Annotated in this window: 44 protein-coding genes, 1 tRNA gene and 1 pseudogene; 18 read left to right on the forward strand and 28 right to left on the reverse strand. The window is 62.2% G+C overall.

Annotation, left to right across the window (positions count from 1 at the left end; genetic code table 11):
- Positions 1 to 529: 529 nt before the first annotated feature.
- The gene (locus ASD02_RS25270; RefSeq protein WP_025428210.1) at positions 530 to 2485 is read left to right on the forward strand and encodes a M23 family metallopeptidase; all 1956 of its coding nucleotides are present in this window, start codon (positions 530 to 532) and stop codon (positions 2483 to 2485) included.
- A 131-nt stretch (positions 2486 to 2616) separates the two neighbouring features.
- Here ASD02_RS25270 and clpB read toward each other — a convergent pair whose 3' ends face one another.
- Both clpB and ASD02_RS25280 read right to left on the reverse strand, forming a co-directional pair.
- Entirely contained in the window at positions 2617 to 5223 is a 2607-nt protein-coding gene (gene clpB / locus ASD02_RS25275) for an ATP-dependent chaperone ClpB (RefSeq protein ID WP_057210218.1), read from the reverse strand.
- A 302-nt stretch (positions 5224 to 5525) separates the two neighbouring features.
- A complete protein-coding gene (locus ASD02_RS25280) occupies positions 5526 to 6533 on the reverse strand; it encodes a hypothetical protein (RefSeq protein ID WP_057221351.1) in 1008 nt (335 codons plus the stop codon).
- A gap of 248 nt (positions 6534 to 6781) precedes the next feature.
- On the opposite strand from ASD02_RS25280, the gene ASD02_RS25285 reads away from it, so the two are divergent.
- A complete protein-coding gene (locus tag ASD02_RS25285) occupies positions 6782 to 7363 on the forward strand; it encodes a TetR/AcrR family transcriptional regulator (protein ID WP_057210220.1) in 582 nt (193 codons plus the stop codon).
- A gap of 293 nt (positions 7364 to 7656) precedes the next feature.
- Here the strand turns inward: ASD02_RS25285 and ASD02_RS25290 are convergent, their stop codons facing one another.
- The 5 genes from ASD02_RS25290 to ASD02_RS25310 all read right to left on the reverse strand — a co-directional run bounded on the left by ASD02_RS25290 (position 7657) and on the right by ASD02_RS25310 (position 14319).
- Positions 7657 to 8325: a DUF4167 domain-containing protein gene (locus tag ASD02_RS25290; RefSeq protein ID WP_025424536.1), complete on the reverse strand. Its 669-nt coding sequence runs from the start codon at positions 8323 to 8325 to the stop codon at positions 7657 to 7659.
- A gap of 332 nt (positions 8326 to 8657) precedes the next feature.
- Entirely contained in the window at positions 8658 to 9527 is an 870-nt protein-coding gene (gene prmC, locus ASD02_RS25295) for a peptide chain release factor N(5)-glutamine methyltransferase (protein ID WP_057221356.1), read from the reverse strand.
- Between the two features lie 5 nt (positions 9528 to 9532).
- Complete coding sequence (gene prfA / locus ASD02_RS25300) at positions 9533 to 10615, reverse strand: peptide chain release factor 1 (RefSeq protein WP_025424538.1); 1083 nt, start codon at positions 10613 to 10615, stop codon at positions 9533 to 9535.
- 71 nt (positions 10616 to 10686) lie between these two features.
- Positions 10687 to 12954, reverse strand: coding sequence for a phosphoenolpyruvate--protein phosphotransferase (gene ptsP, locus ASD02_RS25305; RefSeq protein WP_025424539.1), 2268 nt, complete (start codon positions 12952 to 12954; stop codon positions 10687 to 10689).
- A gap of 90 nt (positions 12955 to 13044) precedes the next feature.
- Entirely contained in the window at positions 13045 to 14319 is a 1275-nt protein-coding gene (locus tag ASD02_RS25310; protein WP_025424540.1) for an aspartate kinase, read from the reverse strand.
- 704 nt (positions 14320 to 15023) lie between these two features.
- Between ASD02_RS25310 and ASD02_RS25315 the strand changes: the two genes are divergently transcribed.
- Together ASD02_RS25315 and ASD02_RS25320 are read left to right on the forward strand one after the other, a co-directional pair.
- On the forward strand, positions 15024 to 16556 hold the full coding sequence (locus ASD02_RS25315; RefSeq protein WP_025424541.1) for an ABC-F family ATP-binding cassette domain-containing protein: 1533 nt from the start codon (positions 15024 to 15026) through the stop codon (positions 16554 to 16556).
- A 91-nt stretch (positions 16557 to 16647) separates the two neighbouring features.
- Positions 16648 to 16856: pseudogene (locus ASD02_RS25320) on the forward strand (molybdopterin-binding protein).
- Between the two features lie 4 nt (positions 16857 to 16860).
- Here ASD02_RS25320 and tsaA read toward each other — a convergent pair.
- Genes tsaA through ASD02_RS25340 form a run of 4 tightly spaced genes read right to left on the reverse strand, consistent with a single transcriptional unit; the run spans position 16861 to position 20235 of the window.
- Positions 16861 to 17385: a tRNA (N6-threonylcarbamoyladenosine(37)-N6)-methyltransferase TrmO gene (gene tsaA / locus ASD02_RS25325; protein WP_057221352.1), complete on the reverse strand. Its 525-nt coding sequence runs from the start codon at positions 17383 to 17385 to the stop codon at positions 16861 to 16863.
- A 14-nt stretch (positions 17386 to 17399) separates the two neighbouring features.
- The gene (locus ASD02_RS25330) at positions 17400 to 18176 is read right to left on the reverse strand and encodes an ABC transporter ATP-binding protein (protein ID WP_057221353.1); all 777 of its coding nucleotides are present in this window, start codon (positions 18174 to 18176) and stop codon (positions 17400 to 17402) included.
- Positions 18173 to 19201, reverse strand: coding sequence for an iron ABC transporter permease (locus tag ASD02_RS25335; RefSeq protein WP_025424544.1), 1029 nt, complete (start codon positions 19199 to 19201; stop codon positions 18173 to 18175). The genes ASD02_RS25330 and ASD02_RS25335 overlap by 4 nt, the downstream gene beginning before the upstream one ends.
- Positions 19198 to 20235 carry an iron ABC transporter substrate-binding protein gene (locus ASD02_RS25340; RefSeq protein WP_025424545.1) on the reverse strand — a complete coding sequence of 346 codons (1038 nt, stop codon included), beginning with the start codon at positions 20233 to 20235 and terminating at the stop codon, positions 19198 to 19200. Before ASD02_RS25340 ends, ASD02_RS25335 begins: the two co-directional genes overlap by 4 nt.
- A gap of 339 nt (positions 20236 to 20574) precedes the next feature.
- Here ASD02_RS25340 and ASD02_RS25345 point away from each other — a divergent pair, with 339 nt between their 5' ends.
- Positions 20575 to 21303, forward strand: coding sequence for a class I SAM-dependent methyltransferase (locus ASD02_RS25345; RefSeq protein ID WP_057221354.1), 729 nt, complete (start codon positions 20575 to 20577; stop codon positions 21301 to 21303).
- 59 nt (positions 21304 to 21362) lie between these two features.
- On the opposite strand, the gene ASD02_RS25350 is transcribed toward ASD02_RS25345, so the two are convergent.
- Positions 21363 to 21866 carry a methyltransferase gene (locus ASD02_RS25350; protein ID WP_158071745.1) on the reverse strand — a complete coding sequence of 168 codons (504 nt, stop codon included), beginning with the start codon at positions 21864 to 21866 and terminating at the stop codon, positions 21363 to 21365.
- Between the two features lie 217 nt (positions 21867 to 22083).
- Between ASD02_RS25350 and ASD02_RS25355 the strand changes: the two genes are divergently transcribed.
- Positions 22084 to 22632: a dihydrofolate reductase family protein gene (locus tag ASD02_RS25355; RefSeq protein WP_025424548.1), complete on the forward strand. Its 549-nt coding sequence runs from the start codon at positions 22084 to 22086 to the stop codon at positions 22630 to 22632.
- 112 nt (positions 22633 to 22744) lie between these two features.
- Complete coding sequence (ubiG, locus tag ASD02_RS25360) at positions 22745 to 23491, forward strand: bifunctional 2-polyprenyl-6-hydroxyphenol methylase/3-demethylubiquinol 3-O-methyltransferase UbiG (RefSeq protein ID WP_025424549.1); 747 nt, start codon at positions 22745 to 22747, stop codon at positions 23489 to 23491.
- Between the two features lie 196 nt (positions 23492 to 23687).
- On the opposite strand, the gene ASD02_RS25365 is transcribed toward ubiG, so the two are convergent.
- The 5 genes from ASD02_RS25365 to ASD02_RS25385 all read right to left on the reverse strand — a co-directional run bounded on the left by ASD02_RS25365 (position 23688) and on the right by ASD02_RS25385 (position 26862).
- Positions 23688 to 24254, reverse strand: a complete 567-nt coding sequence (locus ASD02_RS25365; protein WP_025424550.1) for a GNAT family N-acetyltransferase — start codon at positions 24252 to 24254, stop codon at positions 23688 to 23690.
- Positions 24255 to 24383: 129 nt separating this feature from the next.
- On the reverse strand, positions 24384 to 24812 hold the full coding sequence (locus ASD02_RS25370) for a DUF1178 family protein (protein WP_057210230.1): 429 nt from the start codon (positions 24810 to 24812) through the stop codon (positions 24384 to 24386).
- Positions 24809 to 25666 carry a carbon-nitrogen hydrolase family protein gene (locus tag ASD02_RS25375; RefSeq protein ID WP_025424552.1) on the reverse strand — a complete coding sequence of 286 codons (858 nt, stop codon included), beginning with the start codon at positions 25664 to 25666 and terminating at the stop codon, positions 24809 to 24811. The genes ASD02_RS25370 and ASD02_RS25375 overlap by 4 nt, the downstream gene beginning before the upstream one ends.
- A gap of 114 nt (positions 25667 to 25780) precedes the next feature.
- A complete protein-coding gene (grxC, locus tag ASD02_RS25380; protein WP_038575627.1) occupies positions 25781 to 26038 on the reverse strand; it encodes a glutaredoxin 3 in 258 nt (85 codons plus the stop codon).
- Positions 26039 to 26085: 47 nt separating this feature from the next.
- Positions 26086 to 26862, reverse strand: coding sequence for a ComF family protein (locus ASD02_RS25385; RefSeq protein ID WP_025424554.1), 777 nt, complete (start codon positions 26860 to 26862; stop codon positions 26086 to 26088).
- A 124-nt stretch (positions 26863 to 26986) separates the two neighbouring features.
- On the opposite strand from ASD02_RS25385, the gene ASD02_RS25390 reads away from it, so the two are divergent.
- A complete protein-coding gene (locus ASD02_RS25390; RefSeq protein WP_025424555.1) occupies positions 26987 to 27865 on the forward strand; it encodes an SAM-dependent methyltransferase in 879 nt (292 codons plus the stop codon).
- Positions 27866 to 27985: 120 nt separating this feature from the next.
- On the opposite strand, the gene ASD02_RS36565 is transcribed toward ASD02_RS25390, so the two are convergent.
- The 6 genes from ASD02_RS36565 to ASD02_RS25415 form a co-directional block, all read right to left on the reverse strand.
- Positions 27986 to 28159 (reverse strand): Flp family type IVb pilin, encoded by a 174-nt coding sequence (locus ASD02_RS36565; RefSeq protein WP_063963353.1) that lies wholly within the window; start codon positions 28157 to 28159, stop codon positions 27986 to 27988.
- Positions 28160 to 28233: 74 nt separating this feature from the next.
- The gene (locus ASD02_RS25395; RefSeq protein ID WP_057210232.1) at positions 28234 to 28554 is read right to left on the reverse strand and encodes a hypothetical protein; all 321 of its coding nucleotides are present in this window, start codon (positions 28552 to 28554) and stop codon (positions 28234 to 28236) included.
- Between the two features lie 180 nt (positions 28555 to 28734).
- Complete coding sequence (gene mutT / locus ASD02_RS25400) at positions 28735 to 29148, reverse strand: 8-oxo-dGTP diphosphatase MutT (RefSeq protein ID WP_025424557.1); 414 nt, start codon at positions 29146 to 29148, stop codon at positions 28735 to 28737.
- A gap of 3 nt (positions 29149 to 29151) precedes the next feature.
- Positions 29152 to 29907, reverse strand: coding sequence for a GNAT family N-acetyltransferase (locus ASD02_RS25405; RefSeq protein ID WP_107028038.1), 756 nt, complete (start codon positions 29905 to 29907; stop codon positions 29152 to 29154).
- Between the two features lie 172 nt (positions 29908 to 30079).
- Positions 30080 to 31321, reverse strand: coding sequence for a bifunctional glutamate N-acetyltransferase/amino-acid acetyltransferase ArgJ (gene argJ / locus ASD02_RS25410; protein ID WP_025424559.1), 1242 nt, complete (start codon positions 31319 to 31321; stop codon positions 30080 to 30082).
- A gap of 132 nt (positions 31322 to 31453) precedes the next feature.
- Complete coding sequence (locus tag ASD02_RS25415) at positions 31454 to 32311, reverse strand: peptidylprolyl isomerase (RefSeq protein ID WP_025424560.1); 858 nt, start codon at positions 32309 to 32311, stop codon at positions 31454 to 31456.
- Between the two features lie 244 nt (positions 32312 to 32555).
- Here ASD02_RS25415 and secA point away from each other — a divergent pair, with 244 nt between their 5' ends.
- The 3 genes from secA to ASD02_RS25430 all read left to right on the forward strand — a co-directional run bounded on the left by secA (position 32556) and on the right by ASD02_RS25430 (position 38204).
- On the forward strand, positions 32556 to 35270 hold the full coding sequence (gene secA / locus ASD02_RS25420) for a preprotein translocase subunit SecA (RefSeq protein ID WP_025424561.1): 2715 nt from the start codon (positions 32556 to 32558) through the stop codon (positions 35268 to 35270).
- A 241-nt stretch (positions 35271 to 35511) separates the two neighbouring features.
- On the forward strand, positions 35512 to 36933 hold the full coding sequence (locus ASD02_RS25425; protein WP_038575631.1) for a lipopolysaccharide biosynthesis protein: 1422 nt from the start codon (positions 35512 to 35514) through the stop codon (positions 36931 to 36933).
- Positions 36930 to 38204, forward strand: a complete 1275-nt coding sequence (locus tag ASD02_RS25430) for a GNAT family N-acetyltransferase (protein ID WP_025424563.1) — start codon at positions 36930 to 36932, stop codon at positions 38202 to 38204. Before ASD02_RS25425 ends, ASD02_RS25430 begins: the two co-directional genes overlap by 4 nt.
- 6 nt (positions 38205 to 38210) lie before the next feature.
- On the opposite strand, the gene ASD02_RS25435 is transcribed toward ASD02_RS25430, so the two are convergent.
- Positions 38211 to 39860 carry an AMP-binding protein gene (locus ASD02_RS25435; RefSeq protein WP_057221355.1) on the reverse strand — a complete coding sequence of 550 codons (1650 nt, stop codon included), beginning with the start codon at positions 39858 to 39860 and terminating at the stop codon, positions 38211 to 38213.
- A gap of 254 nt (positions 39861 to 40114) precedes the next feature.
- Positions 40115 to 40199 (reverse strand) — tRNA-Leu (locus tag ASD02_RS25440).
- 324 nt (positions 40200 to 40523) lie between these two features.
- Here ASD02_RS25440 and ASD02_RS25445 point away from each other — a divergent pair.
- On the forward strand, positions 40524 to 41033 hold the full coding sequence (locus tag ASD02_RS25445) for a disulfide bond formation protein B (RefSeq protein ID WP_025424620.1): 510 nt from the start codon (positions 40524 to 40526) through the stop codon (positions 41031 to 41033).
- 117 nt (positions 41034 to 41150) lie between these two features.
- Here the strand turns inward: ASD02_RS25445 and ASD02_RS25450 are convergent, their stop codons facing one another.
- Both ASD02_RS25450 and ASD02_RS25455 read right to left on the reverse strand, forming a co-directional pair.
- Positions 41151 to 41708, reverse strand: coding sequence for an HNH endonuclease (locus tag ASD02_RS25450; protein ID WP_025424621.1), 558 nt, complete (start codon positions 41706 to 41708; stop codon positions 41151 to 41153).
- A gap of 107 nt (positions 41709 to 41815) precedes the next feature.
- The gene (locus tag ASD02_RS25455; RefSeq protein ID WP_025424622.1) at positions 41816 to 42463 is read right to left on the reverse strand and encodes a DNA-3-methyladenine glycosylase; all 648 of its coding nucleotides are present in this window, start codon (positions 42461 to 42463) and stop codon (positions 41816 to 41818) included.
- Positions 42464 to 42517: 54 nt separating this feature from the next.
- On the opposite strand from ASD02_RS25455, the gene gluQRS reads away from it, so the two are divergent.
- Positions 42518 to 43408, forward strand: coding sequence for a tRNA glutamyl-Q(34) synthetase GluQRS (gene gluQRS / locus ASD02_RS25460; RefSeq protein WP_025424623.1), 891 nt, complete (start codon positions 42518 to 42520; stop codon positions 43406 to 43408).
- A 6-nt stretch (positions 43409 to 43414) separates the two neighbouring features.
- Here gluQRS and ASD02_RS25465 read toward each other — a convergent pair whose 3' ends face one another.
- Positions 43415 to 44296 carry a YihY/virulence factor BrkB family protein gene (locus tag ASD02_RS25465; protein ID WP_025424624.1) on the reverse strand — a complete coding sequence of 294 codons (882 nt, stop codon included), beginning with the start codon at positions 44294 to 44296 and terminating at the stop codon, positions 43415 to 43417.
- Between the two features lie 183 nt (positions 44297 to 44479).
- Between ASD02_RS25465 and ASD02_RS25470 the strand changes: the two genes are divergently transcribed.
- The 5 genes from ASD02_RS25470 (at position 44480) to ASD02_RS38525 (ending at position 47499) form a co-directional block, all read left to right on the forward strand.
- Positions 44480 to 45313, forward strand: a complete 834-nt coding sequence (locus tag ASD02_RS25470; RefSeq protein ID WP_025424625.1) for an SDR family oxidoreductase — start codon at positions 44480 to 44482, stop codon at positions 45311 to 45313.
- 23 nt (positions 45314 to 45336) lie between these two features.
- A complete protein-coding gene (locus ASD02_RS25475; protein WP_025424626.1) occupies positions 45337 to 45540 on the forward strand; it encodes a twin transmembrane helix small protein in 204 nt (67 codons plus the stop codon).
- A 16-nt stretch (positions 45541 to 45556) separates the two neighbouring features.
- Positions 45557 to 46135, forward strand: coding sequence for a cob(I)yrinic acid a,c-diamide adenosyltransferase (locus tag ASD02_RS25480; protein WP_025424627.1), 579 nt, complete (start codon positions 45557 to 45559; stop codon positions 46133 to 46135).
- Between the two features lie 137 nt (positions 46136 to 46272).
- Entirely contained in the window at positions 46273 to 47067 is a 795-nt protein-coding gene (locus tag ASD02_RS25485; protein WP_025424628.1) for a rhomboid family intramembrane serine protease, read from the forward strand.
- A 288-nt stretch (positions 47068 to 47355) separates the two neighbouring features.
- Positions 47356 to 47499, forward strand: a complete 144-nt coding sequence (locus ASD02_RS38525; RefSeq protein ID WP_162255923.1) for a hypothetical protein — start codon at positions 47356 to 47358, stop codon at positions 47497 to 47499.
- Positions 47500 to 47535: the final 36 nt, after the last annotated feature.

The following is a 47535-nucleotide window of genomic DNA, read 5'->3' on the forward strand; positions in this document are numbered from 1 at the left end:
ACTTCCCGCCGAAACTCGCGTCCCGACCAATCAGCATCCGCCAATCAAGGAAACCTTAAAACGAAGGACTTCCCGCCGAAACTCGCGTCCCGACCAATCAGCATCCGCCAATCAAGGAAACCTTAAAACGAAGGACATCGTCGCCAGCAGCGCCGCCGCCCTCGTCAGTGATCGGGCTTATAGACCCCACTCACCGAACACGTCAACAGGCAATTTCAAAATAAATGACAGTTTTCTGACAAAGCCCGGAAATGCGGGCTTTTCACTCCGAAAAAACTTTCGGACGCCTCCGAACGGCCTGTGGAGACACATTTTGGCCCTTACTTCTTCACAATCCACCGATCTAAGCGAAATTATCGGTGCGTCACGCGGGGCGCCTGGGGAACGCGGATGCACATATTATAGGGTGTGCACCCCTCACCTGTCCTCCCCTCATGGATTTGACTCCCGTGTGCGAAAGATGCACATCTTCGCGCAACGTATCGCCTGCAAGAATACGGCAAGACAAATCAGGGGCCCCCAGCTCGGAATGATCACCGACAAGAAAATGGTCCGGTCGCTCGGCGACCAACCGCCGATCCTTGCGGACGGCCGGCGCGCACCGGACAGACGCGAGATTTCGTTGCGCTGGCTTTCCGGCACCTTCCTGACCGGCATCACCTCCAGCCTTCTTATGGGCGTCGCGCTTTTTGCAGCGCTTGACGGTCGCCAGCAGCTGGCAATCCCGGCCGAAGCCTACGCAGCACTCGACGCATCGAACGGCGGCAACGCCCCAGTCAATGCCAAGCGCGGCAGCCGCATCCTTTCGCCCAACATCGTTGCCAAGCCGGCTGACAAGACCGTCATGGAAGTCTCGACGATGATCCATGACGGCGAGAAGGAAGTGGTGCGCAAACAGCCCTTCGTTCACGTCAAGATGGCGCTTGCCGCCAACCACCAGGTTTCCGACAGCTATCCGGACTTCGATCCGCTGGCGATCTTCTCCACCGACGACGCCGATGCCGAACCGCAGGTCGCGCGTACCGGCACGCTCTACGGCTCCAACGTCGATTCCGAAGTGGCGCTGAAAACGGTCGATTTTCCGATCAAAGGCTCCAGCCTGACCTTCGACAACTCGATGTCTCTCGACGAGGTCGAGGAGAATGTTCGCACCAACGGTTCGGTCCTGACCGAGGGCAGCACCCAGGTCGCTTCGCTCTTCTATGTTGACCCGCAGCGTTTCGCCTCCGATAGCGACGGTCTCGATCTTCTCCAGGGCCTGACCGCACGCATCGTCGAGCAAAACAAGAGCGATGCGGCTTACGAGAGCATCAACGAACAAAGCACTGAGTATGCCGACGACATCATTCCGGTGCGCCGCAAGACCGACATCGCGACCGCCATGGTCAATGCCGGCTACGCCAAGGCGCAGGCCGAAGATGCTGCCGGCTATATCGGCGAAGCGCTCGGCGCCAAGGAACTCAACGACGGCGACGTCCTGCGCATCGGCATCATCCAGAAGGGCGAAGAAGCCCGCATCGTCCGCGCCACCATCTATTCGCGCAACCGCCATGTGCTGACGATGGCCGTCGACGACAACGGCCGCTTCGTTCCCGGCGCCGAACCGCCCAAGCTCGACGCGGTCGCGACCGCCTTCGACGACAACGGCACGCCGACGATCACCAGCACCCACGATTTGCCGCGCGTCTATGACGGTATCTATCGCGCCGCGCTCTCCTACGGCATGAACGCCGACATGGTCGGGCTCGTCGTCAAGCTGCTCGCCAGCAATGTCGACTTCCAGGCGCAGCTGAAGCCGACGGATTCGCTCGAAGCCTTCTTCTCGGTCACCGACGATCGCGGCTTGGCGACGGCGGATTCCGAACTGCTTTACGTCAAGGCGAAGTTCGGCGATGCCGAGACGACCTTCTACCGTTTCCAGGATCCGGACGACAATTCGATCGACTACTTCAACGGCGAAGGCAAGAGCATCCGCCAGTTCCTGCTGCGCAACCCCGTGCCGAACGGCCACTTCCGCTCCGGCTTCGGCATGCGCCGCCACCCGATCCTCGGCTTCTCGCGTATGCACACCGGCGTCGATTGGGCGGCCCCCCGCGGCACGCCGATCATCGCCGCCGGCAACGGCACGGTGGAGAAGGCTGGCTGGGATTCCGGCGGATACGGCAACCAAACGCTGATCCGCCACGCCAACGGTTACGTCTCCTCCTACAATCACCAGAGCGCGATCGCCAAGACCGTCAAGGCCGGGGCGAAAGTGGTTCAGGGCCAGGTGATCGGCTGGGTCGGCACGACAGGTCTTTCGACCGGTCCGCATCTGCACTACGAGCTGATCGTCAACGGCAACAAGGTCGATCCGCTGCGCATCCGCCTGCCGGGCGGCAAATCACTGGGTGGTGACGCGCTTGCGAAGTTCGAGAAGGAACGCGACCGCATCGACGAGTTGCTGAACAAGGACGGCAACGGCAGCGAAGTGGCCAGCAAGTAGCCAGTGAGATCCCCCCTTCGTCGACGGCTAACGCTTCGAGAGGCGGTCACCGCGATCCCCACAGCAACAGAGTTCCTAGGCATGAACGAAAAAGGCCGCCCCGAAGGGCGGCCTTTTCAAGTTTCTGCGGTTTAGGCGGCTTCTCTTTCCGAGCCGGCGCCACGCTTGAAGTTCAGGCGGTCGGAGCCGGCAAGAACCTTGATAGTGGATCCATCCGGGAACTCGCCCTGAAGGATCTTCTCGGCCAGCGGATCCTGAAGATACCTCTGGATCGTCCGCTTCAGGGGCCGAGCGCCATAGGCGGGATCGTAGCCCTTTTCGGCCAGGAACGTCCGGGCGTCATCTTCCAGTTCCAGCGTGATCTTGCGCTCGGCAAGCAGCTTGAGCAGCCGTGCGAGCTGGATATCGACGATCGCGCCCATTTCCGAGCGACGCAGCCTGTGGAACAGGATGATCTCGTCGACGCGGTTCAGGAACTCCGGCCGGAAGGCCGACTTGACGACGTCCATCACCTGGTCGCGAACGACATCGCTGTCCTCGTCTTCGCCAAGGCCGGTCAGATATTCCGCACCCAGGTTCGAGGTCATGATGATCATCGTGTTGCGGAAGTCGACGGTGCGACCCTGACCATCGGTCAGGCGGCCGTCGTCGAGCACCTGCAGCAGCACGTTGAAGACATCCGGATGCGCCTTCTCAATTTCGTCGAACAGCACGACCTGATAGGGCCGGCGGCGGACGGATTCGGTCAGCGCTCCGCCTTCCTCGTAACCGACATAGCCGGGAGGTGCGCCGATCAGCCGGGCAACGGAGTGCTTCTCCATGTATTCCGACATGTCGACACGCAGCAGCGCGCTCTCGTCGTCGAACAGAAACCGGGCGAGCGCCTTGGTCAGCTCGGTCTTGCCCACCCCGGTCGGGCCGAGGAAGATGAACGAGCCGATCGGCCGGTTCGGATCCTGCAGGCCGGCACGGGCACGGCGAACGGCACGCGATACCGCCTGGACGGCATCGCCCTGGCCGACGACCCATTTCGCCAGTTCGTCTTCCATCCGCAGCAGCTTGTCGCGTTCGCCTTCCAGCATCTTGTCAACCGGGATACCGGTCCAACGCGAAACCACATGGGCGATGTTGTCGGGGGTGACGACCTCCTGCACCATCGGATTGGCGTTGGCGTTCTCCTGGCTTTCGGCGTCGGAAAGCTCTTTCTCGAGCTTGGGGATGACGCCATAGGTCAGCTCTCCGGCGCGCTGGAACTCACCCTTGCGCTGGACGATCGCCAGTTCGTTACGGGCTTCATCGAGCTGCTTCTTAAGGTCGGCGGCGCGGCCAAGCTTCTGCTTTTCCGCCTGCCAACGGGCCGTCAGCGCCGATGCCTGCTCTTCGAGCGAGACCAGATCGAGCTCGAGCTTTTCCAGCCGGTCCTTCGACGAGGTGTCGGTTTCCTTCTTCAGCGCTTCGCGCTCGATCTTCAGCTGCATGATGCGGCGATCGAGTTCGTCGAGCTCTTCAGGCTTGGAATCCACCTGCATGCGCAGACGCGAGGCCGCCTCGTCCATCAGGTCGATCGCCTTGTCCGGCAGATACCGGTCGGTGATGTAGCGGTTGGACAGCGTAGCGGCGGCAACCAGCGCGGAATCGGAAATCCGCACCTTGTGGTGCTGCTCGTATTTTTCCTTCAGGCCACGCAGGATCGAGATCGTGTCCTCGACTGTCGGCTCCTCGACCATCACTGGCTGGAAGCGGCGGGCAAGGGCTGCGTCCTTCTCGACGTGCTTGCGGTATTCGTCGAGCGTGGTCGCGCCGACGCAATGCAGCTCGCCGCGCGCAAGCGCAGGCTTCAGCAAGTTGGAGGCATCCATCGCCCCTTCCGCCTTGCCGGCACCGACCAGCGTGTGCATTTCGTCGATGAACAGGATGATCTCGCCGTTTTCCGCCTGCACTTCGTTGAGCACGGCCTTCAGCCGCTCTTCGAACTCGCCGCGGAACTTCGCGCCTGCGATCAACGCGCCCATGTCGAGCGCCATCAGCCGCTTGTCCTTCAGGCTCTCCGGGACGTCGCCATTGACGATGCGCAGGGCGAGGCCCTCGGCAATCGCCGTCTTGCCGACGCCGGGCTCACCGATCAGGACCGGATTGTTCTTGGTCCGGCGTGACAGCACCTGAATCGTGCGACGGATTTCGTCGTCACGGCCGATCACCGGGTCGAGCTTGCCTTCGCGCGCATCGGCCGTCAGGTCACGGGCATATTTCTTCAGGCTGTCGAACCCCTGCTCGGCATTGGAACTGTCGGCGGTGCGGCCCTTGCGAATATCGTTGATGACTTGGTTGAGCTTGGTCGGCGTCACGCCGGCCTTCTTCAGGACGTCGGCCGTGGCAGCAGAGCTTTCGATCGCCAAGGCCACCAGCAGGCGTTCAACGGTGACGAAGCTGTCGCCGGCTTTCTTGGCCGCTTCTTCCGCACTCGAAAAGACGCGAGCGAGCGGCTGCGACAGATAGACGGAACCGTTGCCGCCGGAAACCTTCGGCAGTTTGGCGAGTGCAGCATCATTGCCGGCGCGCGCTTCGCGCGCGTCGCCGCCAGCCCGCTCGATCAGCGAAGCGGCCATGCCCTGGTCGTCGTCGAGCAGCACTTTCAGCACATGCTCGGGCGTGAACTGCTGATGTCCCTGCGCCAGCGCATAGGTCTGCGCCGATTGCAGGAAACCGCGCACGCGTTCGGAATATTTCTCGATATTCATACTTTACCTCCATAGCCCACCAGGCCCGTCACGCGGCACCCGCTGGTGTTTCAGGATCAGGTTCCCGCATTCGGCGAACCTGTCATCGGGCGTCGATCCACACCTTGCGCGGGATCAACACGTCCGAAGCGAATATGGGGCAGCGAATTTCGAAATTAAAGGGCTGATTGCATGTCGCAATTAGGAAATCTTGCGAAGGACGAAAACGGCCACGCGTCTTTACGATGCGCGGCCGTCGGCTTTTGGATGCAGGGCATTGCCGTGCCGCGTCGGGCGAACGCGCTGCGGCTGCGGCCCTGAGATCAGCGATCGGCAAACGACGTGCCGAACTCCTTCATGCGGGAGACGTAGTAAGCGGGCTCGATCAAAACTTCCGGCAGGTAGAGACCGGCCTTTGGCGCTTCGCCCCCGGACAGACCGAGCATGCGCTCGACCGCAAGCGCGACGCCGAGCGCTGTCAGCGGGGCCTGGCCCTGCGGATGCACGATCTCATGCCGGCGCGAGACCCACTCTCCGTCTTTCGACTGCCCCTCGATCTCGAGCGTGATCTCCGTCGAAAATGGCTCGCCGCGCCGCCGACTGGCAGAGACGCTGTAGGCAAGATCCAGCCGGATCTCCCTGGCGCCGGTACGTGTGGCCAGCGCCATGACGTCGAAGGGCGAATAGGCGGCAGCATCAAGCTCGACACCATCGACACTTTTGTAGCGCGCGCTTGCTTCCTGCCCGCTCGCCCAATGCAGCTTGCCGTCCTTGACCGTCAGCGATGCCGGCGCGTTGCCGGTGATGCGGTTGTAATCGGCAAGTGCCGCTGGCCCGCCCATGTCCTCCTCATCGAGCAGGACGCCGATACGGATCGCGTCAACTGTCTCGTAGGACGAAAGCGCTTCGAGCACCGGGAAGATCGCAGCCCCGGCAAGCCAATGGCTGGCGAGCAGGATCGGCGCCTTGTCCGGTGCATGGATATACTGGGCAACCTCGGGCCCGATCTCGAACGTTCCGCTGGAGAGGCTGATATACGGTATTCCCCTGCCCTGCGCATATCGCATTGAGGTCAGCCTTTCGTCCTTGACGAAGATCACCACGGCGCTGAAGGCGTCCTTGTCGTTAAGACCGAGATCGGCGCGGTCGAGATCAACACGCACACCGGTCGCTCCACCGACCTCGCTCGCGACGGCCTGCGCCCGGGAAAGATCACGACCGCCGATTGCCAGCGGCAGATCGGGATGCAGCCTGCGGATCGCCTTCGCCGCCTGCGACCCGACGACGCCCGAGCCGCCGATGATCAGCACGGGTGAGAACTTGCTCGACATGTTCATATCTCCTAGACGGAAAGAAGGTGGCATTTTGCCAACCTACGATTAGTAAGTTACCATCGGTAGATAAGTAGCAAACGCGCCCCGTCAAGGGATTGGGATATTTTATCGCCTAGAGCGCCGCGCGTCTTATTAGACGCGCAAAGGTCGCTGTAGCACTTTGAACTGCTGCATGTTTTTATCCTTAAATCGAATAGGATTTAAGGAAACATGCGGCAGTGTGGACGACCCGAGGAGAGCAGCCGATGGAGAAAACGGCGATCAGGAAACTAGCCAAGCCCGAACGGCGTGCCCAGCTCATCGAAACCTCCAAGGAAATTTTGCGGGAATGCGGCGCGGACGCCCTCACCCTCGGCCACCTGGCCGAGCGCGCCGGCGTCAGCAAGCCGATCGCCTATGAGCACTTCGGAACCCGCGAGGGGCTGCTGATCGCGCTTTCGCGCGAGATCGAGGAGCGCCATACCGATAAGCTGAAGAAAGCGCTGCTGGACGCCCCGGCCGATCTTGCATCCGTCGCCGGCATCATCAGCGCCGTCTACATCGGATGTGCCGTCGAAAGCGGTTCGGAATGGCAGGCGATGTCAGGCGCCCTGCGTGGCAATGCCGAGATGGACCGCGTGCAGCAGGAACTCGCCGATGACTATGTCGCGCTCATCGGCGCAGCCATCGCACCTTTCTCCACCCTCACCGAAGATGATCTGCGCCTGCGTTGCGCGGGCATTGCCGGTGCTGCGGAGGCGATTGCCCGGGAGTTCGTCCGGGGGCGAACGACCGAGGACGATGCGGCCACCAATCTCGCAGCCTTGATTGTCAAAGCTGTCGGCTGATGGACAACGCCAGAAGCCGGCGATCAATGGAGCGTGCGGCACGGGACGATCGCCAGCCCTAGCGATTATGGTGCGCTTCAGCGTCCGCAGTCTTCCGAGCAAAATTCCGGCAACAAAAAACCCGGCCGCAGAGCGGACCGGGCTTTTGATGTTCGCTTCTGCCGCGCCGCATACGCCGCCCAACTGCATGTTTCCTTAAATCCTATTCGATTTAACGATCAAAACATGCAGCCATTCAAAGTGCTACAGCGACCTTTGCGCATCCAATAAGACGCGCGGCGCTGTAGGAAGACTTACTCGGACTCAGCCAGTGCCGGCGCTTCCGGAGGCGCGTCGCCTGACGCTTCGCCTTCATCGGCTGCAGTGCGGCGCGGACGGCGCGGGCGCGGCGCGCTGCGGCGACGCGAGGCCGCACGGCCGGAAGCCGCTGGCGTTTCTTCTTCCATAGCCACTTCGGCCGGCGTGCCTTCGATGACGGGCTGCGGGCCCGAACCGTCGATCACCGGCTGCTGCTCGATAACGACAGGAGCGGGAGCGGCTACAACGTGGACCGGCGCTTCGTCGGCGTAGCCCTGATCCAGATCGTCCTGATCCTGATCCTGATCCTGGTCGTTGGCGTCCTGCCCGCGGAAATCCTGGCGTTCTTCGCGCTGGAAGCGATCCTGCATCTGCGCCTGTGCGGCTGCAATGATGCGGTTGTAATGCTCGGCATGCTGAAGGTAGTTTTCAGCGATGACACGGTCGCCGGAGCTCTGCGCATCACGAGCAAGTGCCGAGTATTTCTCGGCGATATGCTGCGCGGTACCGCGAATCTTCACGTCCGGACCAGAACTATCATAGGTCCGCGTCAGGGGATTTGATCCCTTGCGGTTATGATTGTTGTTATTTCCACTGTTGTTATTGTTGTTGTTATTGTTGTTATTCCGCCCGCGGCCGCGCTTGTTTTGCTGTCCTGGCCTCATAGTACATTCACCCGAATTCTCTTGATAATGATGATCATGTGGTTTCGTCTTCCGGCCGGATCTGTCCGCGCCCGACAGAGCGTGCGCCGGTGAGCCCGCACATTGGCGGCTTCGGCGCCGACTGGCGTCAAATTAACAGGTACCTGCACAAGGCACTGTTGAACCCTAGCAACTCTTTCTTGAGAGCAATCCCCGTGGCCAGGTCATACCGGAACGAATCTTAGGTCCATGACCATCTGCCCAGTGCGCGGGCAAACTAGCCCGCTTCCTCTGGGATTCCAAGCCCTTTCTTTGCGTCAGCAAGAAAGAAGATGCGCCAGTGCAGCATTTTTTCAACGGTCGAAGCTACGCTCAAAGATCAGAACCCGGTCGTTGCCGCCCAAATCCTTGGCTTCTTCGCGCAAACGGAAGTTCTCGGCACTAAACAATGCCGCAACCGCCTCTTTCTGATCGAAACCGATTTCCAAGCCTATCACGCCGTTTGTCTCAAGATGATGACCGGCCTGAAGGGCGATGGCACGATAGGCATCAAGGCCGTCGTCTCCGCCATCGAGCGCTGCGGCAGGATCGTGCAATCGCACCTCCGGCTCAAGCTCTGCGACGACATTGGACGGTATATAAGGCGGATTTGAGACGATGGCGTCGAAGCTACCCTCCACCTTGTCGAACCAGTTGCTGCGCACAGCCTCGAAACGACCCGAAAGGCCAAGCGCCTCGGCATTTGCGCTCGCCGTCGCCAACGCGTCCTCAGATATATCGGTAGCCGTTCCGCGCGCTTCAAGAACCGTGGCAAGCAACGCCAGGCAGATCGCCCCGGTGCCCGTGCCGAGATCGACGAGCCGGCAGCTGCCCTTCGTTGCAACGGTGCGGCGCAGATACGGGATCATGCGATCGACGAGCGTTTCCGTATCCGGCCTCGGCTCCAGCGTTTCACGCGACAGCTTGAGCGGCAGGCCAAAGAACTCCCGCTCGCCGAGAATGCGGTAGACGGGTTCGCGCGCGCTCCGCCGCTCGACGGCAGCCCTCACCCTGGCAACGTCGGCCTCCGTGACCAGGTCCCTGCCGCGCGTCACGACATCGGTCAACGAAAGCCCGAGCACGCCCGAAACCAGATGACGCGCGTCGAGCGCAGCGTGTTCGATGCCGGCGGCCGTCAGGCGATCCCGGCTTTCCACCACGAGGCGCGCGAGCGTGGCCGTCATCGCCATCAGCCCCGCTGCTCGCCCAGAAGAGCCAACTGGCTCGCCTGGTAATCGGCCAGCAGCGCATCGACCACTTCGTCGATTTCGCCCATCATCATCCGGTCGAGCTTATAGAGCGTCAGGTTGATGCGGTGATCCGTAATGCGCCCCTGCGGAAAATTGTAGGTGCGAATGCGCTCAGAGCGGTCGCCGGAGCCGACCTGGCTCTTGCGATCGGCCGAACGCTCGCTGTCGGCGCGCTGGCGTTCCATGTCATAGAGCCGCGAACGCAGCACCTGCATCGCCTTGGCGCGGTTCTGGTGCTGCGACTTTTCCGAACTTGTGACGACGAGGCCGGTCGGAAGGTGGGTGATGCGCACGGCGGAGTCCGTCGTGTTGACGTGCTGTCCGCCAGCACCTGACGAGCGCATGGTGTCGATGCGGATGTCCTCGGGCCGAACCTCGATGTCGATTTCCTCGGCTTCCGGCAGTACGGCGACGGTTGCCGCCGAGGTGTGGATGCGTCCGCTCGCCTCGGTATCCGGCACGCGCTGAACGCGGTGCACACCCGACTCGAACTTCAGCCGCGCAAACACGCCGCGGCCGGAGACGGTGGCGATGATTTCCTTGAATCCGCCGGCTTCACCCTCGCTCGCCGAAAGCACTTCGACGCGCCAGCCCTTGGCCGCAGCGTAACGCTCGTACATCCGGAAAAGATCGCCGGCAAACAGCGCTGCCTCCGAACCGCCGGTTCCGGCGCGGATTTCGAGGATAGCGCTCTTTTCGTCGGCTGCATCCTTCGGCAAGAGCAGGATCTGGATTTCCTGCTCCAGCTGCTCGATTGCCTCGACGACCTCAGGCTTTTCCATCTCGGCCAGGTCGCGCATGTCCTTGTCAGTCGTCCTGTCGGCCAACATGGCATTGATATCGGCAAGCTCGGCCGTCGCCTTCTCATAGGCGCGGATCTTGGTCACCACCGGCTGCAGTTCGGAATATTCCGACGCCAGCTTCACATAGACGTCGGCCGCTGGCCCCGCCGACATGCGGGCCTCGATCTCGCCGAACCGCCGTTCCAGTTCGCGCATTTTCTCAATGGGAAGCTTTGCCAAGTGTCACTCCAAATGCGCTACGCCTCGCCCGGATCATAGCCCGGACGAGGACAAAAGCGCTTCAAATCTATCTAAACCGGGATGCCGTTTGCCGCGGCGAAGTCGATGAGGATCTGGCGAACAGGCGTCGGGTCGCGGGTGTCGTCGAGCGCCGCGTTCAGTACCTCGCCGAGCTTGTCGGCATCGAGGGCCAGGAGCATCGCCTTGATCGGACCGACCGCCGTCGGCGACATCGACACCGAGCGGTAGCCGAGACCGAGCAGCGCCATGGCGGACAGTGGCTTGCTCGCCATCTCACCGCACAGCGTCACCGGCGTCTGATGTCGCTCGCCGCCGCGCACGATATCGCGCAGGATCCTGAGGAAGGGCCGGCCAAGCACGTCGAAGCGATCGGAAACGCGGGCGTTGCCGCGATCGACTGCCATGGCGAACTGGAACAGATCGTTCGAGCCGACCGAGACGAAGTCCACCTCGCTCATCAGTTCGTCCAGCTGCCACAGCAGCGCCGGCACTTCCAGCATGGCGCCGAACTGCAGCTTGCGCGGCAGCTGTTCGCCGAGCTTCGACTGACGCTCGATTTCCTTTTGCAAAAGCTCGCGCGCTTCCTTCAGCTCCGAGACCTCGGTCACCATCGGCAGCATCAATTTCAGCTCGAGACCGGCAGCCGCACGCAGCATGGCGCGCAGCTGAGTGCGCAGCAGGCCGGGCCGATCCAGCGAAAGGCGGATCGCCCGCCATCCGAGTGCCGGATTTTCCTCTTCCGCCGCGCGGAAATAGGGAACCACCTTGTCGCCGCCAATATCGAGCGTGCGGAAAGTCACCGGCTTGCCGCCGGTCTGCTTCAGAACGCTGCGGTAGAAGGCTTCCTGCTCTTCCGCCTTCGGCATCGTCGAGGCGATCATGAACTGCAGTTCGGTGCGGAAAAGGCCGATGCCCTCGGCACCCGCTTCGTTCAGATGCGGCAGGTCGACCAAAAGGCCAGCGTTCATCTGCAAGGTGATGCGCTTGCCGTCCTTGGTCAGCGGTTCGACATCCTTGAGCGCGCGGAACTGAGCCTGCCGGCGGGCGCGGAACCGTACCTTTTCCTCGTAGGCGCGCTGCAGGTCGGCCAACGGCCGCAGATGCACCTTGGCATCGTCGCCATCGATGATGACGGCATCGCGGTTTTCCGCAAGCGCGACAGCACCCGCCGCCTGTCCGACGACCGGAATGCCCATGGCGCGGGCGACGATGACCACGTGGCTGGTGACGGCCCCTTCCTCAAGGACCAGGCCGCGGACGTTTTCGCGCGGATAGTCGAGAAGTTCGGCGGCACCCATGGCCCGGGCAACGATCACCGCATCGGTCGGGAAGTCGCTCGCCGAAAGCTTGGCGCCATAGCCCGAAAGCTGGCGCAGCAGCCGGTTGGCGAGATCGTCGAAATCATGCATGCGCTCGCGCAAATAGGGATCGGTCAGCCGGATCATCCGCGCCTTGGTCTCGCTCTGCACCCGTTCGACGGCAGCTTCCGCCGTCAGGCCGTTGCGGATCGCCTCTTCCAGCTTCCGCACCCAGCCGCGGTCATGGGCAAACATGCGATAGGTCTCAAGCACCGCTCGGTGCTCGCCCTCCATCGACACTTCGCGACGCGATAGCATGTCGTCGATCGAGATACGCAATGACCCCAGAGCCTCGGCAAGCCGCTGCAATTCCTGGTCAGTATCCTCGTTCAGAAGATTGGTGACGACGATCCTCGGCTCGTGCAGCACGACATAACCGAGGCCGATGCCTTCGCCATAGCTGTTGCCGTCGATCGAGACCGGCCGGGACAGATCGAGTTCGAGGCCGGGCTTGGTGATTTTCTTCAACTCGCCGGTCGCCACCATCTCGGCGAGAACCATGGCGGTGGTTTCCAGCGCCTCGACCTCGTCTTCGCGGTAGTTGCGCATCGCCTTGTTCTGCACGACGAGAACGCCGAGCGCCCGACCCGTGCGCAGGATCGGCACGCCGAGGAACGAGTGATAGATCTCTTCGCCGGTTTCCGGCAGGTAGGTAAAGGCCGGATGCGCCTGGGCGTCGGACAGGTTGAGCGGACGTGCGGACGCGGCAATCGTGCCGACGAGGCCCTGCCCCATCTTCAACTGCGCCAGGTGGACGGCGGTCTTGTTCAGACCTTCGGTCGCGTAGAGTTCGAGCACGCCGTCGGAACGCAGCACATAGACCGAACACACTTCCGCGACCATGTTCTGTGCGATCTGGCGCACGATCCGGTCAAGGCGCTCCTGTGGCTCGAGCGGTTCCGCCATCAGTTCGCGCAACCGCTTGAGGAGAACGCGCGGACCTGCGGAAAGGTCTCTCATCGCGTGGGGTCCCCCGAAAAAGAGTAGACGACGGCGGCGGACGAATTCGCAGCCGAAACGGCCGCGAATCCCAAATCAGTCACCTGTGGGTTAACTCTTATCGAGACCGTAGGCGGAATGCAAAGTGCGAACTGCCAATTCGGCATAGGGTCCGTCGATCAGGATCGAGATCTTGATTTCGGAGGTGGTGATCGCCTTGATGTTGATGCCCTTGTCGGCGAGCGCACGGAATGCCGATGCGGCAACGCCGGCGTGGCTGCGCATGCCGATGCCGATGACAGAGACCTTGACCAGGCCAGCTTCCGACTGGATCACGTCGTAGCCGATCTTTTCCTTGTTGTCGCCGAGCACCCTCAGCGCCTTGTCGACATCGCCGGACGGAACGGTGAAGGTCATGTCGGTCTTCGAACCATCTTCCGAGATGTTCTGGACGATCATGTCGACATTGATATGGGCTTCGGCCAATGGCCCGAAGATCGCGGCGGAAACGCCCGGCCGGTCGGCAAGACGGCGCAGCGAAATCTGGGCTTCATCCTTGGCATAGGCAATGCCGGTTACGACTTCCTGTTCCACGATTTCTTCCTCATCACAAATCAGCGTGCCGGGCGGATTGAGAAGGTCACCCATGCCCGGCGCATCGGGATCCTCGAAAGACGAGCGCACGAAGGTACGGACCTTGTGCACCATGGCGAGCTCGACGGAGCGCACCTGCAGCACCTTGGCGCCGAGCGATGCCATTTCCAGCATTTCCTCGAACGCGATCTTTTTCAGACGCCGCGCCTTCGGCTCGATGCGCGGGTCGGTGGTGTAGACGCCATCGACGTCGGTATAGATATCGCAACGGTCGGCCTTGACGGCGGCGGCAATCGCAACGGCCGACGTGTCGGAGCCGCCGCGACCGAGTGTCGCCAGGCGGTTGTCCGGGCCAAGGCCCTGGAAACCGGCGACCACGGCCACCTGCCCCTCACCCATGCGGCGGATGATGTCGGCGCCCTCGATGTCGAGGATGCGGGCGGCGCCATGGGCGTTGTCGGTGCGGATCGGGATCTGCCAGCCCTGCCAGGAGCGCGCATTGATGCCCATCGACTGCAGCGCGATCGCCAACAGGCCCGAGGTCACCTGCTCGCCGGACGCTACGATGGCGTCATATTCGCGCGCGTCGTAGAACGGCGCATTGCTGCCGGCGACCTTGGGCATGTTCTGTACCCAGCCGACCAGTTCGTTGGTCTTGCCGGACATGGCGGAAACGACGACCGCGACCTCGTGGCCGGCGTCGACTTCACGTTTCACATGGCGGGCAACGTTGTGAATGCGGTCCAAATCAGCGACGGAAGTTCCGCCGAATTTCATCACGATGCGTGCCATTTCGCCTCTACCGGTACCGATGTTTGCGCGCGAGCGCGCGTGACAGGAAAGCGCTCCCGTCGGCGCCCGACGATCAAAAAGCTTGGGAGACTTCTCGGACATCGGCCAATCACCGCTTCGGGGAGCGGAAAGTCGCGGCGTCTCTTAGCGGATCGGGGGGCGAGGCGCAATGGCAAGAAGGTAGGAATAAGGCCTCCGTTCCAGCGAGCTGACCGCACGCCTGGCAACAATATTGCTGAACGACGTCGCCTGGCGCAACGAAGGCCCCACCAAAAGCGTTGCAGCTTTGCATCTAGGGCGGACAGCCGTGTTGGATCGCACTCCGCCGCCGTCACCCCGTTGAAAACTGCTCGCGTCGATGGTAAACACTCCGCGCAACTCGATTGTGAAAGGAGGGCTGCGTTGTGATGACTTTTTTCCGGCACCACCGCCAGCGTGGCCCCGTCAACGCCCTGCAGATGCGTTTGCAGGGCTGACCGGTACAATCGCTTCGCGTCCTCGCGAATCTTACTCCTGGTCTGCCCCAGTGTGGTGCGGCTGAAAACCGTTTCGGTTTGAACGCCCGCGCCGTTTTCCATACCGAGCCGAAGCGGCCCGAACACTGCACGATCGTGCATCGGGTCCGACACTCCGCCCAACCCGGCAGATGTATTGCCGCCCGCGGATGTTTGCCGTCGCTCGCGCAGTCCAGAGAACGAACGAACATGGCCTTGATCAATATCCGCAACCTCGCCGTCACCCTCAGCACGTCGCTGTTTTCCAATCTCAACCTTTCGATCGCGGCCGGCGATCGCCTCGGCATCGTCGCCGCCAACGGGCGCGGCAAGTCCACTCTGCTCCGATCGATCGGCGGCAGCTTCGAGCCGACGGCTGGCGAGATCACCCGCTCACGCGGCCTGACCATCGGCCATGTCGAGCAGAACGTGCCGGCGCAGCTGCTGCCGTTGTCGTTCCATGCGGCGGTTCTTTCGGCATTGTCGAGCGAGCAGGCGGACAGCGAAAGCTGGCGCGTCGATATCGTGCTCGATTCGCTCGAGGTGCCCGAAGCCCTTCGTGAGCGCGCCGTCGCGGACTTGAGCGGCGGCTGGCAGCGGCTGGCCCTCCTTGCCCGCGTCTGGGTCACGGATCCCGACGCGCTGCTCCTCGACGAGCCGACCAACCATCTCGACCTTGCCAAGATCGCCCGGCTCGAATCCTGGTTGAACGCGCTTCCGCGCGACGTGCCGGTGCTGATCGCCAGCCACGACCGCGCCTTTCTCGACGCTACCACCAACCGCACGCTGTTTCTGCGTCCAGACCAATCGCCCGTCTTTACACTCCCCTATTCGCAGGCGCGTGCGGCCGTCGATGAATTCGACGCCTCGGAAGAGCGGCGCTACCAGCGCGACATGAAGGTGGCGCAGCAATTGCGTCGCCAGGCGGCCAAGCTCAACAACATCGGCATCAACTCCGGTAGCGACCTGCTGACGATAAAGACCAAACAGCTGCGTCAGCGCGCCGACCGGCTGGAGGATGCGGCCAAGCCCGCCCACCAGGAGCGTTCGGCCGGTGTAATCCGGCTCGCCAATCGCGGCACCCACGCAAAAATCCTGGTGACGCTCGATGATATCCAGGTGGAAACGCCCGATGGCACTCCGCTGTTTCGCACGGGAAAACGCTGGATCTGCCAGGGCGACCGTATTGTCCTGCTCGGCGAAAACGGCGCCGGCAAGACAAGGCTGGTCAACCTCATCCGCACTGCGATCGAGGAGCCGGAGCGCGGACCCGAAACGCTGAAAGCCACGCCTTCCCTGGTGCTCGGCTACAGCGATCAGGCGCTCGCGGGTCTTTCGGACAAGGAAACGCCGCTTGTCGCCCTCTCCCGCCGGTTCTCGCTCGGCGATCAGAAGGTGCGTTCGCTGCTGGCGGGCGCCGGTGTCGGCATCGACATGCAGGACAAACCGGTCGGCCGGCTCTCCGGCGGCCAGAAGGCGCGTCTGGCGATGCTGCTGCTCCGCCTGCGCGAGCCCAACTTCTACCTGCTCGACGAGCCGACGAACCATCTCGATATCGAGGGCCAGGAAGCGCTGGAAGACGAGTTGATGAAAAACGAGGTCAGCTGCCTGCTGGTGTCCCACGACCGCAGCTTCGTGCGCAACATCGGCAATCGTTTCTGGTTGATCGAGAAGCGGCGGCTCGTCGAAGTGGAAGATCCCGAGGCGTTCTTCGCCGCGGCCGCACAAGGCGATGTGGCCTGATCGACAGGCGACGCGCGACTGCTGTGGCGCGTCGCCGTTTGACGGGCGTGCTTACCCCCTTAATCTCCGTGTCGAACCGGAGGAGCCACCCATGAAAATCAGCGCACGCAACCGCTTCAAGGGCAAGATCGTCGATGTCGTCAAAGGGGCGACGACCGCGCATGTGCGCATCGATCTCGGCGGCGGAGCCATCTGACGGCATCGATCACCAACGAAGCCGTCGACGAACTCGGCCTCAAGGTCGGCGGCGACGCCTACGGGGTCATCAAGGCTTCCGACGTGATGGTTGCGATCGACTGAGCAATCACGCCTTCTTGCAGTAATGGGCCGTGCCGGCATCGCCGGTTTCAAAATCACCAGGCTGCGGCGGTGCAATCGGCTTGAACAGCGTGCGATCGGGCTTCAGGTCGATGAGCGGCGTGCCGTCGAGGCAATCGAGGCCGCGCACCAGAAGCACATTGTCTTCGACCGCCTCGAGCGCCACGATCGATGTGCCGATCGGGTTCGGCCGCACTGGCGAGCGCAAGGCGAAGGTGCCATGCGTCTCGCCATTGTTGGCGGGGCTCTGCAACACGAGGTCGCGGCGCGATCGATCGAGCCAATAGAGGATCTCCAGTCGCTCGAACCGCTCGATGCCCTTCAGCGCCTCGACCCAGGGCGAAAAGATCTCGATCCGGCAGATCGGCCCGTCATGGCGCCCCTGTCGCGGGCAGCCGAGCCTTGACGCCCAGGGCGTCGAAATGCGCCCGATGAAGGTCAGCCCTGCATCGGTTGCCTCCGACGGCGTGATCGAGACTTCGTTTTCCCGGATTTCGTTTTCGCGAACCATCTCGTATTCCTTCCTCAGGCGTTGTTTCGTGGTGCGCAGAGGCGGGCGTCGCTGCCCGCAAGCGTGCCGATCACCACATCGATGTCGTAGAGCTGCTTGAGCGCGGTCACGGTCAGCACCGCATCGGGTGTTCCAAGCGCGACGATCCGCGAATGGAACACCAACGCCACGCGGTCAGCCACCCGAAACGCGTGGTCGGGATTGTGGGTAGACAGAACGATCGAAACGCCTTCGCCGGCAAGCTCCCGCACCCGATCGAGCACCCGCATCTGATGACCGTAGTCGAGGCTTGCCGTCGGTTCGTCCATCACCAGGATCGAAGGCTCCTGCGCGAGCGCGCGCGCGATCAGGGCGATCTGGCGCTCACCGCCGCTGATCTCGGTATAGGCACGGTTCGCCAGATGGTCGATGCCGAGCCGCTCCAGCGTGGCGGCGGCCACCTCGCGGTCATGGCGGCCGGGCGTTGCAAACAGGCCCACATGCGGCGCACGGCCCATCAGCACCAGTTCCTCGACCGTGAATGGGAAGAGCGCGGCATGCGCCTGCGGCACATAAGCGATGCGCGAGGCACGGTCGCGGCCGGACCAGGAGCCGATCGGCTGGCCATCCAGCCGGATCGTGCCTGCCCTCAGCGGAACGAGCCCGAGCAACGTCTTGAACAGCGTCGTCTTGCCGGCGCCATTCGGCCCGAACAGCACGAGTACCTCGTTTTCATCAAGCGTGAAGCTGATGTCCTGGCCGACAAGGCGGCTGCCGTAGCCAAAGGCGATCTGGTCGACCTCGAGCCTCATTGCCAGCCCTTTCGCCCTGATGCGAGCAGCCAGAGAAAGAACGGCGCGCCGACGGTCGCCGTCAGGATGCCGAGCGGTACCTCGATCATCGCAATGCTGCGCGCCAGCATATCGGCGACGAGCAGATAGGCGGCGCCGAGCGCCATCGACACCGGCAGCAACCGGACGAAATCCGGTCCGACGAGGAGGCGCGCCACATGCGGGATGACAAGCCCAATCCAGCCGATGATGCCGGTGACCGAGACGGAAGCCGAGGTGATCAGCGTTGCCGCCAGCACCAGCACGACGCGCAGCCGGCCGGTGTCGATGCCGAGCGCACGCGCTTCTTCCTCGCCAAGCGTCATGACGTTCATGCGCCAGCGCAGGAGAAAGAGCGGGATGATGCCGACGACAAGCGCGGGAAGAATGGAGACGACGTCGCCTGATGTCACCGAGGCTAGGCTGCCGAGCAGCCAATAGGTGATCGCCGGCAACTGATCATAGGGATCGGCAAGGATCTTGATCAGCGAGATGCCGGCACCCACGTGCGCACCGACCGCGATGCCTGCCAGAACGAGAACGAGCACCGGATCCCGGTTGCGGATCACTGTTGCAACCGCATAGACAGACAGCACGGCGATCAGCCCGCCGACAAAACTCATCAGCTGGATGACGCCGACCGGCAACGACAGGAAGATGCCGACAACGGCGCCGAAGCTGGCGCCGGCGGAAACCCCGAGAATATCGGGCGAAACCAGCGGGTTGCGGAACAGGCCTTGGTAGGTGGCGCCGGCTGCCGCAAGCGCCGCGCCGACGGCAAGACCGGCCAGCACACGCGGCAAGCGGATGTTCCAGAAGACCGTGGCCACCGTCTCATCACTGGGGGTACCGCCGACCATTGCCCAGATTTGACCGATCAGATCGGACAGGCCCGCGTCGAATTTGCCGACAGTCATCGACAGGGCGGAAAGCGACAGGAGGCCTGCGATCGCAACCAGCGACCGTGCACCGACCCACCCTCGCCTCAGAACGATCTGCTTTGTCATTGCGTTTCCGGCAGGGCACCTTTGACAAGCCTCGTGAGCTGCGCGTCATCAAGATCCACTTGGTAGAAGAGTTTGTAGAATTCCCGCGTCTCGGCTTTCAGGTCACCCTCGTAGAAGCCGCCATAAAGCAGTGCCTCAAGCCAGCGGACCCCGATCAGGCGGTTGATGCCGGGCGGCGAATCGAACCAGCCGAATGGCATCGACGGCGCGATGAACACCTGTCCCTTCTCGACCGCCTGCACCCTGCTCCACGCCGGATCTGTCGCGACCGCTGAGGCGAACTTCGGGCTCGCGGCGATGATCATCTCCGGGTTCCAGGCGAGCAGCTGCTCCGGCGAAACCTGAGTGAGACTGCTCTTGCCGGCAACGGCCGCGACATTGACTGCACCTGCGGCTTCGAGGATCTCAAGATTGATCGAGCCTGCCAGGCCCGTCTCCAGACCATCGGGGCCACGTCCGTAATAGACCCTGGGCCGCTCGTCGGCCGGTACTGCCGCTATCGTCTCGCCGAGTTCCTTCAGCGTTTCGTCGGCATAGTCGGCAAGTTTGCCGGCACGCTCTTCGGCTCCGAGCATCGCGCCGAGGCTGCGCAAGGTCTCGGCACTTTTGCCGAACGAACCGTCGATCAGCACATAGGGAATGCCGGTCTGGCTCTGCACCTTGTCGGCAAGCGAGGCATAGGTCGCGTCCACCGTGCCGACATCGATGATGACGTCAGGCTTGGCCGCAAGCACCGCCTCGATATTCGCCGTCCCGCCCTTGCCGGTCAGGCGGCCATAGGTCGGTAAACCGCGTACGGCCTCCATTAGGTAGGGCTTTTCGTCTTCCTTCGGCTCGCGCACCCAGCCGGCCAGCTTCTCCGGCGCGATGGCATAGACCAGCACCGAGGCCGGCGGACCGGCCGCCAGCACCTTGCCAATATGGTCGGGAAGCTCGACCGTGCGACCGGCCGCATCCGTGAAGGGTTTCGCCTGAACCGCAAGCGGCATCAGGGTAAGAAGGGCGCCGAAGGCACCGGCGATAGATCTGATCATGGTGAAGCCTCGGGATGGAGGTGCGGACGATGGTTCGGCGCGACTATGGCACAGCGTTATATCCGTTGGAATATCTCGATTGATAACCCGTCTCCAGCGCTAAGGTCTTTGCATTGCTTGAGAACCTTGACTAGGCGGCCCGATCGGGCGATATCGGACCCATGTGCGAACATGACGTCCATATCGTTGCGCGTTCGGCCGGCATCCCAATAGGCGGGATGCAGGGTGATAAAGCACGCTAACGAAAGAGCGTTCGCGCACCTGCAGCCTCGCCGGAAACGGACGGGGTTCTTCTTTTGACGGGTGCGCCGTCCATCGGCATTTTTGATGGAGAATGAAATGGCACAGAACATCTACGACAAACCGGAATTTTTCGAAGGCTACAGCCAGCTCGGACGATCGGTCCATGGCCTCGACGGCGCCGCCGAATGGCCGGCAATCCGCGCCGCCTTGCCGGATTTGCAGGGCAAGCGCGTGGTCGATCTCGGCTGCGGCTTCGGCTGGTTCTCGCGTTTCGCGCGCGAGCAGGGTGCGGCCCGCGTGCTCGGGCTCGACCTGTCGGAAAACATGATCGCCCGCGCCCGGCGCGACACGCCCGATCCGGCGATCGAATACGGCATCGCCGATCTCGATCATCTTGCGCTCGAAACCGGCACCTTTGACGTCGCCAACAGCTCGCTCGCGTTTCACTATGTCGAGAATTTCGACCGCCTGGTCCAGGCAATCTACGATGCGCTGGTGCCGGGCGCGCACCTGGTGTTCACCATCGAGCACCCGATCTACATGGCCTCGCTGAACCCTGGCTGGCAGGTCGGGGAAAACGGGCAGAAGCGCTGGCCGGTCGATCACTATTCCATCGAGGGCCAGCGCACGACGGATTGGCTGGCCAAGGGCGTGGTCAAGTACCACCGCACGATCGGCACCACGCTCAACGCCTTGATGCGCGGCGGTTTCGCCATCCGTCACGTCGAGGAGTGGCGCCCGACGCCGGCGCAGATCGACGCCAATCCGGATCTCGCCGAAGAGATGGAACGGCCGATGATTTTGATCGTCGACGCCCAGCGGTAGGGCAGACAGAAGCCCGGGCCGGAACCGCACCCGGGCTTTGCCCATGCCGTCCAGTACTTTCATCCGAGGCGACCGTTTTCGGATTGACCCGGTCGTGCGATCACGCAAACGACGTCGCTGCGGTCGACCCGATGGGTCCTGACGTTTGCCACGCTCCATCGGCTATCGGCAAGGCGGGCTTCGATCCGGCTGGAAATGTCTTCGGCACTGCCCGACGGCTCGTCGTCAAAGATCAGCAACCGCCCGTCCGGCTTGAGAACCTGCGCAAGTACCGCCAGTTCGCGCGATGGATCGCCCCTTGCAAAGACACAGACACGGATGGCGAAAGCAGCATCGAAACGCGCGTCGCCAAAATCCGCTCGCGCCAGCTCAATAGCCTCAAAGTCTGCCCTGCCGGCCGCGACATAGCTGGCGTTTCGTTGTTTCGCCGCCGCGATCATCTTCGCAGAGCGATCGATCGCAACGATCCGCCCATCGGCCAGTTTCTCGCAAACGCCCGTAACTGCGACACCGTGACCGCAGCCGATCTCAAGCAGCCAGTCCGATGGTTGCGGTGCGATCATTTCTACTGCCCAACCGATTCTGCCTTCCGCGTGCATGTCCCCTCCTCACGCAAGCCCGCCGTCGAGTGCGGGACGATACCATGATCGGCTTGATGGTCGTCCGGGACTTTCCGATATCAAAATAAAACCACTTGCAATATAAAATCAGTTTTGCGATGATCCGCTCATCAACGAACCGTGCCGCAAATAGCGGCAAGGGAGAATGGGAGGAACGACTATGCGCAAGGTCATCATGTGGGACATGGTCAGTGTCGACGGCTTTTTCGAAGCACCAGGCCATGACATCAGCTGGTTCGTCTTCGAGGACGAACTCGCAGCCTATATCGGCGAGACCCAGCTTGAGGCCGATACGCTGCTCTTCGGCCGGGTGACCTATGAGATGATGGCGTCTTACTGGCCCGAAGCCGAAGGCGATATCGCCACCTTCATGAACGGCGTCGAGAAATACGTCTTCTCCCGCTCCCTCAAAAGCACCGACTGGCACAACACCACGCTCGTTACCGGCGACGCGGTCGCCGAAGTCGAACACCTGAAGGCGCTTGGGGGTGGTACCATCTTCATTTTCGGCAGCGCCGATTTTGCCGCAGGCCTGGTGGAAAAGGGCCTTGTCGACGAATACCGGCTTGGCATCAATCCGGTACTGCTCGGCGGCGGCGTGCCTCTGTTCAAATCGTTGCCGACGCGCACCACCCTCAAGCTCACCCACACGCGACCGCTCAAGTCCGGCGTCGTCATCCTGCATTACCAGCCGCAGCCGGATGTCTGATCGGGCGCTCGCCCCGCGGCCGCTCCCGATGCGCTGTTGCGGCCAGGGTCCGCCTCTTGACATCCCTGCCCGATCGTCCGACTTCATCAGGCAGAATGAAGGAGACGGCAGCATGAGCGAGACAGCGCGCACGACGATCGACCAGAGCGAAGTAGACCGCTTTTCGGCCATGGCCGCCGAGTGGTGGGATCCGACGGGAAAGTTCCGGCCGCTGCACAAGTTCAATCCGGTGCGCCTTGCCTATATCCGCGACAGGGTTGCCGAGCATTTCGGCCGCGATCCGAAGAGCCCGCAGCCGCTGAAGGGCCTGCGCCTGCTCGATATCGGTTGCGGTGGCGGGCTGCTGTCGGAGCCGATGGCCCGCATGGGCGCTGACGTCGTCGGCGCGGACGCTTCGGAAAAGAATATCGGCATTGCCAAGACCCATGCGGCCGGCAGCGGCGTTAACGTCGATTATCGGGCCGTGACGGCCGAAGCCCTCACGGAAGCGGGCGAAAGCTTCGACATCGTTCTCAACATGGAAGTGGTCGAGCACGTCGCCGATGTCGATTTCTTCATGACCACCTGCGCCCATATGGTTCGCCCCGGCGGCCTGATGTTCGTCGCCACCATCAACCGCACGATGAAGGCGGCGGCATTGGCCATCTTCGCCGCCGAAAACGTTCTGCGCTGGCTGCCGCGCGGCACGCATCAATATGAAAAGCTCGTGCGCCCCGAGGAATTGGAAAAACCGCTGGTGGCAAGCGGCCTGGAACTGACCGAACGCACCGGCGTATTCTTCAATCCGCTGTCCAACCAGTGGAACCTGTCGAAGGACATGGACGTCAATTACATGATTGTCGCCAAGCGCCCGCTCTAACGCAGCCGGCCCTTCGCATCCGCATCAAATCCTATGCAAAGCCCTCCGCCGACGCCGTTCGCCGGGGGGCTTTGCTTTTAGCGCTACTGCATAGTTCCTTAAATCGGATCCGATTTTAAGGACAAAATTATGCAGCAAGTTTAAAACGCTACAGCGTCCTTTGTGCGTCATATTTGGCGCACGGCGCTGTAGCGCCTCAAGCCACCTTCGGCCGCGCCTGCCACTCATGCTGAAGCAGCGCGTAGATGAACTCGTCCCCCCATTGGCCGTTGAACAGGTCGTTCTGGATCAGATGCGCCTCACGGCGCATGCCGAGCCGCTCGACGACCCCGACGGAACCGGCGTTGAGCGGGTCGAGACGGGCAAAGATCCGGTGGAAGTTCAATTGGAAGAAACCCAGGTCGAGCACTGCCCGCATCGCTTCGGTGGCATAGCCCTTGCCCGAAAATGCCGGATTGAAGATGTAGCCGGCTTCAGCCTGCCGCGCCGCCTTGCTGGCGAGCTTCAACAGCACCTCGCCGACAAGCGCGCCATCCTGCCTCCGTTCGACCGCAAAAACCGCGACATCGCCATCCGCATCGAGACGCGGGTCGCTCGCCTTGGCGAATTTTGCGCGCGCGCCGTCCTCGTCAAGCGGATTGGCATAGAGATAGCGGTAAACCTCCGGCAGCCGGTGATAGGCATGGAACCCGTCGAAATCCTCAGGCGCAAAATGCCTGATCGTCAGGCGGTCGGTGGAAATGCGAAGGTCGGAAAGATCCATAGCGCTCAAAATCCCGGATTACAAAGATCCGGAAATGGGAACCAACGATCTGTTTTTAAAGGGTGTTTGCTAGATTTCGCCTGAGAGCGCTGAAAGTCGGTGGCGCGAGCAGGCATTGCGCTCTGCAGGTCAGTTGACCTCGTCGGGCAACACCGGCAGTGGCGCGATCGCGATGCCCTCTTCGAGAAGCGCGACAGCCTCTTCCACGGTCGCCTTGCCGATCAGGCCGCGTTCATCCGTCTCGCCATAGTGGATCTTGCGGGCCTCTTCGGGAAAGCGGTCACCGACATCCTCGGCATTGTCGCGCACCGCCTTGACGAGTTCGCGGATTTTCGCGACGGTTTCCTTCTGCGCCTGGTCCATGACCAATGCCCGCGTCGCTTCCTTCTTGCGGGCGGTCGCGACCGACGGTGCCATCAGTTGCTTGGCAACCGACGTGGAATTGCAGGTGGGACAGGAGACGAGCTTGCGCTCCATCTGGCGGTCGAAATCGTCACTCGACGAGAACCAGCCCTCGAAAGCGTGGCCCTGATCGCAGGAAAGCGTGTAGCGAATCAAGCGGCAACGCCTCCTTTTCCGGTCGGCAGGACATGATCCAGCCCAAAGCTGCGGGCATTCCTGAGGTTCGGGATCTTGGCGCGGGCCACATGCACGGCGGCCACGTCTATTTCAGCCAGCACGATCCCCTCGCCGGCAGCACCCGCTGCGGCGAGCACCTTGCCCCAGGGGTCGACGATCATCGAATGGCCAAAGGTCTCACGCCCGTCCTCATGCACGCCGCCCTGTGCAGCGGCGATGACGAAGAAGCCGTTTTCGATGGCACGGGCGCGCAGCAGGATTTCCCAATGCGCTTCGCCCGTCTGCCGGGTGAAGGCGGCCGGTACCGACATCACCTCTGCGCCTGCAACCGCCTGCTGGCGGAACAGCTCGGGGAAGCGAACATCGTAGCAGATGGCAAAGCCCAATTTGCCGAAATCGAGGTCGGCAAGGCGTGCCGTGCTGCCCGGGGTGTAAGCAGCGCTCTCGCGCCAGCTTTCGCCATTGTCGAGATCGACGTCGAACATGTGGATCTTGTCGTAGTCACAGATTTTCACCCCATCCGGACCGAAGAGGAAACCGCGATTGGCGATCTTGCCGTCGGCAAGGGCAATGGCGGTCGAGCCCACATGCAGATGAATGCCGAGTTCGCCAGCAAGCGCTGCCGCTTCGCGAACGATAATATCGTTTGCCTCGTCCTTGAGTACGGCCCGCAAGCCGGCACGATCGCGCTGGAGCGCACCCGTCATCTCCGGCGTCTGGACATAGATCGCCCCGTGACCAGCCGCCTCGCGCACCAGCCGTGCCATCGTCTCGGCGTTTCGTGCCGGATCGACGCCAGAACACATCTGGATGGCGGCAGCCTTGAATGTCATCGCAGTCTGGCTCCTCAGGGCATTTCCCGGAAAGGCACGAAGCAGCTCTCCGTCGGAAATGCGCAAAGCTTATGAGATGGAGCGCTTCGCCACTCCATCCAAAGCGGCAACGGTCTAGGCGACGAGCATTTCGTCGAGCTTTCCGGCGCGCTCGAGCGCGTGCAGATCGTCGCAGCCGCCGACATGGATATCGTTGATGAAGATCTGCGGAAATGTGGTTCCGCCATGCGATTTCTCGATCATCTTCTGGCGCACCTGCGGATCGTAGGTTGCATCATGCTCGAGGAACGAGACGCCCTTGGTTTCCAGAAGCTTTTTGGCAGCCGAGCAATAGCCGCAGAACTGACGCGTATAAATAACGACCGAAGCCATGTTTCCTAACCGCTCCTTCACCGGCAACGATGCCGGACTTCCATTTGTCATATAAGACCGGACATGGCTCTTGCAAAGGTTAAAACCGTGACGTGGCCGGCCCCCGCCCGCTTCAGCGCGCGGGTCGCGGCCGAAACGGTGGCGCCGGTGGTATAGACATCATCGACGAGAACGATGCGTTTTCCGACGAGACCTTGCTTGCCGCTTTCGGTGACGGCAAAGGCGCCGCGAACATTGTCTTCACGCGCCTTGGCGCCGAGCCCGACCTGCTTGGTCGTGCGCCTGATCCGGCGAAGCGTTGTCGGCAGGTAGGGCCGCCCGGACAGTGCGGCGACGGAACGGGCAAGCTCTGCCGCCTGGTTGTATTTGCGCCCCCAGAGCCTGAAGGCATGCAGCGGCACCGGGATGATCGCATCCGCGGAGGCGACGGCACCATCGCTCGCCCGGACCATCCATTCCGCCATCATCGGAGCAAGATCGGTGCGGTCCCGATATTTCAGCCCATGCACGAGTTCACGCGCGATGCCTTCGTGGATCGCAACGGAGCGCAGGCGGTCGAACACCGGCGGATCGGCGATCGCCTCGGGCGACACCGTTCCCTCGCCGTGATCATGGGCAAACGGCAGGCCGAGGATTTCGCAGTAGGGCCGCTCGAGCAGTTGAAGCGTCGACCAGCAGGGCGCACAGACGGCCCGGTGACGACCCATCAGGCGTCCACAACCGCAGCAGACGGGCGGGTATACGACGTCGATGAGATCAACGCCGATCCGCCGCAGAAAGGCCAGGCAATCCGCCAGGCCAAATTGCCGCTCTTCCCAGTTCATGAGGTTGACTTTGCCGTCGTGTGGGTTTCTTTGCAGGACGCTGTAGCACTTTGAAATTCTGCATGTTTACTCCCTTAATCGGTTTCGATCCGGGGAAGCAATCATGCTGCCGGAGCAGAGTACCGTGGAAATCATCTTTGACCAGAGCCTTGTCGAGGCCCACCGTCGCCGGGCGCTGCGCAATGCCGACCCCAAGGCAGCCTTCCTCCTCGATATCGTCGCACAGGAGCTGGCCGACCGTGTCAGCGTCGTCGAGCGACAGTTCGACAGGGCTATGGAATTGCACGGCTACACTGGCGCAACAGCCCTTCGGCTTCTGGAAACCGGCAAGGTCGGAACGGTCGAGCGGGTGGAAACGGATCCAGGCTTCGGCACGACCGCCATGCCGGTCGCGATTGCGCCACTCGAGCGCATCCCGGCCGAGCCCGAGACACTCAATCTTCTCGTCTCCCCGCTGTCGCTGCATCTCACCAACGACACGCCCGGCGCCTTCATCCAGGCGCGCCGATCGCTGAAGCCGGACGGGTTGTTCCTGGCAGCTATTCCCGGCAATGGAACGCTGAACGAGTTGCGCGAGGCGTTGCTTGCCGCCGAGGCCGAGCTGACCGGGGGCGCAAGCCCGCGCGTCGTTCCCTTCGCCGACGTTCGCGACATGGGCGCATTGCTGCAGCGGGCGGGCTTTGCCCTGCCGGTGGCGGACGCAGAGACCTATACGGTGCGCTACGATTCGCTCTTCGCGCTGATCCGGGATTTGCGGGCGATGGGCATGACCAGCCCGCTTACAGCGCGCAGCCGGACACCCGTGTCCCGGCGCTTTTTCCTGAGGGCTGCGGAAATCTATGCCGAGCGCTTCTCCGACCCGGACGGCCGCATCCGCGCGACCTTCTCCGTCGTCTACCTCTCAGGCTGGGCACCGCACGAAAGCCAGCAGAAACCGCTGAAGCCGGGCTCTGCCAAACAGCGGCTGTCGGAGGCTCTTGGGACGAAGGAAAGACCGGTCTAGGAGCATTTCCAGGAAAAGTGCCAGCGGTTTTCCGCCAGGAAATGCGTAAAAACAAAGAGGTGGCGCGCTCTGCGACCTCGTCCAAAGCGGAAACGCGCTAAGCGTCCGGTCCGATCAACGTCAACTCATTGCGTTCTGGAATGTCGTCGTCAACAGCTCGAAGATGGCCGTAAGCGCTGCCTGTATCTGCTCCATTCCGAGAAGCAGGCTGACAGAAATGATCGCTGCGATGAGACCGTACTCGATCGCTGTGGCCGCGCTTCTATCGCGAATAAGGCGCTTCAACGTGTCCATAGGTCCCCAGCCCGGTTGGAACTCACTTCCCGACCGGCAGACACGCAAGGAACCAGTCCGACGCGCCGCCCGGATCAGCAGCCACTCTTGCTGCCGTCGGCATCGATGATGCAGACCGCACCCGGCATTTCCTGAAGCACGCTGCGGCGCACGGTATAGCGCTTGGTGGTGCCGTTCGAGGGGATAGAGCCGGTCGAAATATTGTCGTAGTCCACCGGCGTGTTCGCCAGCATGCGCTTGTCCGTCTTCGAGGACAGCATCGGTGTCAGGATCAACGTCAGTGCAATCACCGCTGTTCCAAACAGCAGCGACAGATTGAGCACGCCTGTCCGGCGGGACTGGCTCGTCGCCATGTCCTTCTCCTGAACCGTCCTCCAGAAATCGTCGTCTACCATCCAAGCCTCACAAACGCAGAAGGTGCGGCGAACGGGAGCATCCTTCCCAAGCTTCGTTTGCCACATTGTCCGAAACCGATACGCCGCTCGCTGAACGTTACGCACCGAAACTGAATTGAAGTTATCTTTGCGGGAGGGAGATAAACGATCGATTAATAATCGGTCGGTTTTTGGGTAGGTTCAGAGCAAATCCATAAGAAATGGGATGAGCGGCTCATCGGCAGGAGGCATCGGGTAGTCGCGCAGTGCCTTGGAGCGCACCCATTTGATCGCCTGGCCCTCCCGCCCAATCGCCACGCCTTCATAGCGACGGCAGACATAGAGCGGCATCAGCAGGTGAAAATCGTCGTAGGTATGGCTGGCAAAGGTCAGCGGCGCCAGGCAGGCAACCTTGGTCTGGATGCCGAGTTCTTCGTCCAGTTCGCGGATCAGCGTTTCCTCCGGCGTCTCGCCGGGCTCCACCTTGCCGCCGGGAAATTCCCAGAGGCCGGCAAGCGATTTGCCCTCAGGACGCTGCGCCAGCAGGATGCGGCCATCAGAATCCACCAAGGCGCAAGCCGCGACGAGAACGATCTTCTTTCCGATAGCGTCCATCATTCAAGCTTTCGGCGTGCGGTAGAGATAGCTGTAGACATCGCGGAAACCGGCGCTGCGATAAAGCGCCAACGCCGCCTCGCTGGTTGCCTCGACCTGTAGCCATGCCTTCTTGGCGCCGCGCAGGCGCGCCCAGCGCAACGAAACGTCGAGCATGGCTTTGCCCAGCCCCTGTCGACGGAAATGCTCATCAACGGCAAACAGCATGATGCCCGCGAGATCGTTGTCCTGAACGACGAGCGATACCGCCGTCGGCCCGCTTTCCACGTCCTCGAACAGGAACAGCCCGCTCTCCGGCTTGATCGAATTGATGATCTCGGCCAGTGCCGCCTTGGTCTTGGGGTCTTCCTTGCCGATGCGGATGCGTGCGTCGACGAAGCGGCCGACGTCCTTGATCGGCAGATGGTCAATGCCATCACCAAAGTCGCGCTCGGCGATATCAGCCATCATCACGGTGCTATGGGAGAAGGCGGTCCAGCCTTCGGCATCCATGTGGGCGATCAGTTGCGGCGGCGTCAGCGGCGTCTGTCGCACGGTCAGTGGCCGGTCGTAGTCGGCAAAGCGCCTGGCAGCCTTTTCCAATCGAACAGGGATGTCGCGGTAATCGGAGGGATCGAGCGGGTTGACCGAATTGAGACGCTTGGAATCGTGGCCAGCATTCAGCCGGATCAGCCAGCTGCCGTCATAATGGACCGACGCCGCCGGCCAGGCGCGAAAGCCGACGGCCTCAAGCCGCCGTACGCTCGGAAGATCAACCATCCGCTTGTCCTTGCCTTCAGCCGCGGCATCGCCTGCGGACGGCTGGGTCTCGATCGATGTCATCTGCTTACCCCCAACAGGCCAAACCAATTACCGACAATGCGAGCAGCTTTGGGAGCTGCAAGCCCCGGGGGAGCTGCAAGCCCCGGGGAAAAGACTGCGCGCGAAGACGTCAGCTTCTGTAGTCGCCGTTGATCTCGACATATTCCTTGGTGAGGTCGCAGGTAAAGACCGTCGCACGTCCGGCACCAAGCCCGATATCGACGCGGATCGGGATATCCTGCGCCTTCATGACCGCCGTGGCGGCGGCTTCCGAATAGGTAGGATCGCGCTCGCCCTCGACGGCGACCCGCACATCGCCGAACCAGATGGCCAGCCGGTCGCGCTCGGCCATCTCGCCGGACTTGCCGACGGCCATGACAACGCGTCCCCAATTGGCGTCCTCACCCGCAACCGCGGTCTTGACCAGCGGCGAATTGGCGATCGAAAGCGCGATGCGCTTCGCGGCCGCGTCGTTCTCGGCACCCTCCACCGTAACGGCAACCATCTTGCGCGCACCTTCGCCGTCGCGAACGACCTGGAGAGCCAGATCGCGCAACAGATCGTTGAGGGCCGCCCGGAAGGCGTCGAGCTTCGCATCGGAAGCATCCGTCACTTTCCGCTGGCCATCGCCGGCAGCAGCACCGGTCGCAAACAGCATCAGGGTGTCGGACGTCGACGTGTCGCTATCAACGGTAACCGAATTGAACGTCGGGCCGACTCCGGCCGAAAGCAGCGCCTGCAGCGCCGCTGGCGCGATGTCGGCGTCGGTAACGACGAAGGAGAGCATCGTCGCCATGTCAGGCGCAATCATGCCAGCACCCTTGGCGATGCCATTGATCGTCACCTTCACGCCGTCGATCTCTGCGCTGCGGGTGGCGACCTTCGGATAGGTGTCCGTGGTCATGATCGCCTTGGCGGCCTCGAACCAGAAGTCTTCGCGGCCGGCAGCGGCGAGATCGTCGAGCACGCCTGCGAACTTCGTCGCGTCCAGCGGTTCGCCGATGACGCCGGTCGAGGCCAGAAACACCTCACTCTCGGCGCAACCGGCAGCCTTCGCCGCCGATTTCGCGGTCAGTTCCGTCGCGTCGCGGCCCTTCTTGCCGGTGAAGGCATTGGCATTGCCGGAATTGACGACAACCGCACGCGCAACGCCGCCGCCAAGGCTCTGGCGGCAGAAGTCGACAGGCGCTGACGGGCACTTGGAGCGGGTGAACACGCCGGCAACAGCCGCAGGCTTGTCGAAAACCATCATCAGCACGTCGGTACGGTTCTTGTACTTGATGCCGGCGGCGGCAGTTGCCATGCGAACACCGCGCAAGGCGGGCATTTCGGCAAAGGTTTTCGGAGCGAGCGGAGAGACGGAACCGGACATGGGAAACCTGCGTGAAGAACGTGGGGTCAAGGTGGCGTTGCGACAAATGCCCGAGCGGCTTTCGGGCCGTCGGGCATCGACAAGAAACGTAGATCGGCGAGCCTTGCCTAAAGCACAACCCGCCGGTCGAAATTACTTGGCTTCCTGCGCCTTGTTGGCCTCGTCGTAGGCCTTCTTCAGAGCCGGATCGGAAATCTCGACACCGGCGTCCTTCTTGGCAGCAGTAAGAAGCTCAACGTATTTGTCGCGCATGACAAGCTGACGAACCTGCGGCTCGACCTGCTCCAGCGCCGGCGGGGCCTGCGGACGCTTGTCCTCGACCAGGATGACATGGAAGCCGAATTGCGTCTTCACCGGCGTCTTGGTGTAGGCGCCCTTATCGAGCGTGAACACGACGGCGTCGAATTCAGGAACCATGCGGCCCTTGGTGAAGTAGCCGAGGTCACCGCCGTCATCCTTGTTCGGATCGGAGGACTTGGCCTTGGCCAGCTCGACGAAGCTCTTGCCGGCGTCGAGTTCCTTGATGATTTCCTTGGCCTCTTCCTCGGTCTTGACGAGGATATGACGTGCCTTGATTTCTTCCTGCACCGGAACCGCGGCGATTTCCTTGTCGTAGCGTGCCTTCACCTCTTCCTTGGTGATCGCGTCGACGACGTGCTTCTTGAAGAAGGCGTTGTGCAGTTCGCGCTCGGTCAGGTAGGCCAGACGCTGCTTGAAGGCCGCGTCGTCCTGAAGGCCTTCCTTCTCGGCCGTCTTCGACAGAAGCTTGACGTCGATGACAGCCGAAAGTGCTGCGGCGCGCTTCTGCTCTTCCGGCATCTGCTGCAGCTGCGGGTCGAGACCACCAAGGGCGAGGTTGAGCTCGGACTGGCGCACTTCTTCGCCACCGACCGTGGCGATGACAGGGTCCGCATCTTCGGCGCGCGCGACACCATGAACGGCGATCGCCGCAACCAGGGCCGCAGCGGCCAGGGTCTTAAACTTCGACATGCTCGTAACCTTTCACCTTTGGCCGTCAACGCGATTGCATTGGGCTCGTAGCGGCTGAACACCACCAGAATGTGGCGGTTCTGTAGCCGTCCAGCCACGCAAGTGCGTTGACATAATTCGACCCCCCTCTTATCTGTCACGCAACCTCGCGTCCAGAACAGTTTCCGGGCGTTTCACGGCATTGCGCGGTTTTGACGGTGCGGCCAGTGGAACCCAAGGCAACAAAAAAGAAAGGACCATTCATATGGTCAGTCTCGGCGGCCTAGCCCGCAAGTTGTTTGGCTCCTCCAACGAACGCCGTGTGCGTGGCTACAAGGCCAGAGTGGATGCCATCAACGCTCTTGAAGCCGATATGAAGGCTTTGTCGGATGAGGCACTCGCCGCCAAGACCGTGGAGTTCCGCCAAGAGTTCGCAGACGGCAAAACGCTCGACGATCTGCTGGTACCGGCTTTTGCCGTTGCCCGCGAGGCGGCCCGCCGCGTCCTCGGCCTGCGCCCCTTCGATGTGCAGCTGGTCGGCGGCATGATCCTGCATGAGCGCGCCATTGCCGAAATGAAGACCGGCGAAGGCAAGACACTCGTCGCGACCCTGCCCGTCTATCTCAACGCGCTTGCCAGCAAGGGCGTGCACGTTGTCACCGTCAACGACTACCTGGCCCAGCGCGACGCCGCCACCATGGGCCGCGTCTACAGCTTCCTCGGCCTGTCGACCGGCGTGATCGTCCACGGCCTCACCGACGACCAGCGCCACGCGGCCTACGCCTGCGACATCACCTACGCAACCAATAACGAGCTCGGCTTCGACTATCTGCGCGACAACATGAAGTATGAGCGCGCGCAGATGGTCCAGCGCGGCCACTTCTTCGCCATCGTCGACGAAGTGGACTCGATTCTCGTCGACGAAGCGCGCACGCCGCTGATCATTTCCGGCCCGCTCGACGACCGCTCCGATCTCTACAACACGATCAACGAGTTCATTCCGATGCTCTCGCCGGAAGACTACGAGATCGACGAGAAGCAGCGCTCAGCCAACTTCTCCGAAGAAGGCACCGAGAAGCTTGAAAACCTCTTGAAGCAGGCCGGCCTGCTCAAGGGTGAATCGCTCTACGACATCGAAAACGTTGCGATCGTCCACCACGTCAACAACGCGCTCAAGGCCCACAAGCTGTTCCAGCGCGACAAGGACTACATCGTACGCAACGACGAGATCGTCATCATCGACGAGTTCACCGGCCGCATGATGCCGGGCCGCCGCTATTCCGAAGGCCAGCACCAGGCGCTCGAAGCCAAGGAAAAGGTGCAGATCCAGCCCGAGAACCAGACGCTCGCCTCGATCACCTTCCAGAACTATTTCCGCATGTATTCCAAGCTCGGCGGCATGACCGGTACGGCCTCCACCGAAGCAGAAGAATTCGGCAACATCTACGGCCTGGAAGTCATTGAAGTTCCGACCAACCTGCCGATCAAGCGTATCGACGAGGACGACGAAGTCTATCGTACGCAGGGCGAGAAGCTCAAGGCGATCATCGACGAGATCAAGTCGGCGCACGAGCGCGGCCAGCCGATGCTGGTCGGCACCACGTCGATCGAGAAGTCCGAACAGCTTGCCGATCTGCTCAAGAAGTCCGGGTTCGACAACTTCCAGGTGCTGAACGCGCGCTATCACGAGCAGGAAGCCTTCATCGTGGCCCAGGCCGGTGTACCGGGTGCGGTGACGATCGCCACCAACATGGCCGGTCGCGGTACCGACATCCAGCTCGGCGGCAACGTCGACATGCGCATCCAGCAGGAACTCGCAGAGGTCGAGCCCGGCCCCGAGCGCAACGACCGCGAACAGGCGATCCGCGCCGAGGTGCAGCAGCTGAAGGAAAAGGCGCTGGCAGCCGGCGGACTTTATGTTCTCGCCACCGAACGCCACGAAAGCCGCCGTATCGACAATCAGCTGCGCGGCCGTTCCGGCCGTCAGGGCGACCCCGGCCGGTCCAAGTTCTACCTGTCGCTTCAGGACGACCTGATGCGCATCTTCGGCTCCGACCGCATGGACGGCATGCTACAGAAGCTCGGCCTCAAGGAAGGCGAGTCGATCGTCCACCCCTGGATCAACAAGGCGCTCGAGCGTGCGCAGAAGAAGGTCGAAGCCCGCAACTTCGACATCCGCAAAAACCTTCTGAAGTACGACGACGTGCTCAACGACCAGCGCAAGGTGATCTTCGAGCAGCGCATCGAGCTGATGGATGCCGAGAGCGTCACCGAAACCGTCACCGACATGCGCACCGAAGTCATTGAGGACATCGTTTCCAAGCGCATCCCCGAGCGGGCCTATGCCGAGCAGTGGGACGTCGAAGGCCTCAAGGCCGACGTGCAGCAGTACCTCAACCTCGACCTGCCGATCGCCGAATGGGCAGCCGAAGAAGGCATCGACGAGGCGGACATCCTCGAGCGTGTGACGGCGGCCACCGACAAGGCGGTTGCCGACCGTGCCGAGCGTTTCGGTCCCGAGATCATGCAATATGTCGAGCGCTCGGTCATCCTGCAGACACTCGACCACCTCTGGCGCGAACACATCGTCAATCTCGACCATCTGCGTTCGGTCATCGGTTTCCGCGGCTATGCCCAGCGCGACCCGCTGCAGGAATACAAGTCCGAGGCCTTCGAACTGTTCCAGGCCCTGCTCGGCAACCTGCGCCAGGCCGTGACGGCCCAGCTCATGCGCGTCGAATTGGTCCGCGAAGCGGCCGAGGCGCCGCAGCCGGCGCCGCCGCTGATGGAAGGTCACCATATCGACCCTCTGACCGGCGAAGACGATTTCGGTCGCGGCTCCGACTCGCTGCTGGCGGTCGCACCGGCAAACCGCAACCCGGCCGATCCGTCGACCTGGGGCAAGGTCTCGCGCAACGAAGCCTGCCCGTGCGGTTCCGGCAAGAAGTACAAGCATTGCCACGGAATTTACGAAGCCTGATCTGAAGATGCCGCCTCCGGGCGGCATTTTTGTTTGTGGGGCCGCAAAGCGCGCAGACCGCCCTGTCGCCAGGCACAGAGTTGCCCGCTTTGCCGTTCGACCATCGTGCTCACGGCCGGCGATCCAGCAGCATCCGATCGGCCCCTTTCCCTGAGGCAAGGACCCCGACTGAACCGTTTGTTAACGCTGATCTGGCACAACCAAACCCTGTATTGCGTAATCTCAGGGTGTTCTCGTGTTCATGGCGGTATGTCAAACAGCCGGACGAATGCTGCCGTCGGCGCTGCGACACCGCCTGTCTCCGCTCATCGGCGTGCTGGTCGCCGCCCTGACCGAACAGGACCCGAAGAATACGGCGCGACGTATGGCGCTTGTCGCCTTCGTCATCCGCATCCTCAGCGCCGCAATCGCATTCCTCTCCCAGATCATTCTTGCACGCCTGATGGGCGAGTTCGAATACGGCATCTTCGTCTTCGTCTGGGTGTTGGTGATCCTGTTCGGCAACCTGTCCTGCGTCGGCTTCCATTCCGCCGTCATCCGCTTCCTGCCTGAGTATCAGGCAACCTCCGCGCTCGCTGAAATTCGCGGGCTGACGACCACCGCCCGGATCTTTGCGCTGATGTCGGCAAGCACACTGGCCATCGTCGGCTTCCTGGGGTTGTGGCTCTTCGCCGACCGGATCGAGGACTACTATCTCGTTCCGCTCTATCTCGGCCTGTTCACATTGCCGATGATCGCGCTTGGCGATGTGATGGACGGCACCGCCCGCGCCCATGGCTGGCCGCTTTCGGCAATGAGCCCGACATTCATCATTCGCCCGCTGCTTGTGCTCGGTTTCATGGTGCTGGCAACAACGATGGGCGAGCCGCATACGGCGCCGACCGCCATCGCGGCAGCCATGGCCGCCGCCTATGTCACGACCGTCAGCCAATTCCTCGCCCTCACCTGGCGCCTGCGTTCGCGCTATGTCAGCGGCCCGCTTCGCATCGAAATGGGACGATGGCTCAAGGTCGCGGTGCCGATCTTCCTGATCGACGGCTTTGGCTTCCTGCTCACCAATTCCGACGTCGTCATCGTCGGCGTCTATCTCAAGCCCGACGATGTCGCGGTCTATTTCGCCGCCGCCAAGACGATGGCGCTGGTGCACTTCGTCATGTTCGCAGTCAAGGCGGCCGCCGGCCCACGGATTGCAGGCGCCATGGCCGCACGCGACCGCAGGCAATTGGCAGGCATCGCCGTCGAAAGCGCGCGCTGGGCATTCTGGCCGTCGCTCATGGTCGGCGCAGCGGTCCTGCTTGCCGGCCCCTTCCTGCTCTCGCTCTTCGGTCCCGCTTTCCTCGGCGGGCTGCCGCTGATGGCCATCCTCTTTGCCGGCATCATGGCCAAGGCCTTCATCGGACCTGCCGAAATCCTGCTGACGATGGCCGGCCAGCAGATGCTCTGCGTGATCCTTTACGCCGGCGCACTGGTGGCCAACATCACGCTAAACTTGTGCCTCATTCCACTTTTCGGACTAACCGGTGCTGCATTTGCAACCGCCGGTGCTATGTTCGTCGAGGCTATGCTGCTTCATTTCGCCGTAAGGCGCACCTTTGGCTTCGCACTCTTCGCTTTCGCAAGCGGGCGTTCGAGCCATGACAACAACGGGGCGATCCATCCATGATCGGCAATACCAATCTTCCCGCTGACGCAGACGATAGGGCTGCTCGCATTCTTGGCGGGCTGGCACCGATGGGCCACTCCCATCCGCAGGCCGAGCACATGCTCGAGGTCGGGCGCCCCGGACGGCATCTTTCGATCTACCCGGCCAAGGCCGGCTACGAATTGCAGCGTGAGCTCGACTTCCTGTCGAACCGGGCGCTTGAGCCGAACGTGTTCTTCACCGGCCATTTCCTGGCGCCGGCGATGCCCAGGCTCGAGGAACGCGTGATCCGGCTGGCCATCATAAGGGACAATGACGAGCGCCGCAGCCGCATGCGCTTCCTGATGCCGTATTCGATCGAGAAGCCCGGTTTTTCGATTGGCGCCTCGATCATCCGCGCCTGGTCCAATCCCTTCGGTCCGCTTGGCGTGCCGCTGCTCGATGCCGAAGACGCCGCCGAAACCATCGACAACCTGTTCGAGGCCCTGACCAATCCGTCGGCAAGCCTCCCCCCGGTTCTCGTGCTGCCGGATCTACGCCTCAAGGGCAAGTTCGCGCAGCTGGCGCGCGCCGTCGCCATCGGCCGGAACCTGCCGCTGACGGTAACCGACACGTTCAGCCGGCCGATGCTCGAAAGCCTGCTCGACGGTCCGACTTATCTGAAGAAATCGATCAGCCCGGCACATTTCCGCGAATTGCGACGCCAATGGAATCAGCTGGAAAAACGCGGGCAGCTTGCCTATTCGGTCGCGCGCCAGCCGAGCGAGATCCGCATTCGCATGGAGGAGTTCCTTGCGCTGGAAGCGTCCGGCTGGAAGGGTCGCGAGCGGAGCGCCATGGTGCTGGACCGGTTCCGCGCAGCCTTTGCCCGCGAGGCAATCACCAACCTCGCCGAAGCAGACAGCGTCCGCATCCACACGCTCGATCTCGACGGCAAGGCGATCGCCTCGATGGTGGTGTTCCTGATGTCGGGCGAGGCCTATACATGGAAGACGGCCTACGACGAACGTTACGCGAAGTTTTCGCCCGGCAAGCTGCTGCTGGCGGAGCTGACCGAATGGCACCTCGATGACGCCAACATCGCCCGCTCGGATTCCTGCGCCGTTCCCGACCACCCGATCATGAGCCGCTTCTGGCAGGAACGCGAAGAGATGGGAACACTCGTCATCGGCCTGCAGCAGACGCGCGACCGCGACGTCCGCCAGGTCGCTGCCCAGCTGCACCTCTACCGCAACACCCGCAACATGGCGCGGATGCTGCGCGAAAAGATCAAGGCGCTCGCCGGGCGGTGACCTCGTTCAGGCCGAGGGTGAGTGCGGCGGCTCCGCCGCTGCCCACTCGCGCAGGAACCGGCGAATGACCTTGCCCGATGTCGTCAGCGGCAGGCTGTCTACGAAGGCGATCTCGCGCGGATATTCGTGCATCGACAGCCGCGTCTTCACCCAGTCGCGGACGGACTGGGCCGTCTTTTCGTCGCCAGCCACACCCGGTCTCAGAACGACATAGGCCTTGACGATTTCCGTGCGCAGCGCGTCGGGCTTTCCGACGGCCGCGGCCAGCTGCACATCCGGATGGCCGGCAAGGCAGTCCTCGATCTCTCCAGGACCGATGCGATAGCCCGAAGAGGTGATCACGTCGTCATCGCGCCCGAAGAAGGTGAAATAACCTTCGCCGTCCATCACGCCCTGGTCGCCGGTTGTCATCCAGTCGCCGATGAACTTTGCTTCGGTGGCCTTGTCGTTCTTCCAGTAGCCGAGAAACATCACCGGATCCGGCCGTCGGATCGCCACCTGGCCGACGGCTCCCGCCGGCAACTCCCGGCCGTCGGCATCGATGATCGCCACGCGATGCCCCGGCGCCGCCTTGCCCATCGAGCCAGGCTTTACCACACCGAGATCAGCGGCGGACGAAATGACGATGTTGCACTCCGTCTGGCCATAGAACTCGCTGACATCGAGGCCGAGCGCGGCCCTGGCCCATTCGAAGGTTTCGCGCCCGAGCGCCTCGCCGGCCGAGCCGATGGTTCTGAGGTTGAGACGATATCGCTCGCGTGGCATTTCGATCGCCTTCATCAGCCGCAGCGCCGTCGGCGGAATGAAGGCGTTGCGGACATCCATCTCTTCCAGAATGCGAAAGGCGGTGTCCGGATCGAACTTCTGCGCCGGTGACGAGACGACGGGGACGCCGAGCAGCAGCGAAGGCAAGAGCGCGTTCAGCAATCCGCCCGCCCAGGCCCAGTCCGCAGGCGTCCACATCCGATCACCCGGTTGCGGCAGGAAATGATGGTGAAACTGAAACCCCGGCAGATGGCCGAGCAGTACCCGGTGGCCATGCAGCGCGCCCTTGGGCGGCCCTGTCGTCCCTGAGGTGTAGATCATCAATGCCGCATCGTCGGGCGTGGTATCGGCGGCAACAAAACCATCGGCATCGCCTGAGGCAAGGTCGGTGAAGTCGAGCGTGCCGGGAACGCGTTCGGCGCCGGCCAGCACGACTAGCCGTAGATCCGGCAGCCGGTCACGGATGGCCGCGACCCGCTCATGACCGAAAGCATTGGTGACGATTGCCGCAGCACCTGCGTCCAGCAGGCGGTACTCCAACGCCTCTACTCCAAACAGCAGGGCCAGCGGCAGGGCGATCGCGCCGAGCTTGTAGATGGCGGCGTGCGCGATGGCAGCCTCGAACCCTTGTGGCAGCAATATCGCCACCCGGTCCCCCGGCCTGATCCCCTGGCGTTCAAGCCCGCGCGCGAAGGCCGAGGATTGCTGGGAGAAGGCGCCGTAAGTCAGCGTTCGATGGCCGCCATCCGGGTTGAAATGCTGAAGGCAGATGCGCTCCGGCTCTTTTGCCGCCCAGGCATCGCTCACCGCAACGCCGATGTTGAACTTCTCGGGGATCTGCCACTGGAAAGCGCCGTAGAGTTCGTCGTAATTCTCGATTGTCGGTAACATGGCCCCGCCGCAACAGACTTCTGCTGCACTGCACCTAACATCTTCGCCCGCCTCTGTTCAATGACCCGGCATGACGAGGGCGACCTCACTGTCTATGTCAGCGCCACGATTGCAGGCCCGAGGATGGTCAGCAGGATGTTGCCGATGGCGCCCCTGTTGCAGTGGCTCGCATCAAGCGGGCAGTAGACAGATTCGCCACTCACGGACGTCAAAGATGGGATGCGGGATCGACCGGTGCGGGAAAAACTGAGTGATGGTGCCCCATGCCGGGGTCGAACCAGCACTCCTTTCGGAACTCGATTTTGAGTCGAGCGCGTCTACCAATTCCGCCAATGGGGCTCAGGGATATAAGATATCAGCGGCTGGGATTTACACGAAGGTTTTTGCCGTGGTCAACCATCAATTTCAACGAAAGCACGTCGCCCAAAAGTGTGCACCGGTTTTGCGACTACGGCATGCACAAAAGCAGGAACGCAAACGTGCGGCAAGCGATCCCAAGAGATCGCGACACGGCTTGGCGGAGCGACAATCACGAAAGCGTGCAAACATGACGCAGAGGACGCGATTTACAGCACGCGCCGTCGCACCTAAGAAGGCCTTATTCAGTTGCAATGCAGCATATGCCGGATACTGATCCGTTATGCTTTCCAGCATGAGGTACGCATGATCGACGCTTCCACCGCTACCCGCCACCACCTGTTCATCGCCGTTCTCCTGACGCTCGGCATGGCGGCGACCGTCGGCGGTGCGCTCGGTTTCGAGCATATCGGCGGATATATCCCCTGTGCGCTCTGCCTGCTGCAGCGCGATCCCTACTACTACGGCATTCCGCTCGGCATTCTGGCTGTTATCACCAGCGCCTTGAAGCTGCCGACCTGGACGACGCGCACCCTGCTTCTGGCGATCGGCATCCTGATGCTCGTCGGCGCCGGCATGGGCGTCTATCACTCGGGCGCCGAATGGGGCTTCTGGGAAGGTCCGTCGACCTGCGCCACGACAGCGCAGGGCGTATCGTCCAATGTCGGCGATCTCCTGGGCGACCTCGATTCCAAGCACGGCCCGTCCTGCACCGAGGCGGCGCTTCGGGTGCTCGGCTTGTCCTTTGCCGGTTGGAACGTGATTGCCAGCCTGATCTTTGCAGCGATCGCCTTGCGCGGCGCCGCAAAGGCCTGATCTGCGAGGCCGGAACGGCCGACCCAAAAGTAACGCCGCATGATGAAGGATCACGCGGCGTGCTCCATGCCCCAGCTCAGGGCCGGACTTCGTCCAGAAAGCAATGGTCCAAATGCCTCAGGGCTGCAGTTCGACATCCCAGTAGAGATAGTCCATCCAGCTTTCATGCAGGTGGTTCGGCGGGAAAAGCCGGCCATTGTTGTGCAGGTCCTGCACCGTTGGCTGGTAGGGCCTCTGGTGCGGGAACATGCCGGCCTGCTTCGGCAGCTTGCTGCCCTTGCGCAAATTGCAGGGCGAGCAGGCCGCAACGACGTTTTCCCAGGTCGTCTGGCCACCATGGGCGCGGGGCACCACGTGGTCGAAGGTCAGGTCGTCGGGCGTGCCGCAATACTGGCATTCGAACTTGTCGCGCAGGAAGACGTTGAACCGGGTGAACGCCGGATGACGCGACGGCTGCACGTAGCTCTTGAGGCAAACCACGCTCGGCAACCGCATCGAGAAGCTGGGCGAGGAGACCGAATGCTCGTATTCCGCAAGGATAATCACACGGTCAAGGAAGACGGCCTTGATCGCGTCCTGCCAGGACCAGAGCGACAAGGGGTAATAACTCAGCGGCCGATAGTCAGCGTTCAAGACGAGCGCTGGTAAGGCCTGCGGTGAGACTGCAATCGTCAAGCGTATTCTCCTGATCGATTCGGCATCTGCACCTTCTATATTAGGCCCGTTGCAACAGGATTGTGAAGCCGGAAAGAAAAAAGCGAACAACGGATTCGCTTTTTCCTTCAAGGTGTCACAGGAACAGCATCCCGCCGCATTTCTTGGGCGTAATAGGCCCAGAACAGACGTGCCGCGACGCTGCGCCAAGGCGCCCAGGACGCGGCCAGCGAATCAATCTCGCGGGCGGTCGGGCGCAGTTCGAGACCGAGCCCGTGGCCGATCGCGTTCTGAAGCGCGACATCGCCGGATGGAAAGACATCCGGATGCCCGGCACAAAACAAGAGATAGACCTCCGCCGTCCAGCGGCCGACGCCCTTGATGGTCGTCAGCTCGCGGATCGCCTCCGGGGCTTCGACATTGCAGATCGCGTCGAGGTCGATTTCGCCGGCAACGACCACCTGCGCAACCCGCCTCAGCGCATCGGCCTTGGCGCGGGAAAGCCCGATCGCCCGGCAATCCTCGTCGCTGAGCGTCAGGGCGGCAGGTGCGGTAATCTCGCCGAGCGAGGCTTCCATGCGTTTCCAGATCGCCGCAGCGCTTGCCTTCGATACCATCTGCGACACGATGATGCTGGCGATACCACGATAGCCTGGGTCGGTTCGCCTGAGCGGCACCGGCCCGGCCCTGGCCACGACATGTTCGAGACGGGCGTCGAGCATCATCAGGCCGGCAAGCCCCGCCTCGATGTCCTCATGTGTTCGGATGATCCGCATGGCGCCTCCAAAAAGCGGATGATTTTTATACCGCTTCCATGCCAAAGGGAAACGATGGCAGACACGTCATCCACGCAACCCGTTTTCCGTTTCGCACCGAGCCCGAACGGCCTTTTGCATCTGGGCCACGCGCTGTCGGCAATCCTCAACCACGATATGGCAAAAGCGTCGGGCGGACGGTTCCTGTTGCGCATCGAGGATATCGACCGGACGCGCTGCCATCCGCAATTCGAGGCCGCGATCTCTAGCGATCTCGCCTGGCTCGGGCTTGAATGGGAACAGCCGGTGCGCCGGCAATCGGACCACCTCGACCTATATGCGTCCGCACTCCAGCGGCTGAACGACATGGGCCTCGTCTATCCCTCGGTCCTGTCGCGCGGCGAGATCAAGGCGGCGGTTGCCGATGCCGAAGCCCGCGGCAATGCCTGGCCGCGCGATCCGGACGGCGCGCCGCTCTACCCAGAGCGCGAGCGCGATCTGGGGGCCGATGCGCGCAATGCCATCGTTGCCGGCGACAAGCCCCATGCCTGGCGGCTGGACATGAAAAAGGCGGTGCTTGCGGCGGGCGCACCGCCGCTGACCTGGCAGGAAACCGGCAGCGGGCCAGATGGAGAGACGGGCCTCATAACGGCGGATCCGGCGGCCTGGGGCGACATCATCCTGTCGCGCTCCGATGCGCCGTCGAGCTACCATCTGTCTGTTATCGTCGACGATGCACTGCAAGGCATAACGCACGTGGTGCGCGGCCGCGACCTTTATCATGCAACCGCGGTGCACCGCCTGCTGCAGCGGCTGCTGGACCTGCCGGAGCCGGTCTACCACCATCACCGCCTGCTGCTCGGCGCCGACGGCCGCAAGCTTTCCAAGAGCAATCGTGACACTGGCATCTCGGCCTTCCGCGAGGCCGGCCGCTCGCCGGCCGACATCCGTGCTTTGGTCCTCTGATGGAATTCAGTCCTCGGTAGTGCGGGGGCTCTGGAAGCTGCGCCGCACCATGCGCTTGACCCGGTATTTGAGGATCGCCGCATTGATCTCTGCGCCGATGATGAAGATCGCCGCGACCATATAGAGGAACACCAGTACGATCATGATCGAAGCGAGACCGGCATAGGTCGAGACATAGGTCGCAAAGGTCGAAAGATAATAGGCGAAGGTGTAGCCGCCGATCGTCCAGCAGAGCAGCGTCAAGAAAATACCGGGCAGCACGTCAATCACTTTGCGGTGACCGTCCGGTAGCCAGAGATGCGACACCAGGAGCCCGCCCGTCACCACGACCAGGGCCAGTGGCAGACTCCAGTTGTCGACGGTTGCCAGCACGCCGTCGAGCCAGGGCAGCCATTCGCCGGCATAACGAAGCGCCAGCGGCACGGCGACGAGCAGGATGCTCAGCGCCGCCAGGATCAGCACCCCGGCAATCACAAACCCGAGGCTGGCAAGGCGCGTCACATACCAGTAGCGGCTTTCCGTCACCCGGTAGGCGCGGTTGAGCGAGACCCGCAAGGCCTCGACCCCATTCGAGGCGAAATAGGCGGCCGCGAGCACCGAAACGGTCAACAGGCCGCCACGCGGAATGGTCAACACCTGGACGATCTCGTTGGCGATCGGGGTCGCGATCGATTCCGGCCAGGCGTCGAAAATGAGATGGACCGCAGTCTCGGCAAACTGATCGGCACCAAGGAAGCTGCCGAGCGCCGTGCCGAAAATCAGGAAGGGGAAGACAGCAAGCAGGGACGAAAGCGCCACATGGCTCGCCATGGCCCAGCCGTCGTCCAGACTGAAGTGCCATAGCGCATCGAACACGACTTTCCAGGTGATGCGAATAAACGCTGGCATTTCCACTCCGGCCCAGTGGCGCCGCGGTCGCGTGCCTTCGCATGCGGATCCTGCGGCGCCGTTCCATGGCATTGACGCTCGTCCGACCGCGACAGCGTACACGGGTTTCGGCTCGCGCAATTCAATTGTATCCCGCCGATGAATATGGGAAACGGGGGCAGGATTGCTACAGGAATCGACAGGATGTCCGATCGTCCCACAATCATTGTCACCGGTTGTTCATCCGGGATCGGCGCCCATTGCGCCCACGCGCTGCATGCGGACGGCTGGCGGGTGTTTGCGACCGTGCGCCGTGACGAAGATCGAGGCGCCCTTGAAAGCCAAGGCATCGAGACCTTCCTGATGGACTATACCAAGCCGGAAACGATCGCCGCCCTGGTCGAAGCGGTGATGGCGCGCTCGGGCGGGCGCATCGATGCGCTGTTCAACAACGGCGCCTACGGCCAAGCCGGCGCGGTCGAGGACCTGCCGACCGAGGCGCTCCGGCTGCAGCTCGAAACCAATGTCATCGGCTGGCACGACCTGACGCGCCGGGTGATCCCCGCCATGCGGGCGCGCGGAAGCGGCCGCATCGTGCAATGCTCCTCCATCCTCGGCATTGTGCCCTACCGCTGGCGCGGCGCCTATAACGCATCGAAGTTTGCGATCGAGGCGCTGTCGCTGACCCTGAGAATGGAACTCGCCGGAAGTGGCATCAAGGTCAGCCTGATCGAGCCGGGGCCGATCGCCTCGAAATTCACCGCCAATGCCGTGACCTATATCGAGCGCTTCATCGACCTGAAGAATTCGGTCCACCGCGCCGAGTACGAGCGGCAGATGCGTCGCCTGAAAGGCGAGAGCAAACCGGTCGCGGGCAAGCTTGGACCGGATGCCGTATATGCAGTCCTAAAGCACGCGCTGGCGGCAAAGAGACCGAAACCGCACTATATTGTAACAAGGCCCGCCAAGCAGGGCGCGTTCCTGAAGAAGCTCCTGCCGGCAGCATTGTTTTACCGCATTATCGGCCGACTCGGCTGAGTGAAAACGCAAGGGAGCATTCGATGTCCAGTTTCGTCACCGGCCTGACCCTGTTCGTCATGGGGCTGGTCGTCATCGTTCTGATCCGCGGCCTCTTGAACATGATGAGGGGTGGCAGCAGCAGCAAATCCAACAAGCTGATGCAGGCCCGTGTACTGCTGCAGGCAGTCGCGATCGTATTGATCATGCTGACGCTATGGATCACCGGCGGCGGCCGCCCCGCCTAAGGAACGTGACGACACCATGGTCAAGCTCAACAAGATCTACACCCGGACGGGCGACAACGGCACCACCGGGCTCGTCTCCGGTCCGCGCCGCCTGAAGAGCGATCTCAGGGTCGATGCCTATGGCGCAGTCGACGAGACCAACGCCTTTGTCGGGCTTGCCCGGCAACACACCGCCGATGTCGCCGATCTCGATGCCACCTTGATGCGGATCCAGAACGATCTCTTCGATCTCGGCGCCGATCTCGCGACACCCGACACCGGCGAGAAGCCGGAATACGAGCCGCTTCGCATCGTCGCAAGCCAAGTCACCTGGCTCGAAACCGAAATCGATCGGCTGAACGCCGATCTCGAACCCCTGCGCTCCTTCGTTCTGCCGGCCGGCAGCGCCGCATCGGCCGCACTGCATGTGGCGCGAACCGTCGCCCGGCGTGCCGAACGGCAGATGGTGGCACTTGCCCAGCTCGAAGCCGAAATCGTCAGCCGCGAGGCGATCGCATATATCAACCGGCTGTCGGATTTCCTGTTCGTCGCCGCCCGTTGGGCAAACGACAAGGGCCATGCCGACGTCCTTTGGATTCCCGGCAAAAACAGATAACGTTTCCCCACTGCACAATCTCACCCTTAAGTCGGGCTCGATTAAAAGGTGAGACTGTGCAGTAAAACAAAGTGTTACGGCGACCATTGCGCGTCTGGACAGGCGCGCCGCCGTAGAATCACGCTTCGGGAGACCGCATGTTCATACCGCTTCACGATAAGAACACCCTGAAGCACATCAAGGTTCAGTATGTGACGATCAGCCTGATTGTCATCAACATCGTTGTTTGGCTGATAACCGGGCCGATCGCCACGGAAGAGTTCGCCAACGCGACGCTTCTGGGCTTCGGCTATATCCCGGCGCTCATCTTCGATTATGCCCAGCTCGATCCGTCGCTGATCATCGTGCCCGACGGTTTCACCTTCATCACCTATTCCTTCCTGCATGGCGGCTTCATGCATCTGGCGATGAACATGCTGTTTCTCTGGGTGTTCGGCGACAATGTCGAAGATGCGCTCGGGCACTTTCGCTTTCTGCTGTTCTACCTTGCCTGTGCCGCTGCCGGGGCCTTGGCCCATGGCCTGTTCGACCCGGCATCGGAAGCGCCTCTGATCGGCGCATCGGGTGCGATCTCCGGCGTGGTCGCCGCCTATTTCCTGTTGCATCCGAAGGTGCGCGTCTGGGTGCTGGTGTTTTTCCGCATCCCCCTGCCCCTGCCGGCGGCCATTCCGCTCGCCTTCTGGATCGGGCAGCAATTCTTCATGCTGGTGGTCGATCCGGGCAGCGGCGTCTCGTGGAGCGCCCATGTCGGCGGCATCGTTGCCGGGCTTGTCCTCGTGGTCATTTTGCGACGCCGCGGCGTGCCGCTCTTCGACCGGACGATCGTCACGCCGCGCGCCGTCGAGCATAAGGTGGAGTCCGTCGTCGTCACGCCGCAACCCACGCCGGAAACGCGGAAGCCGCCGACACCCTGGGGTCGACCAACCGTTTGAAACCGCCGGCTTGGCATTTCCAGCGCCCCGGTTTCGTCACCATTTCAAAGGCTTGATCGTCGCCGCATGATCGCGAAAGAACCGTCATGCCGCATCTGCGAAGAGGTCTTGTCAGCTCACTTTCTTACGTGTACGTAAACGTTATTCCAATTCTCGGGATTATATCGATTTAGCGTCATGCACAGTGATTGTAATTGGAGAAAAAACGCGTATCGATGTCGCCAACCGACAATCAGGCGGCTCCGTTAAGGCGCATTTTCCTGCGAAAGCTCTTGGAGGGAAGAATCCATGAAAATACTTGTGACGGTCAAGCGGGTGGTTGACTACAACGTCAAGATCCGGGTGAAGGCTGACGGCTCGGGTGTCGAGCTTGCCAACGTGAAGATGTCGATGAACCCGTTCGACGAGATCTCGGTGGAAGGAATTTCATGAAAGCGCCGGTTTCCTGTTGTCCGATTCCTGCTAAAT

This window comes from Ensifer sp. Root1252 (assembly GCF_001425885.1).
In the GTDB taxonomy this organism is placed as follows: Bacteria; Pseudomonadota; Alphaproteobacteria; order Rhizobiales; family Rhizobiaceae; genus Ensifer; species Ensifer canadensis.

Coding starts and splice junctions, on each gene's coding strand:
- ASD02_RS25270 (WP_025428210.1), top strand. CDS start 530: ATGATCACCGACAAGAAAATGGTCCGGTCGCTCGGCGACCAACCGCCG.
- clpB (WP_057210218.1), bottom strand. CDS start 5,223: ATGAATATCGAGAAATATTCCGAACGCGTGCGCGGTTTCCTGCAATCG.
- ASD02_RS25280 (WP_057221351.1), bottom strand. CDS start 6,533: ATGTCGAGCAAGTTCTCACCCGTGCTGATCATCGGCGGCTCGGGCGTC.
- ASD02_RS25285 (WP_057210220.1), top strand. CDS start 6,782: ATGGAGAAAACGGCGATCAGGAAACTAGCCAAGCCCGAACGGCGTGCC.
- ASD02_RS25290 (WP_025424536.1), bottom strand. CDS start 8,325: ATGAGGCCAGGACAGCAAAACAAGCGCGGCCGCGGGCGGAATAACAAC.
- prmC (WP_057221356.1), bottom strand. CDS start 9,527: ATGACGGCCACGCTCGCGCGCCTCGTGGTGGAAAGCCGGGATCGCCTG.
- ptsP (WP_025424539.1), bottom strand. CDS start 12,954: ATGAGAGACCTTTCCGCAGGTCCGCGCGTTCTCCTCAAGCGGTTGCGC.
- ASD02_RS25310 (WP_025424540.1), bottom strand. CDS start 14,319: ATGGCACGCATCGTGATGAAATTCGGCGGAACTTCCGTCGCTGATTTG.
- ASD02_RS25315 (WP_025424541.1), top strand. CDS start 15,024: ATGGCCTTGATCAATATCCGCAACCTCGCCGTCACCCTCAGCACGTCG.
- tsaA (WP_057221352.1), bottom strand. CDS start 17,385: ATGGTTCGCGAAAACGAAATCCGGGAAAACGAAGTCTCGATCACGCCG.
- ASD02_RS25330 (WP_057221353.1), bottom strand. CDS start 18,176: ATGAGGCTCGAGGTCGACCAGATCGCCTTTGGCTACGGCAGCCGCCTT.
- ASD02_RS25335 (WP_025424544.1), bottom strand. CDS start 19,201: ATGACAAAGCAGATCGTTCTGAGGCGAGGGTGGGTCGGTGCACGGTCG.
- ASD02_RS25340 (WP_025424545.1), bottom strand. CDS start 20,235: ATGATCAGATCTATCGCCGGTGCCTTCGGCGCCCTTCTTACCCTGATG.
- ASD02_RS25345 (WP_057221354.1), top strand. CDS start 20,575: ATGGCACAGAACATCTACGACAAACCGGAATTTTTCGAAGGCTACAGC.
- ASD02_RS25350 (WP_158071745.1), bottom strand. CDS start 21,866: ATGATCGCACCGCAACCATCGGACTGGCTGCTTGAGATCGGCTGCGGT.
- ASD02_RS25355 (WP_025424548.1), top strand. CDS start 22,084: ATGCGCAAGGTCATCATGTGGGACATGGTCAGTGTCGACGGCTTTTTC.
- ubiG (WP_025424549.1), top strand. CDS start 22,745: ATGAGCGAGACAGCGCGCACGACGATCGACCAGAGCGAAGTAGACCGC.
- ASD02_RS25365 (WP_025424550.1), bottom strand. CDS start 24,254: ATGGATCTTTCCGACCTTCGCATTTCCACCGACCGCCTGACGATCAGG.
- ASD02_RS25375 (WP_025424552.1), bottom strand. CDS start 25,666: ATGACATTCAAGGCTGCCGCCATCCAGATGTGTTCTGGCGTCGATCCG.
- grxC (WP_038575627.1), bottom strand. CDS start 26,038: ATGGCTTCGGTCGTTATTTATACGCGTCAGTTCTGCGGCTATTGCTCG.
- ASD02_RS25385 (WP_025424554.1), bottom strand. CDS start 26,862: ATGAACTGGGAAGAGCGGCAATTTGGCCTGGCGGATTGCCTGGCCTTT.
- ASD02_RS36565 (WP_063963353.1), bottom strand. CDS start 28,159: ATGGACACGTTGAAGCGCCTTATTCGCGATAGAAGCGCGGCCACAGCG.
- ASD02_RS25395 (WP_057210232.1), bottom strand. CDS start 28,554: ATGGTAGACGACGATTTCTGGAGGACGGTTCAGGAGAAGGACATGGCG.
- mutT (WP_025424557.1), bottom strand. CDS start 29,148: ATGGACGCTATCGGAAAGAAGATCGTTCTCGTCGCGGCTTGCGCCTTG.
- ASD02_RS25405 (WP_107028038.1), bottom strand. CDS start 29,907: ATGGTTGATCTTCCGAGCGTACGGCGGCTTGAGGCCGTCGGCTTTCGC.
- argJ (WP_025424559.1), bottom strand. CDS start 31,321: ATGTCCGGTTCCGTCTCTCCGCTCGCTCCGAAAACCTTTGCCGAAATG.
- ASD02_RS25415 (WP_025424560.1), bottom strand. CDS start 32,311: ATGTCGAAGTTTAAGACCCTGGCCGCTGCGGCCCTGGTTGCGGCGATC.
- secA (WP_025424561.1), top strand. CDS start 32,556: ATGGTCAGTCTCGGCGGCCTAGCCCGCAAGTTGTTTGGCTCCTCCAAC.
- ASD02_RS25425 (WP_038575631.1), top strand. CDS start 35,512: ATGGCGGTATGTCAAACAGCCGGACGAATGCTGCCGTCGGCGCTGCGA.
- ASD02_RS25430 (WP_025424563.1), top strand. CDS start 36,930: ATGATCGGCAATACCAATCTTCCCGCTGACGCAGACGATAGGGCTGCT.
- ASD02_RS25435 (WP_057221355.1), bottom strand. CDS start 39,860: ATGTTACCGACAATCGAGAATTACGACGAACTCTACGGCGCTTTCCAG.
- ASD02_RS25445 (WP_025424620.1), top strand. CDS start 40,524: ATGATCGACGCTTCCACCGCTACCCGCCACCACCTGTTCATCGCCGTT.
- ASD02_RS25455 (WP_025424622.1), bottom strand. CDS start 42,463: ATGCGGATCATCCGAACACATGAGGACATCGAGGCGGGGCTTGCCGGC.
- gluQRS (WP_025424623.1), top strand. CDS start 42,518: ATGGCAGACACGTCATCCACGCAACCCGTTTTCCGTTTCGCACCGAGC.
- ASD02_RS25465 (WP_025424624.1), bottom strand. CDS start 44,296: ATGCCAGCGTTTATTCGCATCACCTGGAAAGTCGTGTTCGATGCGCTA.
- ASD02_RS25470 (WP_025424625.1), top strand. CDS start 44,480: ATGTCCGATCGTCCCACAATCATTGTCACCGGTTGTTCATCCGGGATC.
- ASD02_RS25475 (WP_025424626.1), top strand. CDS start 45,337: ATGTCCAGTTTCGTCACCGGCCTGACCCTGTTCGTCATGGGGCTGGTC.
- ASD02_RS25480 (WP_025424627.1), top strand. CDS start 45,557: ATGGTCAAGCTCAACAAGATCTACACCCGGACGGGCGACAACGGCACC.
- ASD02_RS25485 (WP_025424628.1), top strand. CDS start 46,273: ATGTTCATACCGCTTCACGATAAGAACACCCTGAAGCACATCAAGGTT.
- ASD02_RS38525 (WP_162255923.1), top strand. CDS start 47,356: ATGAAAATACTTGTGACGGTCAAGCGGGTGGTTGACTACAACGTCAAG.